The following is a 56,056-nucleotide window of genomic DNA, read 5'->3' on the forward strand; positions in this document are numbered from 1 at the left end:
CGGTATCGGCAGGCCTGTACCGAGTGCGGTCGGCACACCAGCCTCGATCGAATCTACCTGCGAGCACTGACAGTCCTCGCCCGCGGGGGCTTCTGGAACCGCCCCTACCCACTCAGGAGGGTGAGTCCTCGCCCTCTTCGTCGTCGGTTTCGGCGAGTACGGGTGAGGCGTGGTGCGACCAGAGCTTCCATCCGTCCACTGTGCGGCGGAACACATTGGTGGCGACGACGAGCTGGCCGACGAGCGGGCCGAGTTCACCGCCGGCCTCGGGCGGCGGGCCGCCGCTGAGGATGTTCTCCGTGCAGGTCACCAGGGCGGTGTCACCGGCTACGCCGACGTGTACGTCGGTCAGGAAGAACTGGATGTACTCGGTGTTCGCCATGATCAGCGCGTACGACCTGAGGACCTCGCCGCGGCCGGTGAGGACCGGCCAGCCGGGGTGGACGCAGGAGATCGGGGCCTCGTCGCCGTCGTCCGCGACGTCCTCGTCGTCCCGGCCCTCCGGGTCGTCCGGCGGGGCCGCGTCCGCGTCCAGCCAGAGGTCGGAGAGCTCGTCGAAGTCGCCGCGCTCCAGTGCTTCGTAGAACGCCGTGTTGGCCTGCTCGACCTGCTCCACGTCGGTCCTGGCCCCGGTCACTGCGGACCGCCTGCCGCGCTGGTCACGGCGTGTGCGACACGGACGGCGTCGGCGGTGGCCCGCACCTCGTGCACGCGGACCGCCCAGGCGCCCTGGTGGGCGGCGATGGCGGAGACGGCGGCGGTGGCCGCGTCGCGCTCGCGGGCGGGCGGCGGAGCGCCCTCGGGGCCCGCGAGGACGCGGCCGAGGAAACGCTTGCGGGAGGCGGCGACCAGGATCGGGTGGCCGAGCTCACGCAGGCGGTCGAGGCGGGCCAGGAGCGCCAGGTCGTGCTCGGCGTCCTTGGAGAAGCCGAGGCCCGGGTCGACGACGATGCGCTCGGGGGCGATGCCGCCCTCGATGGCGGCCTGCACGCGCGCGTGCAGCTCGTCGAACACTTCGGAGACCACGTCCTCGTAGACGGGCTTGGCGTGGATGTCGGTGAGGAAGCCGCGCCAGTGCATCACCACGAAGGGCGCACCCGCGGCGGCGACGGCCGGAACCATGCGCGCGTCGGCGAGGCCGCCGCTGACGTCGTTCACCAGGACGGCGCCCGCGGCGAGCGCCTGCTCGGCGACGGTGGCGCGCATGGTGTCCACGGAGAGCGGCACGCCCTCGGCCGCCAGGCCCCGCACGACGGGGATCACGCGCCGCAGCTCCTCGTCCTCGTCCACGCGCGGGGCGCCGGGACGGGTCGACTCGCCGCCCACGTCGACCAGGTCGGCGCCCTGGGCGACCAGGTCGATGCCGTGCTTGACGGCGGCCGTGGTGTCGAACCAGCGGCCTCCGTCGGAGAAGGAGTCGGGGGTCACGTTCACGACCCCCATGACCGCACAGCGGCCCCACTCCGGCAGCCCCTCGATCGATCCCCGCCCGCGCAACGTACTCATGCCTCCAGCCTAGGCCCGTGCGGCCGGGCTCTATGCCGCCCGGACCTCGTGCTCCGCCGTGCGGTGCGGGCAGGGACGGCGCTGCGCGCTGCCCCCGCGCAGGAAACGGGGCAGGGCGAGGGTCACGAAGCCCTCGGCCTGCATGGCCGCGAAGCCGATGCGGGGGAGGTCTTTGGAGGAGCGGTAGACGACGAAGCGGGGCTCCCAGCGGGGGCGGAACTTCGCGTTGAACTTGTACAGGGACTCGATCTGGAACCAGCGCGACAGGAAGACGAGCAGTCCGCGCCAGGCGCGGAGCACCGGGCCCGCGCCGATCTTCTCGCCGCGGGCGAGGGCCGCGCGGAACATCGCGAAGTTGAGCGAGACGCGGGCGATGCCGAGCTTCGGGGCGGCCTGCAGGGCGGCCACGATGAGCAGCTCGTTCATGCCGGGGTCGGCGGCGCGGTCGCGGCGCATGAGGTCGAGGGAGACGCCGTCCTTGCCCCAGGGGACGAAGTGCAGGACGGCCTTGAGGTCTCCGTAGGGCCCCGGTTCCTCGTCGGCCTTGTGCGCGGTCGCGATCAGACAGTCGCCGTCGTCCGGGTCGCCGATGCGGCCGAGCGCCATGGAGAAGCCGCGTTCGGTGTCGGTGCCGCGCCAGTCGTCGGCGGCGCGCTGTATCCGCTCCAGCTCGCGCTCCCCGAGGTCACGCACGCGCCGTACGCGGGTCTCGTAGCCATTGCGCTCGATCCGCTTGACCATCTGGCGTACGTTGCGCATCGCACGCCCGGACAGGGAGAAATCCGCGACATCCACCACCGCCTCGTCGCCCAGTTCGAGGGCGTCCAGGCCGGTCTCGCGGGTCCAGACCTCACCGCCGGTCTCGGAGCAGCCCATGACGGCGGGCGTCCAGGAGTGGGCCTTCGCCTCGTCCATGAAGCGCTCGATCGCGCCCGGCCAGGCCTCCACGTCGCCGATGGGGTCGCCGCTGGCGAGCATCACCCCGGAGACGACGCGGTAGGTGACCGCCGCCTTGCCGCTGGGGGAGAAGACGGCGCCCTTGTCGCGGCGGAGCGCGAAGTGGCCGAGCGAGTCGCGGGCGCCGTGCTTGTCGAGCAGGGCGCGCAGCTTCGTCTCGTCGTCCTCGGTGAGCCGTGCGGCCGGGTGTTCGGGGCGGAAGGCCAGGTAGATGGTGGTGAGGGCGGTGAGCATGCCGAGCGCGCCGAGCGAGTAGGCGACCGTCCAGGACGTCGTCCCGTAGTAGTCGACCGGGCCCTCGAAGCCGAACAGGCCGTACAGGACGTGGGTGAGGCGGTCCGTGATGCCGGGGTCCCCGATGACCTTGCCCGGGTGGGCGCTGACGATCACCAGGCCGAGGAGGATGGAACCGGCTCCCAGGAGCACGAAGTTGGCCAGCGCCCGCCAGCGGCTGCGCGGGTCGGGCAGCGCGGCGAACTCACTGCGGTGGCGCAGCAGCAGCGTCAGGAGGGCGAGCGAGATCAGTACGCCGATGACCGAGTGCCGGTAGGCGAACTGGGCCACGGCACCGGCCGGGAGCAGCACCACGGCGGCCCGCCAGGCCCGCCGCTTGTGGCGGCGCAGGCCGTGCGCGAGCAGCAGCAGGAGGACGCCCGAGCTGAGCGCGAGCGCGGCGGCGAAGGGGCCGAGCGCGCCGGGCAGGACCTCGGCGATGGCGTGCATCCGGCTGTGCCGGAAGCGGGGGAAGACGCCGGCCGCGACATTCAGCAGGCCCACGAGGGCGCAGGCACGGGCGACGATGGTGGGCACGGCCTCGGGGCGGGGGCCGCTGAGCAGTCGGCCGAGTCTGCTGTGGCTGCCGACACGGAGCCCTCCGGTACGGCGCCGACCCTCGGGGCGGCTGCCCTCACTGTCCGGAACCGCACCCGACATTTCCGCATCTATCCTGACAGACATCGCATCCCGTGGTTCTGCGAGAGAGCTTGATTCCGGCACCAAAACGGCATCCGGCGACATTGCGCCCTCTAGGACGGTCCTTCTGGGGCTCGGGTTCACTCCCGACCGGAAAACCGCCGGAAAAGAACCACGGAACAGGCAGAAAGCGCAGGCAGAACACCCCATGGGTCTGACGAGCAACAAGGTTCTCGCGCTGGCGGTGCTCCTCGCCGTCGCGCTGTTCATCGGCACCATCTGGTTCTGGCCGCGCCTGGCGCGGCAGTCCTGGCGGGCCGTCACCGGCCGTGTCGGGCTCCTCGTCGCCACCCAGCTGGCGATCTTCGCCTCGGTCGGCCTCGCCGCCAACCAGGCGTTCGGCTTCTACGCCACGTGGGCGGACCTTTTTGGCCAGGAGACGAGCCCCGGTGTCGTCGTCGACCACGATCCCGCCAAGGGCGAGACCCCCGTCGACGTGCGCGGCACCCGGTCGGTGAACGTGCCCGGCGGTGACAGGCCCTCGACCGGCGGCCAGATCCAGAAGGTCGTCGTCAGCGGGAAGGAGGCGGACATAGCGAGCCCCGCCTACGTCTACCTGCCGCCCGAGTACTTCCAGCCGCAGTACAAGAAGCGCACGTTCCCCGTGTCCGTGGTGCTCACCGGCTACCCCGGCACCGCCGAGGCGCTGATCAAGGGCCTGCACTACCCGCAGACCGCCCACGAGCAGGCCAGGCGGGGCAAGATGAAGCCGATGATCCTGGTCATGATGCGGCCCACGGTGGCGCCGCCGCGGGACACCGAGTGCGTGGACATCCCCGGTGGCCCGCAGACCGAGACGTTCTTCGCCAAGGACCTGCCCGGCGCCATCTCCGAGCACTACAGGACGGGCGGGACCGCGGGCAGCTGGGGCGTCATCGGCGACTCCACGGGCGGCTACTGCGCCCTGAAGCTGGCCATGCACCACCCCGACGTGTACGCCGCGGGTGCGGGCCTCTCCGCGTACTACAAGGCGCCCATCGACGTCACGACGGGCGATCTCTTCCACGGCGACAAGGAGTTGGAGCAGCGCGCCGACCTCATGTGGTACCTCGACCACATGCCGGCGCCCAGGACGTCCCTCCTTGTCACCACCAGCAAGCAGGGGGAGGACAACCGCAAGGACACCGAGGAGTTCATCGGCAAGGTGAAGTCGCCCACCAGGGTCTCGTCGATCACGCTCGACAGCGGCGGGCACAACTTCAACACCTGGCGCAGGGAGATCCCCGCCACCCTGGAGTGGATGAGCGGCCGCCTCGACGGCAAGTAGGGCTCCGGTTCCCCAAGCCGGGTCCTCAGCTCCCGCCGATGGCCGTGATCGTCTCCAACTCGACCTCCCCGCGCGCGATGTCGCGGGCGTCCGCCGCCGTCGACCTGCGCAGCGCCTCGTGCAGCCGGGCCGGGGTGAGGACGCCCAGGAAGCGGCCCTCGCTGTCCTTGTCGATGACCGCGATCCAGCCCGCGTCGTGCTGGAGCATCGTGGCGAACGCCTGCTTCAGGGTGGCGCCCACCGGGAGCCACGCCTCCATGCGGCGCGCGTGGTCCCGGACCGTCCCCTTGCCGCCGTGCGCGTGCTCGGCGGAGATCCAGCCGTGCAGGTTGTTCTCGCCGTCCAGGACGACGGCCCAGCGGGCGTCCAGCCGCGCGGGCAGCGGGTCGTCCAGGTGCAGGACGGGCGGCTGCTCCAGGTCGCCCTCCTCGATGGGCGTCACGGAGAGGCGCTTGAGGCCGCGGTCCGCGCCGACGAAGTCCGCCACGTAGTCGTTGGCCGGTGCGCCCAGGATCGTCGAGGGGGTGTCGAACTGCTCGATGCGGCCCTCTCCGTAGACGGCCATGCGATCGCCCAGGCGGACGGCCTCCTCGATGTCGTGCGTGACGAAGAGGACGGTCTTGCGGACGGCCTGCTGGAGGCGGAGGAACTCGTTCTGCAGGTGCTCGCGCACCACGGGGTCGACGGCGCCGAACGGCTCGTCCATCAGGAGCACGGGCGGATCGGCCGCCAGCGCGCGGGCCACGCCCACCCGCTGGCGCTGGCCCCCGGAGAGCTGCTCGGGGTAGCGGTCGCCGTACGTGGCGGGGTCGAGGCCGACCAGGTCGAGGAGTTCGGCGGCGCGCTCGCGGGCCTTGCCGCGCTTCACGCCGAGCAGGTGCGGGACGGTCGCGGTGTTCTCCAGGACCGTTTTGTGCGGGAACAGGCCGACCTGCTGGATGACATAGCCGATCCGGCGCCGGAGTTGGACCGGATCGATGGTGGATATGTCGTCACCTTCGACGTATATCCGGCCCTCGGTCGGCTCGATGAGACGGTTCACCATCTTCATCGTCGTCGTCTTTCCACAGCCCGACGGGCCGACGAGCGTGACCAGTTCGCCCTCGGCGACCTCGAAGGACAGGTCGTCGACGGCCGTGGTGCCGTCCTCGTACCGCTTGGTGACGTGCTCGAACCGGATCATGATTCCCCATTGTTGCGGGCGTTGTGTAAAGCCCATGTTGCGCCAGTACGACGAGTCTCGGCGATTGTCGGTGCTCCGCGTTAGGGTCGCCAGACGGCCTCAGGAAACGGGACGCGGGGGGAGTGGGGCGGGATGAGCGAGCAGAACTGTCTGGTGACGAACGACTGGATCTGCGGGGAGTACGTGAGCTCCCGCAGCCAGGAGTTGATCGACGCCACCGTGCAGCACGTGGGCATCACCGCGGCCTCGGTCGCCATCGGCGTCGCCGTCTCGCTGCCGCTCGCGCTGCTCGCGCGGCGCTGGCGCTTCCTCGCGGGCCCGATCCTCGGCGTGACGACCGTGCTCTACACCGTGCCCTCGCTCGCGATGTTCTCGCTCCTGCTGCCCTTCTTCGGGCTCTCGGCCTCGCTGGTCGTCACGGGCCTCGTGCTGTACTCCCTGACGATCCTCGTGCGGAACATCCTGGCGGGGCTCCAGGCCGTGCCGGAGGAGGCGCGGGACGCCGCCAGGGGCATGGGGTACGGCCCGCTGCGGCTGCTGTGGGAAGTCGAACTGCCGCTCGCGCTGCCCGCCCTGCTCGCCGGTGTCCGCATCACGACGGTCTCGACGGTGGCGCTGACGACCGTAGGGGCGATCGTCGACTACGGAGGCCTCGGATCGCTGATCCTCGACGGCCTCGACACGACCTTCAAGGCGCAGGTGCTCACCGCCTCCGCGCTCTGCGTGCTGCTCGCCCTCGTCGCCGACCTGCTCCTCCTCGCGCTCCAGCGGTGGCTCACGCCCTGGACACGCGTCCATCGCATACGTACGAAGCGTTCCGCCCCCGCGGAGCGCACGGCCAAGGTGGCTGAACCTGCATGAACGCGATAACCGGCGCGTACGACTGGCTGACCACGGGTGCCAACTGGCAGGGCGAGAAGGGGGTGTGGCACCGTCTCGCCGAGCACCTGTACTTCAGCGGTGTGTGCCTCGCCGCCGCGTGCCTGATCGCGCTGCCGATCGCCCTGTACCTCGGGCACATCGGCAAGGGCGGCGCCCTCGCGGTGAACATCTCGAACGTCGGCCGCGCGGTGCCGACCCTCGCGGTGCTCGTGCTGCTCACGCTCACCCCGCTCGGCGAACACGGGGACATACCGACCCTGATCGCGCTCGTCCTGTTCGCGGTGCCGCCGCTGCTGACCAACGCGTACATCGGGATGCGCGAGGTCGACCGGTCGGTGGTGGAGGCCGCGCGCGGGATGGGCATGAGCGGCGGCCAGCTGTTCGCGCGGGTCGAGCTGCCCCTCGCGTACCCCCTGGTCATGACCGGTGTCCGGTCCGCCGGCGTGCAGGTCGTCGCCACGGCGACGCTGGCCGCGATGGCGGGCGAGGGGGGCCTCGGCCGGATCATCACGGCCGGGTTCAACCTGCAGAACACGCCCCAGGTGGTGGCGGGGGCGCTCCTCGTGGCGCTGCTCGCGCTCTTCGTGGAGGTGGTGCTCGTCGTGGTGGGGAAGGTCTTCAATCCCATGCGTGGGCGCTCGGGGGTCGCGCAGTGACCTCCGACGGCAGTTTCCAGTGGTTCCCGGAGTCTTTGGCTCCCAGGGTCTTCGGCTCCCAGAATTTTCGAAATGGTGGTTCACCGATGAACAGCACAACGCGTCGCGCGCGACGGATGGCAGGGGCGGCCGTGGCCGTCGTGGCGCTGACCGCGGGGCTCACCGCGTGCGGCGGGGACAGCCTGGAGAAGGACGGCAAGGGCGACGGGGACAAGGCGGGCGGCAAGGGCAAGCTCGTGGTCGGGTCGGCCCGGTTCACCGAGCAGAAGGTGCTCGCCGAGCTCTATGTGGGCGTCCTGGAGGACGCCGGATACGACGCCGAGGTCAAGACCGTCCAGAACCGCGAGGTCTACGAACCCGAGCTGAAGAAGGGCGCGATCGATGTCGCCCCCGAATACGCGGCGACGCTCGCGGAGTTCCTGAACCTCGGCAAGAACGGCCCGAAGGCGAAGCCGGTCGCCTCGAATGACGTGGACGCCACGGTGACCGCGCTGAAGAAGCTCGCCGAACCGCGCGGCCTGAAGGTGCTTCCGGCCGGTGAGGCGGTCGACCAGAACGCGTTCGCGGTGACCAAGGAATACGCGAAGAAGCACAAGCTCAAGACGCTTTCGGATCTCGGGAAGTCCGGCGAGAAGGTCAAGATCGCCGCGAGTGACGAATGCGAGTCGCGGCCGTTCTGCGCTCCGGGACTGGAGAAGACGTACGGCATCGACGTCGCGGGAATCGACCCCAAGGGCGTCGGCACCACGCAGTCCAAGCAGGCCGTCAAGAACGGCACGGACCAGGTGGTGCTGACCACGACCACCGACGCGACGCTCGACGGCTTCGGTCTGGTGGCCCTCGAGGACGACAAGAAGCTCCAGAACGCGGACAACATCCTTCCGGTTGTGAACGCGAAGGATGCGGGCGACAAGGAGATAGCCGACGCGCTCGGGAAGCTCACCAAGGCGCTGACGACGGAAGATCTCGCGGAACTCGACCGGAAGGTCGATGTGGAGCGGCAGAAGGAAGCCGATGTCGCCCGTGAGTATCTGGAGTCGAAGGGATTGATCAAGAAGTAGCGCGGCCGAAACTGGAGTTGAGTGGCCGAAGAGGAGCGGGAAGGGTGGGGAGTCAGCACTATGGCGCTGTCATTTTGGCGGGCGGGGCACCATAGTTCGCCTACGCGCGGTAAGTTTCTGGCCATGCCACGTGGACGTCACCGCCATTCCCCACCCTTGCACAGGCTGCTTCCTCCCTCGACGGTCGCAGGCCTCTCTCTTGTCTGCGCCGGCGGCGCCTGGCTGTTCGCGGAACCCATCGTGCTCCGCGGCCTCGCCGCCGCCGCTGCCGCGGCAGCCGTCGTGGGCTCGGTCGTCATGCGCCAGTGGGACCTGGCGGCCGGCAAACGCGTCGCCGAGCTGGGCCGTGCCCGCAAGAGCGACGAGTGGCGCTACGAGGAACGAATAGCCGAGTGCGAGTCCGATCTCGACGAGTCCCGCGAGCTGCGCGGCCGTCTGGAGACGAAGCTGCGGTCCAAGCGGGCCGAGCTGGCTGCCCTGCGGAACGAACACGCGGCGCTGCTGCGCCGCTACGCCACGGCCGAGACCGAGCGGGCCAGCGCGCTGGAGGGACGGCGGCTGCTCGCCATAGAGGCGTCCGCTCCGACGCGGGCGCTGCCCCCGGCGCCCGCCCGCGCCGAGGCCCCGGCTCCCGCTCCCGTCGTGCACCCGGGGGCCGTCACGCCTCCCTCGCTGTACGACCGGGCGAACGCGGCGCTCGACCGGCTGGCACCGAAGCCCACGCCCGACCGTGGGGCTGCCCGGCAGCGCGCCGACGAGGACGAAGCGCGGGGGAAGCCCGGGGCGGCCGAGGGGTACGGCGGGCATGAGCGCGCGGTCGCCGTCGCGCCGCCCGCCCAGAGGCGCCGCCCGTCCGCCCAGGGAGGCTTCGACTTCTTCGGCACGAAGAGCGAGGCGACCGCCGGGGCGCTGGAGTCCGTGCAGAACGTGGACCTCGCCGACGTCGTGGGCGAGGAGGCACTCGCCGTGCACAAGGCGGAGGCCGAGGCGGAGTTCAAGCAGGCCCCCGAGGGCGCGGACCGTGCCGTCGGCCAGGTCATCGACCTGACGGCGCACGACGAGACCGAGCAGATCGACGTGGCGGAGCTGCGGACGGCGCTGCGGGCGTAAGCGGGCCCCTGGGCCTTGGCTGCCGTCATCACCGGCTCGTCATCACAGGCTCGGCAGTATCACCGGCTCGTCATCACCGGCTCGTCATCACCGGCTCCGCCGAGCGCGTCCTCACCTGCCGGGCGGGCTGGACTTCCGGTCCGTCAGGCCATCCAGCGGTCCGGACGCGCCGTCCTGCGCCCCGTGCGGGACCTCTCCGCTTGCGCGGACAGCAGCGCGGCCGCCTCGTCGGCGGGACGGAGCCGCGCCGTCACCGTCTTGTTCGCCCCCGTGTCGACCTGCACGTCCGCCACCCCCTTGAACCGCTCCCAGGGCCCCTGCGTCAGCCGCACGCTCTGCACCTTCGCGTGCGGGACGAGGGACAGGCGGCGGCGCAACAGCCCGTGCCGCGCCGCGAACACCGTGTCCGTCACCGTCAGGCCGTACCCCTTCCACCACACCGGAAGGCACCACGCGGCGCGTGCGGGAGGGCGGATCAGCTCGGCCGCGGCCGGCACCCGCACGCCCGGCAGGATGCGCGCGATCACGGACTCCGCGACCTCCCGCGGCGCGACCGGCACCAGGACGGAGTTGGACGAGCCCGCCACGTCCAGCTCCACGCGCACCCAGCCGCGCCGCCGCCACAGCCACGGCTCCACGACCCGCACGGTCTGCACCCGCCCCGGAGGCACCGTCTCGTGCGCCTTGTCGAGCAGCCCGTGGTCGATGCGCAGGCCGTCGGGCGACTCGCCCACCTTCCAGTCGTACTCCCCGATGAACCGCCCCACACTGCTCGCGAACGCGCCGCCCAGCATGGGCAGTCCGGTCGCGAGGACCGTCCACAGGTTGTGGGTGGCGAACCACAGCAGGGGCGGCACGATGAGCGTGGCGACGAGCATCCCCCACGTCGTGCCGGTCAGCACCAGGGAGATCGCGAGCATCCGCGGCTGTACGTGCACCAGGTTGTTGACCGGTGCCTCACCCACCTCGTGGGCCGTCTCGGGGGCGAAACCGGCCGCCCGCGCGAGGAGTTCGGCCCGCAGGACGGAAGCCTCCTCCTGGCCCAGATAGGCCAGTTCGTCCTTCTTCTCCGTCCCGACGACATCCAGCTTGAGCTTGGCGACGCCCACGATGCGGGCGGCGAGCGGCTGCGTCACATCCACGGCCTGGAGCCGGTCGAGCCGGATGTGAGCGGTGCGCCGGAAGACCAGGCCGGTGCGGATGCGCAGTTCGGTGTCGGTGACGGCGAAGTGCGTGAACCACCAGCTCATGAAGCCGTAGAGGGCGCCGCCCAGGAGGACGACGGCGATCCCGGCGAGTAGTTGGGTCACCGGGAGCTCGGCGGCCCGCCGCTGCGTGCCGCTCGGGTCGTGCACCGCGAAGCCCACCAGGACCGCGACCGGCGCCCAGGCGCGGCGCAGGGGCGTGATGGGGTGCAGGCGCCGCTCTCGTACGTCGTCGGCGCCCGGGGCGTGTTCCTGCCCCGTCGCCTCGCGTACGCCGCTCACAGCCCCGCCGAGCGGGCCTCGCCCAGTTCGGTGAGCCGGTCGCGCAGCCGCTCGGCCTCCTCGGGGATGAGGCCGGGGATGCGGGCGTCGGTGGCGGCGGCGGCCGTGTGCAGCTGCACGCTGGCCAGGCCGAAGTGCCGCTCCACGGGCCCCGACGTCACCTCGACGAGCTGCATCCGGCCGTACGGGACGATCGTTTCCTCGCGCCAGAGAACGCCCCGGCTGATCAGGAGGTCGTCGGCCCGCTCCGCGTACCGCCAGGAGCGCCAGTTGCGCCCCAGCATTGGCCAGCCCCACGCCACGAAGGCCAGCGGGACGGCCGCGAAGGCCGCCCACACGGGCGCCGCGAAGAGCCACAGGAGCACCCCGGCGGCCGCCGCGAGCGGCACGAGCCACACCACGAGGAGCAGCCGCCGCATGCGCAGCAGCCCCCGTGGCAGCCCGGTCCACACCGGCTCGCCCTCTGCCTGCCCCGGCCGTGCGGGCCCCGCCGGCTGTGCCGTCCCCGTTTCCATGCCTCAAGCCTACGTAGCCGACGTGACAGTCGCGTAGGAGCGCGCGTACGAGAGAATGCGCGCATGAGCCCCACGACGGAGACCACGCTCGGCATCGGCGGCGCCGCGGAGAGCACCGACATGGTGCTCAACATCGGCCCCCAGCACCCGTCCACGCACGGCGTGCTGCGGCTGCGCCTCGTCCTCGACGGCGAGCGCATCCAGCAGGCCGAGCCGGTCATCGGCTATATGCACCGCGGCGCGGAGAAGCTCTTCGAGGCGCGTGACTACCGGCAGATCGTGGTGCTCGCCAACCGGCACGACTGGCTGTCCGCGTTCTCGAACGAACTCGGGGTCGTCCTCGCCGTGGAGCGGATGCTCGGCATGGAGGTGCCCGAGCGCGCCGTCTGGATGCGCACGCTGCTCGCCGAGCTGAACCGCGTGCTCAACCACCTGATGTTCCTCGGCTCGTATCCGCTCGAACTGGGCGGAATCACCCCGGTGTTCCACGCGTTCCGTGAGCGCGAGGAGCTCCAGAACGTGATGGAGGAGATCTCCGGCGGCCGCATGCACTACATGTTCAACCGCGTCGGCGGCCTCAAGGAGGACCTGCCCGCCGGATGGGCCACGCGCGCGCGTGCGGCTGTCGCCTCGGTCCGCTCGCGCATGGACGTGTACGACAAGCTCGTGCTCGGCAACGAGATCTTCCGGGGGCGTACGCGCGGCGTCGGCGTGCTCTCCCCGGAGGCGGTGCACGCCTACGGAGTGAGCGGTCCCATCGCCCGCGCCTCCGGAGTCGACTTCGACCTGCGCCGCGACGAGCCCTACCTCGCGTACGGGGAGCTCCAGGACACCCTGAAGGTCGTCACGCGCCAGGAGGGCGACTGCCTGGCCCGCTTCGAGGTGCTCCTGGAGCAGACCCACAACGCCCTCGACCTCGCCGACGCCTGCCTGGAGCGGCTCGCCGGGCTGCCGCAGGGCCCGATCAACCAGCGCCTCCCGAAGGTGCTCAAGGCTCCCGAGGGCCACACGTACGCGTGGACCGAGAACCCCCTGGGCATCAACGGCTACTACCTGGTCTCCAAGGGCGAGAAGACCCCCTACCGCCTGAAGCTCCGCTCGGCGTCGTACAACAACATCCAGGCGCTGGCCGTACTGCTGCCGGGACAGCTGGTCGCCGACATGGTGGCGATCCTGGGGTCACTGTTCTTCGTGGTCGGCGACATCGACAAGTAGCGGGCCGGTGATGCCGACCGGCTGGGCGAGCCACCCGAAGTCGCCGAGCCCGCCGGCCGCGGTGAGCTCCGCCGCCTCTCCCGCCCGCGTGAGGGCCCGTACGTACGCCGTCGGGTCCGTGGAGGCCAGGGACAGCGGCGGGCGGCCACCGCGCACCCCCAGGGCGTGCAGGGCCGCGCGCTGGGTGAGCAGGCAGGCGCCGGGCGGCGCGCACGCGTCGAGCGCCACATGGGCCGTGATGTCGCACGTGCCGTCCGGCACGGGCGCCGTCTCGCGGCCCGCGCGGAAGCCGGTCAGGGTGCCGAAGGGCGGCCGTGCGGCGCGGTCGTGCGCGTAGTCGACCGCGACCGCGAGGCCGCGGGTCAGCGTTCCCGCGGCCGTCGCCCACGCCTCGTCCCTGGGGCGGCCGATCTCCGCGCGCAGGCCCGGCTCCGGGGCGAGCGGCCACCAGCGCGCGAGCCAGGAGGCGTCCGCGCCCGCCACCGGGTCGCCGAGGGATTCGGTGCCGTCGTCGCGTACGAGCACGTGCCGGACCAGACCGTCGGGGTCCACCTCGACGACGTCCAGGGGGACGTTGTCCAGCCACTCGTTGGCGAAGAGCAGGCCGGTGACACCGGCGGGCGGCCGGTCGCGCCACTCGACGCGCGGGTCGAGTCCCGCCGGGCGCCCGGCCCGCTCGACCGCATAGGCACGCGTGCGTGGCGCCACGTCGGCGGGCAGCGCGGCGAGGACGCCCGCGGTCAACTCCCCGCGCCCTGCTCCAAGATCGACGAAGGCCAACTCGTCCGGGTGGTCGAGTGTCTCGTCCACGCGGCACAGCAGCCGGGCCACCGCGCCCGCGAAGAGCGGCGATGCGTGCACCGACGTACGGAAGTGCCCCGCGGGTCCCTCGGGGCGCAGATAGAAGCCCTCGGGCCCGTACAGGGCGGCCTCCATGGCCTCCCGCCAGCCGCGCCGCACGTCCTGCCGCTCACCTCGGACCTCGTTCGTCACGCGAGAAGGCTAAGCGGGCCTCCACCTTGGGGAGTACACGCGAGGGGTACGGATCGGACCTCCGGTTGACCCCGGAGGGCCATGGCGCTGCCTACGCTGGGTTACGTGCAGCGCGTCTATGAATTCCTTCGCAGACACCCGACCGGGGTCGATGGCTTCTGGGCCCTCGCCCTGCTCGGGATCTCCGGCATCGGTCTGGTCTCCATGGCCGACGTGGAAGGCCGGGACCCGAAGGTCGCGGCCGCCGTCGTCGTCCTCGGCATGTCCGTCGTGGTGGCGCTGCGCCGCAAGTACACCGAGAAGATGCTGGTCCTCACCGCGGTGCTCGGTGTCGCCCAGCTGATCTTCGACGTCGAGACGATGCCGGCCGACTTCGCGATGCTGGTGATCATCTACACCGCGTCGGCCGACGGCTCGAAATGGGCGTCGCGGTTCGCCCTCATCGGCGGCTTGTGCGCGGCACCGCTGTCGTCGCTGCGCTGGCCCGAGGAGAACATAGGCGTCTTCGGCAGCGTCTTCTTCACGATCTTCCAGATGGTGCCCTTCGCCCTCGCCTGGGTGCTCGGCGACTCCATCCGCACCCGCCGCGCCTACTTCGCGCAGCTGGAGGAGCGCGCCGACCGCCTGGAGAAGGAGCGGGCGGCGCAGTCCAAGGTCGCGGTGGCGGCCGAGCGGGCGCGCATCGCCCGCGAGCTGCACGACGTCGTCGCGCACAACGTCTCGGTGATGGTCGTCCAGGCCGACGGCGCCGCGTACGTCCTCGACACGGCCCCCGAGCAGGCCAAGCAGGCCCTGGAGACCATCTCGGGCACCGGGCGCCAGGCGCTCGCCGAGATGCGCAGGCTGCTCGGTGTGCTGCGCACCGGCGAGCACCAGGAGAGCGGTGAGTACGTCCCGCAGCCCGATGTGGAGCAGCTCGACGAGCTCATCGAGCAGGTGCGCACGGCGGGCCTGCCGGTCGACTTCAAGGTCGAGGGCACCCCGCGTCCACTGCCCAGCGGCGTCGAGCTCACGGCGTACCGCATCGTGCAGGAGGCGCTCACCAACACCCGCAAGCACGGCGGCGAGAACACCGGCGCGAGCGTGCGCCTCGTCTACTTCGACGACGGCCTCGGGCTGCTCGTCGAGGACGACGGCAAGGGCGCGCCGCACGAGCTGTACGAGGACGGCGGCGCCGACGGCAGCGGGCACGGCCTGATCGGCATGCGGGAGCGCGTCGGCATGGTCGGCGGCACGCTGGACGCGGGGCCGCGGCCGGGCGGCGGGTTCCGCATCAGCGCGCTTCTCCCGCTGAAGCCCGCAAATTGACACCTGTCACCGAATCGTCGAACCGCCCACGCCCTACGCTCATGACCACATCCGTTCGCCCGTACAGCGCTGATCGCTTGCGAGCACATCCACGAAGGGGCCTTTGATGTCGATCCGCGTCATGCTCGTCGACGACCAGGCGCTGCTGCGCACGGGGTTCCGGATGGTGCTCGCCGCACAGCCGGACATGGACGTCGTCGCCGAGGCAGGCGACGGGGTCGAGGCCCTTCAGGTGCTGCGGACGACCGAGGTCGACGTGGTGCTCATGGACGTACGCATGCCGAAACTGGACGGCGTGGAGACGACCCGGCGCATCTGCCAGGACGAGAACCCGCCGAAGGTGCTGATCCTGACGACCTTCGACCTCGACGAGTACGCCTTCTCGGGGCTGAAGGCGGGTGCCTCCGGCTTCATGCTGAAGGACGTGCCCCCGGGGGAGCTGCTCGCCGCGATCCGCTCCGTGCACAGCGGTGACGCCGTGGTCGCGCCGTCCACGACGCGGCGGCTGCTCGACCGCTTCGCGCCGATGCTGCCGAACGCGGGCGGGCAGCCCAAGCACAAGGAGCTGGAGCGGCTCACGGAGCGCGAGCGCGAGGTCATGATCCTGGTCGCCCAGGGGCTCTCGAACGGGGAGATCGCGGCGCGGCTCGTCCTGTCGGAGGCCACGGTGAAGACCCATGTGGGCCGCATCCTGACCAAGCTCGGCCTGCGGGACCGGGTGCAGGTGGTGGTCCTCGCGTACGAGACGGGTCTGGTGCGGGCCGGGGGCGGTTCGGCCTGACGGCTCGGCCTGGGGGCGCTCGGTCCGGGAGTGGTCGGCCCGGCGGCGTTAAGCCCGGGGGCGATCGGCCCCACGGCGTCAGCGCAGGATGCCCTCCAGGAAGTCGCTGCCCAGGCGGGCCACCACGGTGACGTCCAGCTGGTGCATCACGTACCGGCCGCGCCGGGCCGTGGTGACCAGGCCCGCCTTCTTCAGGAGCGTGAGGTGCCGGGAGACCTCCGGCGCCGTCAGCCCGGTCGCGTGGGCCAGCTCGCCGGTGGTGAAGGGCGCGCGGGCCATGTCGCGGCACAGCCGCAGGCGCACCGGGTGCGCCAGGGCCGTGAGGCGCCGCTCCAGCGTCTCCACGGAGGTGGGCCTGGCCAGGTCCGGGGCGGACACGGGGTAGTGGATCACCGGGCGCCAGCCCGGGGCGTGCAGGACCATCAGGTGCGGCCAGGCGAAGTGCGAGGGCACGAACGTGAGCCCCGCGCCCAGGGTGTGGTCCAGGGCCGTCGTGGCGCCCGGCACCAGCTTGTCCGCGGTGATGCGGCGGCCGTCCGGGTCCACCGAGAGCGCCGCCGACACCGACGAGAGCACCTCGGCCAGGCCCTTGTGGCGCAGTATCTCCGTCTTGTGCCGGGCGTCGGCGGCCAGTTGGACGCGCACCCGCCGCCAGGTGTCCGCGAAGAACGCCTCGTCGCAGTCCTCCAGGAGGCGGCGCAGCCAGGCGCGCACGCTCCGCGGGTCGGCCAGCAGCCGTTTGGCGAAGTCCAGTTGCCTGGTGCCGCGCGTGGCGGCGAGCTCCAGGGAGCGGGCGCCCCGGGCCGGGTCGGTGAGCGGCGAAGGACCGCCTTCGTTGTACGTCGTGCCGCAGGTGAACTCCAGGGCCGCCATGACGAACCGCTCGTCGTCCAGGCGGTCGAGCAGGTCCAGCTCCTCGGTGAGCGTCGCCCCCGGCCTGCCGTCGCCGTCGACGAGCCCGGCGAACGGCATGAACACGTCCGAGAACGTGTTCCGCCACAGGAAGTCGGCCTCGCACAGCCGGTCGGCGAGGTCCGGCTTGAGGCAGGCGGTGGTCGCCGTGGCCCAGCCGTGCAGTCCCGGATGGTGTCCGGGCTCGGCCAGCGCGTGCAGGGCGACGCCCAGCTCCGCCAGGGGCGAAGGGTCGAAGAAGATCCGCTCCTGCGGCAGGCCCGCGATCTCGATGTGCACGCTCATGGACCCATCGTGCACCGCGCCACCGACATCCCCGCCGTCGATTGACGCCCGGCGTCAATCGACGCGACGACGGAGTGACGGCGGGCGCAGTCTGTGGTGACCGGGCCGCACGGCCCGGACCACCGGGCCGCACCACCGTGCCGCGGCCGGACCGTCCCGCCCCTGTCGCCGACCCTGCCTTCCGTGCTTTCCGTCGACCCAAGGGCGCCCGATAAGTACCCTTATGTCTTGAGAGGCGAACCCGTCATGAGTATCACCCAGCAGTACCTTCTCGACAGCTTCCGCGCCGCCCAGCACGACGAGCGCACCCCGCTGGCTCCCGGGCAGCAGGACTGGCAGGTCATGCGCGAGGTGCGCGACTACGGCCGCTTCCGTGCCGTCGTCGAGGAGCGCCCCGCCCACGGACGCATCCGTGCCGCGCTCGCCAGGATCGCCGGCGCCGGGCACCTCAGCCGGGGATCCGCCGCACGAACTCCGCGACCGCATCATTGACGTCGTCGGACGTCCACTCCAGGCCCGCCTCGGTCACGGTGACCTCCGTGACCGAGAGGCCGGGCGGCCCGTCGGGGAACCAGCGGCCGAACAGCTGGGTCTTGGTCTCCTCGGCCTGCCCGAGCGCCGCCTCGGTGAGGTCCTCGGAGTCGTACGGCAGCCAGACCTGGAACTGGTGGGTGTGCGGCCGCTCGGGGTGCACCCGCGACCAGGGCACTCCGGCGGCCGCGAACCCCTCCTTGAGCGCGTCGGCGACCACGCGCGCGTGGGCCACGTAGTCCGGCAGCCGGGGGAGCGTGTTCTTCAGGCCCAGCAGGGCGGCGACGGCGGCCGGGAACTGCTGGAAGATCTGGCCGCCGTAGCGGTGCCGCCAGGTCCTTGCCTCGTCGACCAGGGTGCGCGGGCCCGCGAGCACCGCGCCGCTCAGGCCGTCCAGGGACTTGTAGAACGACACGTACACGCTGTCCGCGAGCCCGGCGATCTCCGCGAGGGGGCGGCCGAAGTGCGGGGTGCACTCCCACAGGCGGGCGCCGTCGAAGTGCACGACGGCGTCGCGTTCGCGGGCCGCCTCCACCACCTCTTCGAGCTCCTCCCAGGACGGCAGGACGAAACCGGCGTCCCGGAGCGGCAGTTCGAGCATCAGCGTCCCGAAGGGCTCCTCGAAGTCCCGCACTTCATCGGCCGTCGGCAGCCGAGGCTCCCGCGTCGGATGCACCGTGCGCAGTCCGCTCACCGCACCGAGGGCGCCCCCTTCGTGGACCTCCGGGTGGGCCTTCGGGTGCAGGGCCACGGTCGCGTTGCCCGTGCGGCCCGCCCAGCAGCGCAGGGCGACCTGCTGGGCCATCGTGCCGCTCGGGAAGAAGGCGGCGTCCTCCTTGCCGAGCAGCCGCGCGACCTCGTCCTCCAGGCGGGCGACGACCGCGTTGCCGTAGATGTCGATGGGCTCGTCCGGGTCCACCACCTCGGACGCCGCGTCCGCGAGGGCCGAGAGCCGCGTGCTGAGCGGGAGGTTCCCGGACCAGCGGTGCAGGGTCCGGGTGACGCCGAGGGCGGCGGCCCGGCGGCGGGCGGCCCGCAGGTCCTGCTCGCTCACCTCGGTGGGGGCTCCGGCTCCGTCATGTGAAGTCATCCCCCGAGCATGCCGTGCCGGTGGGCGGCCGGTCATACCAATACCCACAGCCTGTGGACAGCCGAGGACGCGGCGCGCACCAATCGCGTTAGCATGACGAGAAATCGTCCGGTACCCGGAGCGGACTGGAACGGGAAGGCGTCATCGCGTGAACGCACCTCATCAGCCAGACCCGCGGGACCGCCCCGCGAGGCTCACGGTGGGCGTCGTGGGAGCGGGCCGTGTCGGCCCCGCGCTCGCCGCGGCACTCCAGCTCGCCGGGCACCGCCCGGTCGCCGCGTCGGGGGTCTCCGACGCGTCCGTACGACGCGCGGCGGTCCTGCTGCCCGACGTCCCCCTCGTCACGCCCGCCCAGGTCCTCGAGCGCGCCGACCTGGTCCTCCTGACCGTGCCGGACGACGCCCTGCCGGGCCTCGTCGAGGGCCTCGTCGAGACCGAGGCGATCCGCCCGGGCCAGCTCCTCGTGCACACGTCGGGGCGGTACGGCACCAAGGTCCTCGAGCCCGCGCTGCGCGCCGGAGCCCTGCCGCTCGCGCTGCACCCCGCCATGACGTTCACCGGCACCCCCGTAGACGTGCAGCGTCTCGCGGGCTGTTCCTTCGGCGTGACCGCTCCCGACGAGCTGCGCCTCGCCGCGGAGGCGCTGGTCATCGAGATGGGCGGCGAGCCCGAGTGGATCGCCGAGGAGGCCAGGCCGCTCTACCACGCGGCGCTCGCACTCGGCGCGAACCACCTGGTCACGCTGGTCGCCGAGTCCATGGAGCTGCTCCGTGACGCGGGCGTGGAGGCCCCGGACCGGATGCTCGGCCCGCTGCTCGGCGCCGCCCTGGACAACGCCCTGCGGTCCGGCGACGCCGCCCTCACCGGACCCGTCGCGCGCGGGGACGCGGGCACGGTCGCCGCGCACGTGGCCGAACTGCGCAAGCACGCGCCGCAGACCGTCGCCGGATATCTGGCGATGGCCCGCGCGACCGCCGACCGCGCGCTCGCCCACGGACTGCTCAAGCCCGAGCTCGCCGAGGACCTCCTGGGAGTCCTGGCCAACGGCGGCGGAGTGGCCGGCGACGCCGGGGGAGGAACCCGATGACCACCCTCCTGCACACCGCCGAAGCCCTGCGCACGCGCACGCGTGCCGGCCGCCGCGTCGTCGTCATGACCATGGGCGCCCTGCACGAGGGCCACGCCACCCTGATCCGCACCGCACGCCGCATCGCGGGCGCCGAGGGCGAGGTCGTGGTCACGGTCTTCGTGAACCCCCTCCAGTTCGGCGCGGGCGAGGACCTCGACCGCTATCCCCGCACGCTGGACGCGGACATCAAGATCGCCGAACAGCAGGGCGCGGACTTCGTGTTCGCCCCGTCCGTCGACGAGGTCTACCCGGGCGGCGAACCGCAGGTCCGGATCAGCGCGGGCCCCATGGGCGCACTGCTCGAAGGAGCCACGCGCCCCGGCCACTTCGACGGCATGCTCACGGTCGTCGCCAAGCTCCTGCACCTCACCCGGCCGGACGTGGCGCTGTACGGCCAGAAGGACGCCCAGCAGCTCGCCCTCATCCGCCGCATGGTCCGGGACCTGAACTTCGGCGTCGAGATCGTCGGCGTACCGACCGTGCGCGAGGACGACGGCCTGGCCCTCTCCAGCCGCAACCGCTATCTCTCCCCGGCCGAGCGGCGCACCGCGCTCGCGCTCTCCCAGGCCCTCTTCGCGGGCCGCGACCGGCACGCGGCGCAGGAGGCCCTGCACGCGCGCGCGGCGCTGGCCCCCGTCACGCACGCGCGCGCCGACGCCCTGAACGCCCTGGGGGAGTCGCGCGCCGCCGCCGACACCCACGCGCTCGCCCAGTCCGTCACGCCGTCCGTGCCCGGCGGCCCCGCGGCCGTCCGCGCCGCCGCCCGGCAGGTCCTGGACGAGGCAGCCCGCCGCACGCCCCCGCTGGAGCTGGACTACCTGGCGCTGGTCGACCCGGCCGACTTCACGGACGTACAGCCGGGCCACATCGGTGAGGCCGTCCTCGCCGTGGCGGCCATGGTCGGCGCGACCCGGCTGATCGACAACATCCCGCTCACGTTCGGAGCCACCGCATGAGTGCCACCGGAATACGGCTGCACGCCCCCGCGCCCGGCTGGTCCCTGGAGGCCGACGTCGTCGTCGTCGGCTCCGGAGTGGCCGGACTGACCACGGCCCTGCGCTGCTCGGCGGCCGGACTGAGGACCGTCGTGGTCACCAAGGCCCGCCTGGACGACGGCTCCACGCGCTGGGCCCAGGGCGGCATCGCCGCGGCACTCGGCGAGGGCGACACCCCCGAACAGCACCTGGACGACACCCTCGTGGCGGGCGCGGGCCTGTGCGACGAGGAGGCCGTGCGCGCCCTGGTCACCGAGGGCCCCGACGCCGTGCGCCGCCTCATCGAGACCGGCGCGCACTTCGACACGGGCCCCGAAGGCGCCATCGAGCTGACCCGCGAGGGCGGCCACCACCGCCGCCGCATCGCGCACGCGGGCGGCGACGCGACCGGCGCGGAGATCTCCCGCGCCCTGGTCGAAGCGGTCCGCGCGCGGTCCATACCGACCGTGGAGAACGCCCTCGTACTCGACCTGCTGACCGACGCGGACGGCCGCACCGCAGGTGTCTCCCTGCACGTCATGGGAGAGGGCCAGCACGACGGCGTGGGCGCGGTGCACGCCCCCGCGGTCGTCCTCGCCACCGGCGGCATGGGCCAGGTCTTCTCGGCGACGACGAACCCGTCCGTGTCCACGGGCGACGGCGTCGCGCTCGCCCTGCGCGCGGGCGCCGAGGTGAGCGACCTGGAGTTCGTGCAGTTCCACCCCACCGTGCTCTTCCTGGGCGCCGACGCGGAGGGCCAGCAGCCGCTGGTCTCCGAGGCGGTGCGCGGCGAGGGCGCCCACCTCGTGGACGCGGACGGCGTGCGCTTCATGGTCGGCCAGCACGAGCTCGCGGAGCTCGCGCCCCGGGACATCGTCGCCAAGGGCATCACGCGGCGCATGCTGGAACAGGGCGCCGAGCACATGTACTTGGACGCACGGCACTTCGGCGCCGAGATGTGGGAGCACCGCTTCCCGACGATCCTCGCCGCCTGCCGCGCCCACGGCATCGACCCGGTGACCGAGCCCATCCCCGTCGCCCCGGCCGCGCACTACGCCTCCGGCGGCGTCCGCACCGACCCGCACGGCCGCACCACGGTCCCGGGCCTGTACGCCTGCGGCGAGGTCGCCTGCACCGGCGTGCACGGCGCCAACCGCCTCGCCTCCAACTCCCTTCTGGAGGGCCTGGTCTACGCCGAGCGCATCGCCGCCGACATCGCGGCACGCCACGCGGAGCTGGCCCTGCCCGCGCTGTACGCGGCCGTGCCCGTCCCGGTGCCCGCGCCCGCACCGGTCGCCCACCCCGACACCCCCGCGCACCCCCTGCTGCCCCCCGAGGCCCGCTTCGCCATCCAGCGCGTGATGACCGAGGGCGCCGGAGTGCTCAGGTCCGCCGACTCCCTCTCCGAGGCCGCGGCCCGCCTGGCCCGCATCCACGCCGAGGCCGCGGGCGCGCTCGCCGAGGACGGCAAGACCGCCGAGCCCGGCGTCGACACCTGGGAGACCACCAACCTCCTGTGTGTCGCCCGCGTCCTGGTCGCCGCCGCACAGCGCCGCGAGGAGACCCGCGGCTGCCACTGGCGCGAGGACCGCCCCGACCGCGACGACGAGGCCTGGCGGCGCCACATCGTCGTACGCCTGAACGCGGACCGGACCCTGGCCGCGCACACGACCGAGACCGCAGACTTCCCCCCGACGACCAGCCTTCAGGAGAAGTGACCGTGAGCACCCCCGACGACCTCCCTCTCGCCCCCACGGGCGGCGGCTGCGGCGATGCCTGCGGCTGCGGCGGAGACGACGCGTACGACCCCCTGGAGTGCGGCCTCGACCCCGCTCTCGCGCAGCTCCTGACCGACGCGGGGCTCGACCCCGTACAGGTCGAGGACATCGCGCACATGGCGATCGAGGAGGACCTGGCCGGCGGCGTGGACGTCACGTCCGTCGCCACCATCCCCGAAGAGGCCGTCGCCACCGGCGACTTCACCGCGCGCGAGGCCGGCACGGTCGCCGGTCTGCGCATCGCCGAGGCGGTCATCTCCCTCGTCTGCACGGACACCTTCGAGGTCGAGCGGCACGTCGAGGACGGCGAGCGGGTGGAGGCGGGCGCGAAGCTGCTCAGCGTCACCACCCGCACCCGCGACCTGCTCACCGCCGAGCGCAGCGCGCTCAACCTCCTGTGCCGCCTCTCCGGCGTGGCGACGGCCACGCGCGCGTGGGCCGACGCGCTGGAGGGCACGGGCGCCGAGGTGCGCGACACCCGCAAGACCACGGCAGGGCTTCGCGCCCTGGAGAAGTACGCGGTGCGCATGGGCGGCGGCGTGAACCACCGCATGTCGCTCTCCGACGCGGCCCTGGTGAAGGACAACCACGTGGTGGCCGCCGGAGGCGTGGAGCAGGCCTTCAAGGCCGTGCGCGAGGCCTTCCCCGACCTGGCCGTGGAGGTCGAGGTCGACACCCTCCACCAGCTGCGCGAGGTCGTGGACGCGGGCGCCGACCTGATCCTCCTGGACAACTTCACGCCGGGCGAGACCGAGGAGGCCGTCGCCCTCGTGGACGGCCGCGCGATCCTGGAGTCCTCCGGCCGCCTCACCCTGGAGAACGCCAGGGCGTACGCCGAGACGGGCGTCGACTTCCTCGCGGTGGGCGCCCTGACCCACTCCTCCCCGATCCTGGACATCGGCCTCGACCTGCGCGCGGCGGAGTGACGACGACATGCTGCTGACCATCGACGTCGGAAACACCCACACCGTCCTCGGCCTCTTCGACGGCGAAGAGATCGTCGAGCACTGGCGGATCTCCACCGAGGCCCGCCGCACGGCCGACGAACTGGCCGTGCTGCTCAACGGGTTGATGGGCATGCACCCGCTGCTCGGCGAGGAGCTGGGCGACGGGATCGACGGCATCGCCATCTGCTCGACGGTCCCCTCCGTCCTGCACGAACTGCGCGAGGTCACCCGCCGCTACTACGGAGACGTGCCCGCCGTCCTCGTGGAGCCCGGCATCAAGACCGGCGTACCGATCCTCATGGACAACCCCAAGGAGGTCGGCGCCGACCGCATCATCAACGCGGTCGCGGCGGTCGAGCTCTACGGAGGCCCCGCCGTCGTCGTCGACTTCGGCACGGCGACCACGTTCGACGCGGTCTCCGCGCGCGGGGAGTACACCGGTGGCGTCATCGCCCCCGGCATCGAGATCTCCGTCGAGGCCCTCGGCGTGCGGGGCGCCCAGCTGCGCAAGATCGAGCTGGCCCGGCCGCGCAGCGTCATCGGCAAGAACACCGTGGAGGCCATGCAGTCGGGCATCCTGTACGGCTTCGCGGGCCAGGTGGACGGCGTCGTGCAGCGCATGGCCCGCGAACTGGCTGGCCCCGGCGGCGATCCCGACGACGTGACGGTCATCGCGACCGGCGGCCTCGCGCCCATGGTGCTCGGCGAGGCCTCGGTCATCGACGAGCACGAGCCGTGGCTGACCCTCATCGGCCTGCGCCTGGTCTATGAGCGGAACGTGTCCCGGAGTTGAACACTGTCGGCTCATAACCGGCGGCTCATAAGCGGGGCTTGCGCGCACAACCCCGCGCCCCATACAAGAGTCTGCGCGGGGACGGGACATGAGCGGGGCCGAGCGGGCGTGGAGAACATGGGGCGTAGAGGAAGACTGGCCGCGACAGTGGCGGCCGGGGTGCTGGCCGGTCTCGCCGGACCGGCCACGGCGGCGAGCGCGGCCACCGGGTTCGACGGCGCCCGAGCGGCGCACTCGACTTCGTACGCCGTGGACTTCCGCGCGGTCGGCGCCGCCGCCGAGGACCCCGCCGCCTCCGTCGGCACCTCCGCCGGCGGCCAGACGGCAACGGCATCACCGTCAGACACGTCAGACAAGTCAGGCACATCAAGCCCATCAGACACGTCCGGCCCATCTGACACGTCCGGCACGTCCGGTACCGACGAGGACCCCGGCACCATCGCCGACACCGGCGCGGGCGTGCTCCCCTGGATCACCGCAGGCGCGGCCGGTGCCCTGGGGGTCGGCGCGGTCGTCTTCGCGATGATCCGCCGCCGCTCGGAGTGAGCGCGGGCGCAGCCACGCCCAGCGGAAGCCACGCCACGCATTGGCGTTAAGCGGATTTTGTCCGTTTCACACGTATTGTCGGTCCATGCCCACGCCATACGGATCTCGCGGCGGCATGGCCTTCGGTGCGGAGGAGCTGCGTGTGCTCCGCCGCGCTCTGGCCCTCGCCCTGCATCCAAGCCCCGTCTCCGACGAGGACGTCCAGGACTGTCTCCGTCTCGCCGACGCCGTCGACGAGGCGGTCAGCGAGGGCGCCAGGCTCCGCGCCTTCCTGCTGGCCGACCTCGCCCGCTACCGGGCGGCCCTGCCCGGGACCGCAGCCGGCTACCTCGCGCTCCTGGAGGACGTCGTCTGCTCCGGCTACCAGCCGGGCGCCGACGACCTCGCCGCGCTGCGCGCCCTGCGCGGCAACCCGGCTGCCGCCGCCCTCCTCGACCGCTGCCGGACCATCGCCGAACAGGCCGTACGCGCCCGCCTCTCGGGCCGGTCCCATACGGCCGTCCCGGCGCCCCGCCCCCTCGTCCCCGCCTCGCGCACGCGCCTGCTCGCCCTCCCGGGCGGCCGGAGCGAGGCAGGCGAACGGGCGGAGCCCAAGCCCAAGAGTCCCAGTGCCCCGCCCGGGAAGCCGGCCGCGCCCGAGCCGTCGCGCCCCGTGCCGACCCCGGCCGAGGTCTTTCCCCCCAAGCGCCGCCCGGCGGACCCGCCGCATCAGCTCGCCGCGGGCTAGCTACTCTGGGGGCATGGAATACGTCTCCGCGCTCCTGCCCCCCGTAGTGATGGCCGTGTTCTTCGGCGGTCTCATCGTGACGATCGTGAAGACCCAGGGCGGCGCCAACAAGGCCAAGGAGGACGCGGCCGTGGACGCCGTGATCTCCCGCGCCGAAGGCGCCCGGCAGACACCCAAGGCCTGACCAGGGTCTCCTGCGGGCGGTGACCCGAGGTCACCGCCCGTGCACTCCCGCACACTCCTGGCCACACTCTTGGCGTACGACTCGCTCACATTCCGAGTCGTACGCCCTTTTTGTTGGGGAAATGGCGCCTCCGCCACGTCCGTCACGTCATTAGTGACATCTCCCACTATTGTTCTGGTGTGCCTCGCCCCTTGGGAGAACTCGAAGACTCAGTCATGACACGGGTGTGGAAGTGGAACCGCCCCGTGACCGTTCGAGAAGTCCTGGAAGACCTTCAGCAGGAACGGTCCATCGCGTACACCACCGTCATGACCGTTTTGGACAATCTTCATCAGAAGGGCTGGGTGCGCCGTGAAGCGGAAGGCCGCGCCTATCGATATGAGGCGGTCTCCACTCGGGCCGCCTACGCCGCCGCACTCATGAACGAAGCATGGTCGCAGAGCGACAACCCCGCCGCCGCTCTCGTCGCGTTCTTCGGGATGATGTCGGCGGAACAGCGCGAAGCGCTCAGTGACGCGATGCGCATCGTGGGCCCGGCCGCGCAAGCGCCCATCTCCGAAGCGCCCATCTCTCGACCGCCGATCTCCGAAGGCCCCGGCGCGGCGGAGCCCGAAGCAGAGCGATAGCGTCCGGTTCATGCCAGCAGAACCCCCTGAACTCAGCGCTAAAGCAGTCTCCGTACGCCGGGCGCGCACAGCCGATGTACCGGTCGTACGCAACCTCCTCGACTCCTACGCACGTCAGGGGATCCTGCTCGACAAAGCGACGGTCGCGCTTTACGAGTCCATCCAGGAGTTCTGGGTGGCGGAACGCGACGACAACGCCGAGGTGGTCGGCTGCGGCGCCCTGCACGTGATGTGGGAAGACCTCGCGGAAGTGCGCACTCTGGCGGTGAACCCACATGTCAAGGGCGCCGGAGTGGGTCATCAGGTGTTGGGCAAGTTGCTGCAGACCGCTCGCTGGCTCGGTGTCCGGCGGGTTTTCTGTCTCACCTTCGAAGTCGACTTCTTCGCGAAGCACGGCTTCGTGGAGATCGGTGAGACACCGGTCGACGGAGATGTCTACAGCGAGCTGCTGCGTTCCAAAGACGAGGGTGTCGCCGAGTTCCTCGGCCTCGAACGAGTGAAACCGAACACCTTGGGCAACAGCCGGATGCTTCTGCATCTGTGATCGTCGCCGGTATTCCGAGCTGCCTGCTGCCCCGGTTCCCTATGTCCGAAACGCGCACGTTTCCTGGGTTCTCGGGGTGCTCGGTCTCTCCCGGGGGTTTGTGTTTTTCCAGCAAAAGCGGTTTGCTTTCCGACGTACTGCAGTACTGCATATAACAGGGGGCGGCGATTCTGCGGCGCGCGCCGTGCGATCCCGACCTAAGTTATCGATGAAAGGAAATCCGGTGGCACAGAAGGTTCAGGTCCTTCTTGTCGATGACCTCGACGGTGGCGAGGCAGACGAGACCGTGACGTTTGCGCTGGACGGCAAGTCGTACGAGATCGACCTCACCACGTCGAACGCGGACAAGCTCCGCGGTCTTCTTGAGCCGTACCTCAAGGGTGGTCGTCGCACCGGTGGCCGTGGGTCGGCCGGGCGCGCCAAAGCCCGCGCCTCTGCCACGAGCGGCGGTCAGGACACCGCGGCCATCCGCGCCTGGGCGAAGGACAACGGTTTCGAGGTCAACGACCGCGGCCGCGTCCCGGCGTCCATTCGCGAGGCCTACGAGAAGGCCAACGGCTGACGACGGGTTCGTCGCAACCGGACCCGGTGGCACTGCGTTGCCGCCGTGTCCACAAGTCGTACGAGACCGGAGCCCACGGCGGGGTCGCTGTGGGGCACGGTGCCACCCCCCACGCAGTACAGGGACGGCAGTGCCGGCAGCGTCGGCTCCACCTCACACCCGGGCTCTGGGGGTCGCAGCCATACGGCGGCCCCCTGCGAGCCGGACCACCCCGGAGGCGTGGGCGCGTCGATACGTCCGCCCGCCCCGACGGCCGTGAGGTCCAGGGGGATGCCGCCCCACTCCAGCCACTCCAGGAGCCCCGGCAGTTCGTCGGCGCTCCCCGCGGCCACGAAGAGCCGCATCGATTCCCCTCGCAGAGCCACCGGAGCCTTCGGCCCGAGATGCCGCAGGGCGGCGAAACCGGCCTCGGCGGGCAGCTGCAGTACGTCGAAGCGGAGCCCCGTCAGGAGCTGTACCGGCAGCCCGGGACGGCGCTCGGCCGTCGCCCAGCCGAGTTCGTTCTCGTACCACTGCCGCACCGGGTCGCTCTGCTCGACCGGTACACGGGGCTGGGGAACGGTGATGGCCATGCCAGGAGCAACCGGCCGGAGGGGCCCCGGGTTACGCACCGTGGCGCTGCGATCGCGCAGAGTGTCCGGAAAGAGGGCGTAAGGACGTGTTCGGCGGCGCAAGGGTGTTCGCCCGTAGCGGAGGGAACCGGCGCGCGCCGCATGGAGTGTCAGTCCTTACGGGTAAGACATCCCTAGTGGGGAGGGGCGACACACGCGCCAGGCCGTCTCACGTTCGCCATCGGCGTAGCTGAGGTGAGGGTAAGTGCTTGGCCTGCGGGAACATCGTCTCGCACCATCGGGTTGGAGCAGTTGTCGGCGTTCGGGGTCAGGAGGCACCTCTTGTTCTCGGCCGGGTGTCGGCAGTTGGAATGAGCGGTCCCCGCTTGCGGGACTAAGCTGCGGAAGGACAGGGAGGGGACAGCCCCCTTACTGCCTGACCGCTCTGAGGAGCGATTAACGATGTTCGAGAGGTTCACCGACCGCGCGCGGCGGGTTGTCGTCCTGGCTCAGGAAGAAGCCCGGATGCTCAACCACAACTACATCGGCACCGAGCACATCCTCCTGGGCTTGATCCACGAGGGCGAGGGTGTCGCCGCTAAGGCCCTGGAGAGCCTCGGGATTTCGCTCGAGGCGGTCCGCCAGCAGGTGGAGGAGATCATCGGCCAGGGCCAGCAGGCCCCGTCCGGCCACATCCCCTTCACCCCCCGTGCCAAGAAGGTCCTGGAGCTTTCGCTCCGCGAGGCCCTTCAGCTGGGCCACAACTACATCGGCACGGAGCACATCCTGCTCGGCCTGATCCGCGAGGGCGAGGGCGTCGCAGCCCAGGTCCTGGTGAAGCTGGGCGCCGATCTCAACCGGGTGCGGCAGCAGGTCATCCAGCTGCTCTCCGGATACCAGGGCAAGGAGACCGCCACCGCAGGCGGTCCTGCGGAGGGCACGCCTTCCACGTCCCTGGTGCTCGACCAGTTCGGCCGGAACCTCACCCAGGCCGCTCGTGAGTCCAAGCTCGACCCGGTCATCGGGCGCGAGAAGGAGATCGAGCGGGTCATGCAGGTGCTGTCCCGCCGTACGAAGAACAACCCCGTGCTCATCGGCGAGCCCGGCGTCGGCAAGACCGCCGTCGTCGAGGGCCTGGCCCAGGCCATCGTCAAGGGCGAGGTGCCCGAGACGCTGAAGGACAAGCACCTCTACACGCTTGACCTCGGCGCGCTGGTCGCCGGCTCCCGCTACCGCGGTGACTTCGAGGAGCGCCTGAAGAAGGTCCTCAAGGAGATCCGCACCCGCGGCGACATCATCCTGTTCATCGACGAGCTCCACACCCTGGTGGGTGCGGGTGCCGCCGAGGGCGCGATCGACGCCGCGAGCATCCTCAAGCCGATGCTGGCGCGAGGCGAGCTGCAGACCATCGGTGCCACGACGCTGGACGAGTACCGCAAGCACCTGGAGAAGGACGCGGCCCTCGAGCGCCGCTTCCAGCCCATCCAGGTCGCGGAGCCGTCGCTGCCGCACACCATCGAGATCCTCAAGGGTCTGCGCGACCGTTACGAGGCCCACCACAGGGTCTCCATCACGGACGAGGCGCTGGTGCAGGCCGCCACCCTGGCCGACCGGTACATCTCGGACCGCTTCCTGCCGGACAAGGCGATCGACCTGATCGACGAGGCCGGTTCCCGGATGCGCATCCGCCGGATGACCGCGCCGCCGGACCTCCGCGAGTTCGACGAGAAGATCGCGGGCGTGCGTCGCGACAAGGAGTCGGCCATCGACTCCCAGGACTTCGAGAAGGCGGCGTCTCTCCGCGACAAGGAGAAGCAGCTGCTCGCGGCGAAGGCCAAGCGCGAGAAGGAATGGAAGGCCGGCGACATGGACGTCGTCGCCGAGGTCGACGGCGAGCTCATCGCCGAGGTCCTCGCCACGGCGACCGGCATTCCGGTCTTCAAGCTGACCGAGGAGGAGTCCTCGCGTCTGCTGCGCATGGAGGACGAGCTCCACAAGCGGGTCATCGGCCAGAAGGACGCCATCAAGGCGCTTTCGCAGGCGATTCGTCGTACGCGTGCGGGTCTGAAGGACCCGAAGCGTCCCGGTGGCTCGTTCATCTTCGCCGGCCCGTCCGGTGTCGGTAAGACGGAGCTTTCCAAGACGCTCGCCGAATTCCTCTTCGGTGACGAGGACGCCCTGATCTCCCTCGACATGTCGGAGTTCAGCGAGAAGCACACGGTCTCGCGACTCTTCGGTTCGCCGCCCGGATATGTCGGCTACGAAGAGGGCGGGCAGCTGACGGAGAAGGTCCGCCGCAAGCCGTTCTCGGTCGTCCTCTTCGACGAGGTCGAGAAGGCCCACCCGGATATCTTCAACTCGCTCCTCCAGATCCTGGAAGACGGTCGCCTGACCGACTCCCAGGGCCGGGTCGTGGACTTCAAGAACACGGTCATCATCATGACGACCAACCTCGGCACGCGTGACATCTCCAAGGGCTTCAACCTTGGATTCGCCGCCGCGGGTGACGTCAAGACGAACTACGAGCGCATGAAGACCAAGGTCAACGACGAGCTGAAGCAGCACTTCCGCCCGGAGTTCCTGAACCGTGTCGACGACACGGTGGTCTTCCACCAGCTCACCGAGGAAGACATCATCCAGATCGTCGACCTCATGATCGCCAAGGTGGACGAGCGTCTCAAGGACCGCGACATGGGCATCGAGCTCAGCGGTGACGCGAAGAAGCTGCTCGCCAAGAAGGGCTACGACCCCGTGATGGGCGCCCGGCCGCTGCGCCGGACCATCCAGCGCGAGGTCGAGGACATCCTCTCGGAGAAGATCCTCTTCGGCGAGCTCCGCCCCGGCCACATCGTGGTCGTCGGCACGGAGGGCGAGGGTGACGAAGCCAAGTTCACCTTCCGTGGCGAGGAGAAGGCGGCGCTTCCGGACGTCCCGCCGATCGAGCAGGCGGCAGGCGGCGGCGCCGGGCCTAACCTGAGCAAGGAGGCCTAGGCCTCCGGCCCGCAGCCGCAGTACAGGCTCAAAGGGGCTGCCCCGGACCGTGAGAAACGGTCCGGGGCAGCCCCTTTTGGTTGTGTTCGGACTGCGGGTGCTGCGTGGCTGGTCGCGCAGTTCCCCGCGCCCCTTCGGAGCGCTGCCCCCGCCCCGCGGCTATGACGTGATCGTGATGCCCTCCGGCACGTTTCGTACGCGTGGCAGGCGGGGGTTCACGCGGAGCACGCTCAGGTTCGGGAAGCCCGTGAGCCAGGACATGTCCGTGTCGGCCAGCTCGGCGGTGATCCACAGGTGGGTGAGCTGCTCGTGCTCCAGGCCGTCGAGGAGCTCCTCGGTGCGTATGACGCCGACGACCTGGATCCACGGCCGCCCGCCGAGGTGCCGCAGCGCCGCGAGCTCGGCGGTGTCGGCGACGGGGAAGTACAGGCCGACCGGATCGAGATGGGCGATGATCTCGCGCGCGTACCGCTCCGTGTCGAAGTGCCGCCACGGACGGGCCAGTTCCATCCGGATGGACAGCGCCGAGCGGTGGCGCAGGCGTGCGAGGTAGTCGATGGCGGCGTCGTCCTGGACGCGGGTCGCCGTGATCGCGAGGAGCAGCGCCTGCTGGTCGCTGGGCACCTGCTCGGGGTCCGGCAGCTGCTCCAGGACGATGGGGCCGACCCAGCCCAGGCTGCGGGCGGCCAGTTCGGTCGTGGGGCGTACGAGGTTCTTGGTGCGGTCGTGGACGAGCTGCTGCACCGCCGGGTCCAGCTCGGTGACGTGCTCCAGGCAGGCCGCGGCCATCAGGCGCCGGTGGTTCACGTGCGGGCGGCGCAGGTTCGGGGCCGCGGCCAGGAGCCGCTCCAGGAAGTCGGCGCACTCCTCGGGCCGTGCGTGGGCGGCGGCCATGCGGATGACCTCCTCCCACTCGGCGCGGTGCGCGTGCTCGACGAGGGTGCGGAGCTGGCCGCGCGCCACTATTTCCTTGGCGGCCAGATAGTCCTGGAAGGTGCGGTGGATGAAGTCCACCGAGAGACCCGCCTGTTCGCGGAGGAGCCCCGTGCGGTGCAGCAGGTGGCGGAAGATCTTCTCGCCGTCGCCCTCGGCACGCGCGGAGGGGATGGCGGGCAGAGCGGTGTCCAGGATGGCGACGACGCGCTGTCGCGGCAGCTCCGAGACGCCCTCCTCCACCATCGCGTGGGCCAGCTTACGCAGGAGCAGCTCCCGGGGACCCTGCATGAGCCGCACGTCATCGGCGTACAGGACGTCGCGTTCGGGGTCGCGGCGCTGCAGGAGCATCTCCAGGGCCGCGTCGTACAGCTCCTTGCGCCCTTTGGGCAGCGAGCCGGAGCGGTCGCGGTTGAGGGCGCAGATGAGGCCGCACATCAGGGGGTTGGTGGCGAGCTGGCGCAGCTCGCGGAAGATGCGCACGGAGTGCAGGAGGCGCTGTTCGTACTCCTTGAGCTTGTCGCGTTCCGCCTGCTCCTTGCACTGCTCGTCGCTCATCGCCGCCGCGTGCCAGTCGTGGATGAAGCGCGTGACCTGGTCGCGCGACATCGGCGCGAGAGAGAGCTCTTTGAAGCCCTCCTCGGCGAGGCGCTCCTGGGCGAGCCAGCCGTCCTCGACGGCGGAGGGGCGGGAGGTGACCAGGCAGCCGTTGCCGGAGAAGATGCGCAGCAGGCGGCGCAGCTGGTTGCGCAGCTCGCCGCGGGTGGACTCGGGGGCCTCGTCGATCCCGTCGACCAGGAGCATGGCGCGGCCCGCGAGAAGGGTGCGCACGACCCAGCCCTCCGGGGCCTGGTCGGCCAGCGGGTGGCGGATGGCGTGCAGGAAGTCGTCCGGGGCGGGGAAGCCCTCGCGGGCGAAGCGGCGTACGGGAAGGACGAAGGGCACGCGGGCGCCCTCGCGCGCCGCGGCCACGGCGAGCCACTGGACCAGGGTCGTCTTGCCCGAGCCCGCGACGCCGCGCAGCAGGACCCGCTCGGGGCCCTCCAGGGCCCGGTCGGCGAGCAGCACCGTGCGCGGCTCGCCCGGTACGCCGCTGCCGCTGCTCTCCTCGGCCTCCAGGCTGAGGTAGGTGTCCTCCAGGGGCCAGCGGTCCGGCGCGTTGGCCAGGTCCACGCCGACGATGGTGAGCCAGCCGTGCTGGCGTACGACCTCTTCGGCGTAGGCGGACTCGAAGTCCCGGTCCTCCTGGGACCGTTCGGGCTGGCGGGCCGCGGCCTCGGCGTCGTTCAGGTCGATGAGCTGGCGGATGCGGCTGGCCCGCTCGGCCATGTGCCGCTGGATGTGCGGGGAGCGCCGGACGAAGTGGTACAGGACGTGCAGACACGCGGCCACCAGCAGCTCGTCGTGGAACCACGCGGCGGTGGGGGACAGGGCGCGGTCCGCGCCCTGCACGGCGCCCCTGAGGCGGCGCGCGTAGTCCTGCGGACCCAGGCGCACGGCGTCCACGTCCGTGAGGTCCAGTTCCCCGATGGCGAGCAGCGTGCGCGTCAACACGTCGACAACAGAGGCGAGTTCGGTCGTCGGGGCGGAGTGCGCCTCGGCGGCCAGGTGCACGAAGTCGGCGGCCGCGCGGTGCACGTCGTCCGGGGTCGCCGGGGCGTCGGCGCCGCGCCAGGTGGTGAGGGCGGCGATCAGGTCGGGCGCGTCGGGCGGCTGCGGGGGAGGCGTCCGGATGAGCCGTTGTACCAGGGGTGCGGCGAGGGTCGAGGGGATGCGGACAACGGGCTCCATGGACATAGGGGGTCCCTGCGGGTGGGATTTCGTGTGTCGTGGAGGGTCAAGGGTAGGTCAACTCCTCCACGGCGGCGGGGTGATGAGTTCGATCCAGTGCGGTGCCTGCTGGGCCACCGCCTCACCCACCTCAGAGGTCACATGGACCCTCCTGAGGTTCGGGAAGACCGAGAGCCAGGCCAGTCCTTCGACGGGGTGGGACGCTTCCAGGCCGAGCCGGGTGAGCCGGTCGCGCACGATGAGTTCGGTCAGGTCCTCGACGCGGTAGGCGCCGACGACCTGGATGTCCGCCCAGCCGCCGATGTCGCGCAGGGCACGGAGGTCCTCGGGGTCGCGCACGGTGACCCGGGCCTGGCGGGGCAGGTGCGCGAGTATCTCGCGGGCGTAGAGCTCGCGGTCGAAGTGCGGCCAGGACGCGGCGAGCGTCCGCTGGACGTCCACGCTCGGATGCTCGCGGAACTGGGTGAGGAAGTGCAGCGCGGACTCACTGCCCAACTCGCTCGCCGTACGCACCACATGACGTGCCGCGTGGTCGTCGAGCCCTTCCGCGGACGGCAGCAGCGAGAGCACCAGCTCGCCGCCCGCCCGCGCCAGCTCCTCGGCCTCGGCGCTCGATCCGGGCGGCACGAGCAACTGCACCCCCACCTCCACGAAGGAACGGATCGCGGGCGCCACCTCCGCCGCGTACGGCAGCCCTGCGGCGGCAAGCAGCTTGCCGCGCGGGGTGCCCTGCTCCACGAGGCGCCGCAGCATCTGCTCGGCCTCCTTCGGCCGCGCGTGAGCGACGGCCAGGAGGACGACGTCCTCCCACTGGTCCTTGTGCGCGTTGTCCAGGAGCAGGTCGAAGTCCAGTTCCTGTACGGCGAGCCGCGAGCCGAGGTAGTCCTGGAAGGTGCGGTGCAGGAAGTCGACGTGTCCGTCGGCGGGTTCGCGCAGCAGCCCGGAGCGCAGCAGGAGCGAGGTGTAGACCTCCTCCGCGTCGCTGGTCAGGTTCAGGGAGGGCAGCGCCTGCGTGATGATGTGCAGCGCGTCCGAACGGTACATCTCCGAACGGCCGTTGCGGATGAGCCACCACGCGAGCCGCTGGAGCAGCTGGATCTGGGTGGCGTACGGAATGCGCACCACACCCGGGTCGTCCAACCCCCTTTCCCTGTCGCGCCGTTCGAGCAGCATGGAGAGCGCTGCCTCGTAGAGGGATTTCCTGTCCTCGGGCAGGAAGCCGTTCCGGTCGCGGTGCAGGGCGCAGAGCATGCCGCACATCAGGGGGTTGGTGGCCAGGCGGTTCAGCTCGGTCGTGGTCCGTACGGCCTGAAGCAGGGAGTCGCCGGTGGACTCGTCGGCCCCGGCGGCGCGGTGCCAGCGGCGTACGAACGTGGCGACGTCGTGGCGGGCCATCGGGGAGAGCGTGAGCTCGTTGAAACCGGCGGCGGTCAGCCACTGCTCGGGTACGGCGGAGGGGCGTGAGGTGACCAGCCACAGGTTCCCCGGGAAGGTCCGGGCCAGCTCGCGCAGCCACCGGCGGGCGCTCTCCCTGCGCTCACCGGCGATCTCGTCTATCCCGTCGACCAGCAGCACGCCGCGTCGGGCCCGCAGGACGCGGTCGACCCAGCCGGCGGGCTGCTCGCCCGCCACCGGGCAGGCGACGGCCTTGAGGAAGTCCCCCGGGATGGGCAGCTCGGCCCCCGGGCGCAGGATTCTCCTCATCGGCAGGACGAAGGGCACACGCCCGATGAGGTGCGTGAGTCCGTGCTCGTACGTCCGGCTCGCGGCCGTCACGGCGAGCCACTGGACCAGGGTGGTCTTGCCCGATCCGGCGACGCCGCGCAGCAGGACCTGGTCGTGCTGGGCGAGGACCTGCTCGGCGGGGACGTGCAGCCCGCTGCCGCCGTAGCCGGTGCGCTCGCGGGTCGCCTCCAGGCTGAGGTAGGCGGTGTCGAGGGGCCACTCGCTGGTACCCGCGTCGAGGCCGTAGATGGTGAGGGTGCCGTGGCGCTGCCCGATGTGGGCGGCGTAGAGGGCTTCGAAGGCGGCGTCCTCGGTGGACTGGGAGGGCAGCCGGTCCAGGAGGATGTCGATGGTCTGCACGAGGCGGGCCAACTGCTGTGTCTGGGCGAGCTGTTGGCGGGCGATGAAGGTGGAGCGCTGCGAGAAGAAGTTGAGGATGTGGAGGGCGGCGGTGTGCAGGAGCTGGTCGTAGAAGAGTTCGCCGCTCGCGCTGAGGCCGAAGGAGATGACGACGACGCCCGCGTTCGAGCGCAGGAGGCTCGCGAAACCTTCCGGGCCCAGGGCGACGGCTTCGTAGTCCTCGATGGTGATGGTGCCGAGGGCGGCGAGGGAGTGGGCGAGGGCGCCTCGCACGGCGAGGGCTTCCGCCGGTTCGATGGGCTGCTCGTACGGGCCCGCGGCCTTGAGTGCCCGGCGGACCAGTTCGTCGGCGACCTTCTCGGCGTCCTTGGGCGTCACGCTGCGCTTCTCGCCGCTGAACGAGACGAGCGAGGAGATCTTCACCGGCTTCTCCACCAGGGCCGCGCCCGGCTGGTCCGCCACGAAGAGCTTCTTGATGAGCGGCACGACGACGCTGGACGCGATGCGGGCGCCTAGCGTGGTGGCTTCGACCATGTGTCGAGAGTAGGTGAAGGGCCGTGGGGTCGGCGGTGGTTGGGCGGTAACTAGTACCCCGGCGGGGGGTATCGCTGGGGCACGCCGTGCGGGTCCCCCGCGGGGAGGCTTCGGTGCTGTTCCGGTGGGCCTGGCTTTGGGGGCGGCAGGGAGCTCTCTTGTTGGGTGCTGCGGGCTTTGGGGGCGGTAAGGAGCGTTGGCTGGCGCCGCCGGGCACTGCGTGCGCCCCGCGTTGCTGGGCACTAGCCCCGGGGCGCGGGCTCCGGCCACGGCTCACGCCCCCTGCGGCAGGGGTGCCCCGGCGGCCTGCGGCGCCGCTTGGCCCCCACCCGCCCGCCCTCTCCTGGCCCGGTGCCTGCCCCCCCCTGGGGGTGTGGTGTGGTCGACCGGGGCTCGGGGTGCCGCCCCCGTGGCTGCGGCATCGGTGTCCCGGCGGCCTGCGGTGCTGCTTGGTCCCCACCCGCTCGCCCTCTCCTGGTCGGGCGCCTGGGCCCCCTGGGGGTGTGGTGTGGTCGACCGGGGCTCGGGGGGCTGCCCCCGTGGCTGCGGCATCGGTGTCCCGGCGGCCTGCGGTGCTGCTTGGTCCCTACCCGCCCGCCCCTCCTAGCTGGGTGTCCCCCCGGCCGTGGGGCCGGACGTGGCACTGGTGCACCCTGCTGTCAGGCGTCCGGCGTGCCGGGCCCGGACCCGGGGTGCTGACCCATGGCATCGGTGTCCCGGCAGCCTGCGGCGCTGCCTTGTCCCTACCCGCCCGCCCACGCCCAGCTGGGCACCCGCCCCGGGGCACTGACTCCGCCCCCGGTTCGCGTCCCCGGCCTGCGGCAGCCGCGCCCCGGCAGCCTGCGACACCGCCTCGTCCCGTCCACTTGCCCCCACCCCGCCGGGCACCTGGCCGGGGTCACCGGCTCCGGCCACGGCTCACGCCCCCGGCCTGCGGCGCCGCTTGGTTCCCACCTCTCCGCCCCCTCCTGACCGGGTGCCTGGCCCCGGGGCCGTGGTCTGGTCGACCGGGGCTCCATCCACGCAGTGGGACAGCCGGTTCTGGCTGTGGCCTGGGTAGTTGGGGCTGGGTAGCGGCAGGTTGGTGGCCCTGGGGTGTGGCCGCACCGGACCCTTGCTTCGCCGGGCCGGCGGCTCTGCTCGGTGCCGGAGCCGCCCGGTTGTCGCGAGGTTGGCGGTTCCGGGGCGGGAGTCAAGGGCGCTCCTGCCGTCGCGTCGGCTGCGCCGATGACCCTTCGGGCCACCCTTGACACTCGTCCCTCCACCGCGCGAGGGAGGACGACCGGACGGCCCGAAGGGCGGGACTCTCGACCACTCCCGCCAGGCTCCGGGGTCTCGCTGCCAGGTGCGGACCGGTACGTCGCAGGGCGCCGGCGCGGGACGTGGTGCGGTCCCGTCGCGCGGCTGACCACCGGGCCCTTGCGTGCTGAGTCGCGAGGCCGGGTGCCCTCCTTGTGAACCGTTCGGCCGGGCGGAGGGCAGCCGAGGGGGGAGGGTTGGCAGGCCTCCTCAGCCTCCTCAGCCTCCTCAGCCGAGCCTGGTGCCGTACACGTTGTCCACCGTCATGGTGATCAGCACCCGGCGGTCGGACACCATGACCTCGCGGTACTCGTCCCAGTTCGGGTGCTCGCCGGCAGCCGCGCGGTAGTAGTCCACCAGGGCCTGGACCTCGGGGCCCTGCGGGTCCGTTCCCGGCCCGGTGAGGGTGGCCGTGCCCTCGGCGGTGGCCCAGGCGCGGCCGTCGGGGCTGGTCACCTCCAGCGTGGCGCGGGCGTCCCGACGCAGGTTCGCGATCTTCGCCGTCTTCGCGGTCGTCGATACGCGGATCACGCCGTCGGAGCGGTCGTACGACGGCATGACCGGCGAGAGCTGGGGGCGGCCGTCGGACTTGATCGTCGCCAGTACGCCGAGGTTGCTCTGCGCGAGCAGGGCGTGCGGGTCGAAGGGTGTGTCTGTGGTCGTCATGACCGGTCCAACTTGCCGCTAGGGGCGGGGTATTCCGGCTTGTCGTGGGCCGTATGGGTGGTTCGGGGACCTCCCCTTCGGGGACCTGCTCAGGGGGCGATGCCTTCGATGGCGTTCTGGACCACGCGCGACAGGTCCTCCTCCCGCGACAGGTCCTCCTCCGTGGGGACCAGCTCACGGTCCGCCGGATTCGCCTCGGTGTTCTTGCTCATAACGCCGAGAGTCGCGTGAGTGGCCTTTACAGACGCGGAGTTGGTGTCACATCACTCGAATGTGTGGCCGTCCCGGCGCCCGAGCCTGCTGCGGTGCAGCTCAGAGCCTCGTGATGACGGAGAACTCGTTGCCGGAGGGGTCGGTGATGGTGGCGATCCGGCCGTACGGGATGTCCTCGGGGGTGGTCGACGTGCCGCCGGAGGCGGTGGCTCGGCGCACGACCTCGTCCGTGTCGGCCACCTCGAAGGTGGTGGCCCAGTTGGACGTAGGGGTGGAGGCGGCCGGGGTGCCGAAGATGCCGCCGATCTCGTGGCCGTCGGGGCGGCGCAGGAAGGTGAAGTCCATGCCCGGCAGGTCCTTGTTGAGGTCGAGGGTGTAGTCGAACACCGCGCTGTAGAACGCTCGGGCCGGTTCCGGGGTGGGGGTGAGCAGGTCGTTGCGGACGAGTGAGCCGGGCTCGTTCACGATCTCGCAGCCGATGCGGGTGCGGGCCTGCCAGAGGCCGAAGCGGGCGCCCACGGAATCCTCGGCGATGGCCGTGCGGGCGCCTTGGGCCGTGACGTCCTCCGGCCCCTGGAGCAGGGTGCCGCCTGCCTCGGTGATGCGTTTCGCGGTGCCGTCGCAGTCCGGGGTGGCGAAGTACATGGTCCAGCCGAAGCCTGGGGTGGCCGCCGCCTGCGTGATCGCTGCGACGGGCTTCCCGTGGAGGAGGCAGGTGGCGCTGCGCTCGCCGGCCGTGGGCGGTTCGTCGGAGTACTCCCAGCCGAAGAGCGCGCCGTAGAACTCCAGCGCACGGTCGAACTCGGTCACGCGGAGGTCGATCCACGTGGGGGTGCCGTCGGGCTGGGCGGTGGTGACGTGGCTCATCGTCGGCTCCTTGCGTCCTTCGTCGAACGGGGCGCGTCTGACGCTAGGTGCCTAATAGGTCAGGTGCTGACCTGGTTTCAGCTCAATCGGTGCTGACCTCGTTGGTGTCGCGTATCTCGATGTGCGTGGGGAGCGCGTCGAGGTCGGACACCTGGGCGGTGGAGATCGTCAGGTGCCGCAGGGTGGAGAGGCGCACGAAGGGGGCGACGGAGAGCTTCTCCTGGCCCGTGAGCCCGTACACGGACAGGTGGGTGAGGCCAGGGAAGAGCCGTACGGCCTGGGCTGTCGTCGAGGTCCAGTCGGCGCCCTCGTGCAGGAGGGACAGCTCTGTGACGCTGGGGAGCGTCAGCCCTGCCGGTGCGTGGGCGAGGTTGCCGGATGCCATGTCCAGCCGGATGAGGTGGCGGAGGGGCGCGAGGGCTTCCCAGGCGGCGGCGGAGGCGGGGCCGTCCGTCTCGCCGAAGAGGACCCACTCCAGCTCAGGCCATCGGTCCAGGCTCCGCAAGTCGTCCACGGTGCGAGTGGAGTCGAGGAATGCCAGCGTGCGCAGCGGGGCCTCGACGGGCAACACGCTCAGGCTCCAGGGCTCGTTGATGTCGATGAGCCGCAGTTGATCCAGTTCGCCCAGCGCACGAAGCGCCTCGGGAGTGAGGCGCGAAGGGGGCATCCTGAGCGAGAGGTAGGTGGGGACGCAGGATGCGATCAGGCGGGAGGCGGCTGTGGGAGAGACGGTCTCCCGGATGTCCAGGAGCCTCGGGCGTATCCCCAGCCGTTCGAGCTCCAGGATCTGCCCCGATCTGCGGATGGTGAAGTGCGTGCTCGTGGCGTCGAGTCGAGGGATCACCTGCTCGCCGTACCTGCGGGAGTCGTAGCGACTCCACGCCCACATGAGCTGGCTCTGCACGGCCAGCGCGGGATGGCGCGCGAAGCGGGCGAGGAAGGGGATCGCGGCATCGGAAGGGATGCTCGTCGCGGTGATGGCCACGTGCCCGGCCTCCTCCTCGTCGAGGCCGTCCGGGCCCGGCAGCAGGTCCAGGACCATGGGGCCGACCGCCGCGAGCTCGCGGGCGGCCTCCGCGCTGCGGGGCGGGATCACCGCGGCCAGGCGGCGCTCCACCTCCTCCCGCACCGCCGGATCAAGCTCGGCCGCATGCTCCAGACAGGCCGCCGCGAGCAGATGCACTCGCACCCGCGCCCGTTCATCGCCGTGGGTGTCGCCGAAGGTCAGCAACTCGCCGAAGAAGGCGGACCGTTCGCGGGGCCGCGCATGCGCCACCGCCATGCGGATGACGTCCTCCCACTGGTCGTCCGCCGCGTGGCGTGCGAGGACGCCGAAGTCGCCCTCGTCGACTGCCGCCCGCGCGCCCAGGAAGTCCTGGAACGTGCGGTGGATGAAGTCGACCGTCTCTGGAGCCGGTTCGCGCAGGAGGCCGCTTCGGTGAAGGAAGTGTTCGAAGACCGCCTTCGCGTCGCCCAGCGCTGCCACCTCCGGTACCGAGGGGAGCGCGTCCGCGATGATCGTCTCCGCTCGCGAACGGTCCATCGTCGTACGGCCGTTGCGGATCAGCCAGTAGGCCAGGCGTTGGAGGAGTTGCAGCTGCGGCTCCTCCCGCAGGTCGGGTACGTCCATGTGCCGCTCGCGGTCGCGGCGGATCAGGAGCATGGACAGGGCCGCCGTGTAGAGGTCCTTGCGGCCCAGGGGGAGGAAGCCTCTGCGGTCGCGGTGCAGCGCGCAGATCAGGCCGCACATCAGGGGGTTGGTGGCCAGGAGGCCGAGGTCGGGCTTGGCGTGCACCGCGTCGAGGAGCTGGCTCTCGTACGAGGCGAGCGCGGCGTCCTCGTCCGCCGCACCCGTGCGTGCTGCCACGTGCCAGCGGCTGATGAAGGTCGCCGCGTCCGCCCGGTTCATCGGGGAGAGCGTCAGCTCCGTGAAGTCCTGCTCCGCCAGCCAGTCCTCCCGTACCGCCGACGGGCGCGAGGTCACCAGCCACCGGTTGCCGGGGTACGCGTCGATCAGGTCGCTCAGCCACTCCCGCGTGCGCGAGCGCTCCGTGTCAGGGATCTCGTCGATTCCGTCCACCAGGACCAGCGCCCGGCCCGCCGTGAGTACGCGGGACTCCCAGCCCTTGGGCTGCGTGCCCGCCAGGGGGGAGCCGACCGCCGCGAGGAAGTCCGCCGGGGCGGGGAGGCGCTCGCCGTTGCGGGTGAGGGTGCGCAGGGGGAGTACGTAGGGGATGCGGTCGTGGAGGTACGTCATGCGGTCGTCGTCCGGGGCGCAGCGCGCGGCGCTCACCGCGAGCCACTGGACGAGCGTGGTCTTGCCGGAGCCGGCCTCGCCGCGCAGGAGGACGCGGGCGTGGGTGGCGAGGGCCTGATCGGCGGGACGGAGCGTGGGGGTCGCGTCGCTGCCCTGGTCCGCCCACTGCCTGATCGTGGGGCTCGCCATGGCCAGGGCGTCGGCGAGCTCCTGGGCCGTCGGATGGCGCGGGTCGTACTGGTCCGTCGCCTCCAGCGACATGTAGGCCGCATCCAACGGCCACCGCCCCGGCGAGTTGGACAGATCGATCCCGAAGATCGTCAGCTTCCCGTGCTTCTTCGCCACGTACGCGAGGTACCGCTGCTCGAAGGCCACGTCCTCCGCCCCCGGCAGCGGGTTCCGCGCGATCAGTCCGTCCACCTTCGTGATCAGTTCCGCCTGCCTGCGGCTCTGCTCGACCAGGGTGCGGGCCACGAAAGAGGAGCGTTGCGTGAAGAACTGGAGGATGTGCAGGCACGTCGTGTCGAGCAGGCGCTCGTAGAAGTACGTGGCGTCCGCCGACAGGGTCCGCTCCGGGGCGCCGGCCGCTCCCCGCAGCCGGGCCGCCAGCCGCTGCGGGCCCAGCTCCACCGCCTCCACGTCGCTCAGGGTCAGGTCGCCCAGCGCGTGCAGGGTGCGCGACAGCGCGTCCGTCACCGCCCGGCGCTCGTCGTCGGCGATCGCCCGCTCGCCCGTGCGCAGCGCCTGGTGGACCAGTTCCCCGGCCAGCCTGGCCAGGTCCTTCTCCGTCAGGGTTCGCTTCTCGCCCTTGAAGGACACCAGGGCCGACAGCCGCACCGGCCGGTCCACCAGGCCCGCGCCCGGCCCCTCTCGTACGAACAGCTTCTTGATCAGAGGGGCTGCGACGCCCGAGGCGAGCCGGGCGCCTATGACCGCGGGATCCATGCGCCGCAGCGTAGTGCCGGTCACATTCCGGAGGTTGTGGATCTCGGGGGCCGGTGACATGACGCACAGGCGTTATGTCCGGTACTAGGCGGAATAGTGGTGGCGTTCGGAGTGGCGGAGAGGACCTTCGGTCCGCAACCTCCGGGACCTTCGGCTCGTCGGGGGGTCGGAGGGCCGGCCGGGGCCAGTACTGGCCCCGGTGGCCTCTCCGAAGTGGGGTTAAACCTCACTCCGATGATCAAAAGAGGCAAGTGGTTGAAGGGGGAATTGTCGGGATTTGGGGGTGTCAAGGAGGAGAAAGTCGGGCGGGTGGCTACGGCTTTCGGTAGTAGATGGGGGGTTTGAGTGGGTGGCGGGGTGCGGGTTACCAAGGGATGGCCAACCCGGCGGGACGCAGAGCTGCGTATGCCGGGTCCCTTTATGCCCGGCATGTACCGCTGACGCGCCGCATGCCATGCCATGCCCCACGCTCCCCATCCCGGAGGTCATCCGCCATGTCGAAGCGCGCCACGTCCCACCTTTCCGGCCTGTCCCTGCTCCGTACGCGGACGGCCGTCGTCACCGTCGCGGGCCTCGGGCTCGGAGCGTCGGCCGTTCTCGGTTCCGGGATCGCGGCCGCCGCCGACACCAAGGGCGGTGCGCTGCCCGGCGTCTCCGCGAACTCGATATCGGCGCAGGCCGACGCGCAGGCCAAGGCCGCGAGCAAGGCTCAGCAGGCCGCCGCGAAGAAGGCCGTCGCCTGGCAGGACCCGGTCGACAAGTACACGCTCTCCGCGTCCTTCGGGCTCGGCGGCAACATGTGGTCCAGCAAGCACTCCGGCCAGGACTTCGCCGTGTCCATCGGCACGTCCGTCGAGGCCGTGCACAACGGCACCGTCGTCAAGGCCGGCCCCAACGGCGCCGGTGACGGTCCCGCGTACGGCAACGCCATCGTGATCAAGCACGACAACGGCACGTACTCGCAGTACGCGCACCTGTCGAAGATCGACGTGCGCGTCGGCCAGACCGTCGGCACCGGCCAGCACATCGCCGCCTCCGGCAACACCGGAAACTCCAGCGGCCCGCACCTGCACTTCGAGATCCGTACGACCCCGAACTACGGCTCGGCGGTCGACCCGGTCGCGTTCCTGCGTGCCGAGGGCGTCACCGTCTGACCGGCGGCGACAGCTCAGGCGCCTTCGTGCGCCCGTGTCACCAGATCGATGGCGACCTCCAGGATGGCCTTGCGCTTCTCCTCGGGGTCGCCTTCGGCGTCCTTGAGCACGAACATCCCGCCGTGCATCGTGAAGAGCGCCGAGAAGCAGCGGACCTGAGCCGTCATGGGGGCGCCCGGCTCCCGGAGGATGTCGAGCAGGCTGAACATGCGGTCCTTGAAGGTCTCGCCCGTCTTCAGGTCCCGCATCGTCGCCTGGTTCTCCTGCATGAAGCGGAAGAGCGGGGACGCCCCCGTGAGGATCTCGCTGTAGCGGGTCAGGATCGTCCGCTTGACCTCCAGCGTGTGCGGCTGGTCCTTGCCCCACTCCACCAGTTCGTCGATGGGCTTGGTCAGGTCCTCGAAGATGCTGGTGAGGATGTCTTCCTTGGTCTTGAAGTGGTAGTACAGCGCCGCCTTCGTGACCTCCAGACGCTCCGCGATCTCGCGCAGTGACGTCTTCTCGTAGCCCTGCTCGGCGAAGAGTTCGAGGGCCACGTCCTGGATGCGCTGGCGGGTGTCCCCGCGGCGCTGCTGCTTGCCCGTGCCTGCGCCCGTGCCGGCGCCCGCGCCTGTGCCCGTGACCATCTTGGTGCTCCTCGGCTCCCTCGACTCGAATCCTTGGACCCGATTTTACTTACTTGACGCCCGGCTAGTTAGGGGTCTAGTTTCCCTCAGTGTAGTCAGCTTGCCGGTCGGCAAGTAAGTGGCAGTCGTAGACAGCGGTACGCAGCAGCACGCAGCAGTACGCAGTCGGGGAAACCGGGGAGTGGGGAACATGGCGGAGACCGAGAAGAAGCCAGGGGAGCAGGCGAAGCCGGGGGCACCGGCGAAGGAAGCGCCACAGTCGCGCAGCGTGCGCGTCGTGATGATGGCGCTGATGGTCACGATTCTGCTCGCGATGCTCGACAACATGATCGTGAGCCCCGCGATGCCGACGATCGTCGGCGACCTCGGCGGCATGGAGCACCTGTCGTGGGTCGTCACCGCGTACATGCTCGCGACCGCCGCCTCGACCCCCATCTGGGGCAAGCTCGGCGACATGTACGGGCGCAAGGGCGTCTTCCTCACCTCCATAGTCATCTTCCTGGCCGGTTCGGTGCTCAGCGGCATGGCGCAGGACATGGGCCAGCTGATCGGCTTCCGCGCGGTCCAGGGGCTCGGCGCGGGCGGTCTGATGGTCGGCGTCATGGCGATCATCGGTGAGCTGGTCCCGCCGCGGGAGCGCGGCAAGTACATGGGCATGATGACCGGCGTCATGGCGGTCGCCATGATCGGCGGCCCGCTCGTCGGCGGCACGATCACCGACCACCTCGGCTGGCGCTGGGCCTTCTACATCAACCTGCCGCTCGGTGCCGTCGCGCTCGCCATGGTGACCGCGGTGCTGCACCTGCCGAAGAAGAAGGCGCAGGGGCGGATCGACTACCTCGGTGCGGCTCTGCTGACCATCGGCATCAGCTCGCTCGTGCTCGTCACGACCTGGGGCGGTACGGAGTACGACTGGACCTCGACCGTGATCATGGAGCTCATCGCGATCGGCGTCGTCTCGCTCATCAGCTTCGTCATCGTGCAGAAGAAGGCCGCCGAGCCGATCCTGCCGCTGCACATCTTCCGCAACCTCAACTTCACGCTGATGGCGGTGATCGGCTTCCTCACCGGCTTCGTGATGTTCGGTGCGATGCTGTTCCTGCCGCTCTACCAGCAGGCGGTGCAGGGCGCGTCGGCCACCAACTCCGGGCTGCTGCTGCTTCCGATGCTGCTCTCGATGATGGTCGTCTCGTTCTTCTCGGGGCGGTTCACCACCTCCACCGGCAAGTACAAGATCTTCCCGATCGCGGGCACCGTACTGATGGTGCTCGGTCTGTTCCTGCTGGCGCAGATGGACACGGACACGTCGCGGTTCACCTCGGGCCTCTACATGGCGGTGCTCGGCGCGGGCATGGGCTGCCTGATGCAGATCACCATGCTGGTGGCGCAGAACAGCGTCGAGATGAAGGACATGGGCGTCGCGTCGTCCTCGGCCACGCTCTTCCGTACGCTCGGCTCCTCGTTCGGCGTCGCGATCATGGGGGCGCTCTTCAACAGCCGGGTCGAGAGCACGATGTCCGAGCGGGCCGGGGAGCTGGGGGGCAAGGTCACCGAGCAGTCCGCGCAGCTGGACGCCGACAGTCTGTCGAAGCTGGCCGCGCCGGTGCGGGAGGCGTATCAGCACGCGGTGTCGGCCGGTACGCACTCGGCGTTCCTGCTGGGGGCCGTCATCGGCGTCGCCGCTCTGGTCGCGGCGTTCTTCGTCAAGGAGGTTCCCCTGCGGGGGGCCGGGCCGAAGGACTCCGAGCCCTCGGGCTCCGACTCCGGCTCCGGGGCGGCCGAGAAGCCGGTCGATGAGCCGGTCGATGAGCCGGTCGAGGGTGCGGATGGGGACTCCGCGCGTGGTCCGCGGGACGCGGTTGCAGAGGTCGTCTGACCTGCGGTCCCACCCCCTCGGCTGAAACGGGCCCCCGGCACCTCTTGGTGCCGGGGCCCGTTGCTGCTCTGGGAGTTGTGCGTGCTGCCCTGCGGTTGGGGCGTTGCGCCCACAAGGACCGGGACTCTACTTGTACTTGTCCGGCAGTTGCAGGATCGGGTAGCTGCCCGTGTTCGTCGGGGCGTGTTCCGGGAGCCACAGGACCGCCACCGCGCCCTCCGCCGGGTCGTCGGGGGCCGCGCCGGCCGGGGTCACGTTGCGGAACGTGAGCCTCGCGCCGAGCACCCTCGCCTGGCCCGCCGCGATCGTCAGGCCCAGGCCGTGGCCCACGCCCGCGCGGTCGGTGCTGCCGGTGCGGAAGCGGCTCGGGCCCTCCTCCAGGAGGCCGGCCGGGAACCCCGGACCGTGGTCGCGGACCCGCACCACGCGGCCCTCGACACTGACCTCGACCGGCGGCTTCCCGTGCTTGGCCGCGTTGGCGAGCAGGTTGCCCAGGATGCGCTCCAGGCGGCGCGGGTCGGTGGTGACCTCCGACTCGTGCACCACCGTCACGCGCACGTCCGAGTTGAGCACCGCGATCCGCCGCGTCACGAACTCGCCGAGCATCAGGTCCTGAAGCTCGGCCCGCTCGGCCGCGCTGTCCAGACGGGCCACTTCCAGGACGTCCTCGACGAGCGTGCGCATCGCCTGCGCCCGGTCCCTGACCAGCTCGGTCGGGCGGCCCGGCGGCAGCAGCTCGGCCGCCGTGAGCAGACCGGTCACCGGCGTACGCAGCTCGTGCGCGATGTCGGCCGTCACGCGCCGCTCGGCTTCGAGGCGCTGCTTGAGCGCGTCCGCCATCGCGTCCACCGAGCGCGCCAGGTCGTCGGTCTCATCGCGTACGACTCCGCCGATGGCATCTCGTACGCTCACGTCCGTCTGCCCCTGGGCGACCTCCTGCGCCGCGGTCGCCGCCTTGCGCAGGCGCCGCGAGAGCTGGCCGCCGATGAGCACGCCGAGCGCGCAGCCGCCGAAGACGACCGAGATGGAGCCGATGACCAGGGCCTGGTCGAGGTCCTTCATGACGGTGGCGCTGCGGTCGGTGAAGCGGGTGTGCAGGGAGAGGATGTGGCCGTCGCTCAGCGGGACCGCGGCCCAGATGTCGGGGACGCCGCTCGCGTGGTCCTCCACGTACGTGGCCCTGCGCCCGGCGAGCACCTTCGCGAGGAGCTCCCTGGGCATCTCCGGGTCGTCGACCTTCATGCCGAACTGGCCCGTCCGGCCGGACGTCTCGTAGATCCGCTGGGCGTACTGGATGCGCTCGTCCTGCACGTCGCGCGCGTTGTCGAGCATCGAGACGCGCGCGGCGTTGTGCACGACCAGGCTCAGTGCCACCGCGACGAGCGCGCCGACCAGCGCGATCGCCGCGCTGATCTTCCAGCGCACGCCGGTGCGCAGGCGGGAGCCGAACGCCATGCCGACGCGGGCGCGCAGCACGGCCACGCGCCCCCCGCTCTCCCTGCTCATATAGGTCCCCCGAGATGCGCCGCGCCGTGCGGCCGTGCCGTGTCGCCGTGCGGCCGTGCCGTGCTGTCGTGCGGCCGTGCCGTGTCGTCCCGTTCAGGCATGCCGACGGTTCACGCCTTGAGCTTGTAGCCGAAGCCGCGGACCGTCTCGATCCGGTCCTGGCCCACCTTCGTGCGCAGCCGCTGCACATGGACGTCGACGACGCGGGTGTCACCGCCCCAGCCGTAGTCCCACACGCGCTCCAGGAGCTTGTCGCGGGAGAGGACCGTGCCGGGCGCGGACGAGAATTCGAGCAGCAGGCGCATCTCGGTCGGCGTCAGGGCCACCGGAGCGCCGTCCTTGCGGACCTCCATGCCCTCCGTGTCGATCTCCAGGTCGCCGAAGTGCAGGACGCCGCCGTCCGGCGAACCGCCCTCGCCCGCGGCGGGCGCCCCCGAGTCGGGGCCGCTCGCGTGGCCGAAGCGGCGCAGCACGGCGCGAATCCTGGCGACCAGGACGGCGCCGTCGAACGGCTTCGTCACGTAGTCGTCGGCCCCCGCCTCCAGGCCGAGCACGACGTCGATGGAGTCGGCGCGCGCCGAGAGCATGATCACAGGGACCGTGGACTCGTCGCGGATGCGGCGGCACAGAGAGACGCCGTCCAGGCCCGGCACCATCACGTCCAGGAGCGCGATGTCCGGGCGGTCGGCACGGAACGCCTCCAGGCCGAGCAGGCCGTCGGGCATCGCGGTGACGACGAAGCCGTCCCGTTCGAGGGCGAGCTGCGTCGCCTCGCGGATGACGTCGTCGTCCTCGACGAACAGGACATGGGTGTGCTCTGCCATCGGGTGCTCTCAGTCCTCCGTCGGAGCGGGTGCGTCGCCGCCCGCCGCGCTGCTGTAGTGGTTGCGGATTCGGTCCGTCTCCCGGAAGTGGTTCGCGGCCCACTCGTACGTGATGACGTCCTCGCCGGACGGGTACGACACCGGATCACCCTTCTCGTACAGCTGCTTGGTGACCACCAGGTCGCCCCGGTCGATCTCCGCGTAGACGGGTGGCTCCTCGTCCTGGAAGACATTCTGGTACTTCTTGCCCTCGGTGCGATACACGTACGTGCTGGTACCGACCGCGTCACCGCAGGTCATGATGTTCACGACGACGTCGGCGGCGGCTCCTCCGGTCAGGTTGCCGTAACTCACGTCGACGGGGTACTCGTCGGCGACGCAGGGCTTCAGGTCGCGCTTGACCGTCCGGCTGACCTTCGGGTCGTTCTTGACGATCTTCACCGCCTCCAGGGCGGTGGGCGGCGAGGTCGAGGACGTCGCGGTGGGGGACGGGGAGGGCGTCGGTGACATCACCGTCTCGCCCCGGTTGCCGGGGCCCTCGTCACGGGCGCCGGAGCCGCCCGTCGAGCAGGCGGTGGCGGAGAGCAAAAGGCCGACGGCGGCGACCGCGGCCGTTGCCGCGCTCCCCGCCTTCGTCGTCCTGCCAGCCCGGGTGCTTAGGCCGCGCAACGCTCCCGCTCCTCACGTTCGAGCGCGCCGGTGGCGGGCTCCTCACGGTCCCGGCTCTCCAGCTCCTGGCGGAGCCGGGCGAGCGCCCGGTGCAGGGTGCTCTTGACCGTTCCCGCGGACATGCCGAGTGCCGCGGCCGTCTCCTCTGTGGACATCTGCTCCCAGTGTCGCAGCACGACGACGCTGCGCTGCTTGGGTGCCAGCACCTTCATGATGTCCATCAGGAGGGCGCGGTCCGCATGCTGTTCGGTGGAGTCTTCCACGCTCGCGTCGGGCAGCTGCTCGGTGGGGACCTCTTCGAGCTTGCGGGCCCGCCACCACTCCGTACGCGTGTTGATCATGACGCGGCGCAGATAGGCGTCAGCGAGCCGCTTGTCGGCTATGCCGTCCCAGCGGCCGTACGTCCGCACGAGCGCGGTCTGCAGCAGGTCCTGGGCGTCGACGGGGTCGGGGACCAGGCGCCGGGCACTGCGCAGCAGGGCGTCCTGCCGAGTGCGGACGTACTCTTCGAACTCGAGCACCTCGCCGTGCGCCATACCTAACCGCCTCCGTTCACCGACCACCGCTGCTTGTGCGGTACGGCTATGAAGCTACGGAGGCGTTGTCACGAGGCTGTGCGGAGCAGCCAGCGGGGGGCGCACGGCCTTCCGTCGGTTGTGTAACAGAAGTAGGCGGGACGTAAAGCGGGGGCGTTTCGTTCCGATTTGGCCGCTGTCTCAGGTGGGCTGTCCCTGGTGGGCTGTCTCAGGTGAGAGGCAGGCGGTAGAGGGCGTCGGGGAGCGGTTCGACGAGGCCGTCGGCGACCAGTCCGTCCAGGGCGCGGGCGCGCTGCACGGGTTCGTCCCACACCCGGTCGAGGGCCGCCTGCGGTACGGGGGCCACGGCCTCGCGGAGCACCGCGAGCAGCTTGCCGCGGACCTGGCGGTCCGTTCCCGCGTACGTCTGGCCCTTGCGGGCCGGACCCTGGTGCGCCGGTTTGCCGGCCGCCTGCCAGGCGCACTGCTGCGAGATGGGGCAGCGGGCGCAGTTCTCGTTCTTGGCGGTGCAGACGAGGGCGCCGAGCTCCATGGAGGCGGCGGCCCAGCGGGACGCCGTGCGCTCGTCGTCGGGCAGGAGGGCGCGGGCGAGCTTGCGCTCGGCGGCGGTGGTGGCGTTCGGGGGGTACTGGACGCCGGTGACGGCGCGCGCGAACACCCGCCGCACGTTCGTGTCGAGCACGGCGTGCCGCTGCCCGTACGCGAACGACGCCACGGCCGCGGCCGTGTACTCGCCGATGCCCGGCAGCGCGAGCAGCTGCGCGTGCTTGGTGGGTACGTCGCCGCCGTGCCGTTCCGTTATGGCGATGGCGGCGCCGTGCAGCCGCAGGGCGCGGCGGGGGTAACCGAGGCGTCCCCAGGCACGGACGGCTTCGCCCGGGGCTTCCTTGGCGAGGTCGGCGGGGCGGGGCCAGCGGGCGATCCACTGCTCGTACACGGGCAGGACGCGGCTGACCGGCGTCTGCTGCAGCATGAACTCGCTGACCATCACACCCCAGGGCCCGGCGTCGGGCCGACGCCACGGCAGATCGCGCGCGTTCGCGTCGAACCAGGCGATGACGGGACCGTGCAGGGCCTCGCCGGCGGGCTCGGGGCTGTCGGAAGTGGCTGACATGGGCATGGGCGGCATGGGCTTCGTGGGCGCAGTCATGGCATGACGATCCTGCCATGGGGTCGCCGGAGGGCGGGCCAGGCGGGGCTCCTGAGGACGCGCGTTTCCGCTCGGCGGCGTTGCCGGTGGGGTGCGGGGCCCGTTCGGTGGCGGGCGCGGGCCGTTCGCGTCTCGCGGCGCACTGCGGGTCTGGTCCGTCGGTGGGTGCGGTTCCGGGCCGGTATGTCCGTCCTCGCTGTCGTCCGGTGGCCGCATTGGTGCTTCGGCGCCGGAGTGGCGGGAACCGTGCTCCGGGCGGACATACCGGCGCGCCCCCTCGCGTCTCGCTGCCGACTGCGGGTGCATGGGGCCGATGCGCCAGGGCTGGGGCACGTCGCGTCGCATCCTGCCGTCTCCCAATTGCCCCCGGGCCGGTCTGTCCGGGTAGCTCCGACCCCGGCACTGCGGGGCAATCGGGTGGGTGGGTGGGAGAGCTTGTTCGTTCAGGGGTGGATGCGGGGTGATCGGGTGGGTGGGTGGGTGGGGAGGGCTGTTCGGTCGGCGGAGGGGCGAGGACCTGACGATCGGCAGGGGTGGAGGCCAGGGGCCAGGAAGTAGCGTCGTGGGGTGCGAAGTGGATGCCGGGGGGATGTTCTGCTGTGGGCGGCGCTGGCCCTGGCCGCGCCGGCCGTGGAGCGGGTCGGGCTGGGCGAGCCCCGCTCGGCGTGGACGCAGGCGGCCGGAGCCCTGGCGCTGGGGCTCGCCGCGGCCACCTGGCGGCGCCGGCCACCCGCCGCCTTCGCGGTGGCCGCAGGGCTGGGGCTCGCGACAGCACCCTCCCTGTTCACGCTCTCCTACGGGCCCGCCCTCGCGGTCTTCGCGACGCTCATGGGGCGGCGAGCCGAGCGGGCCCGACCCGCGCTGATCCTCTTCGGGGCCACCGCCCTGGCGGGCACAGCCAAGATCCTCGTACGCGGAGTCGACCCCGTAGTGGAGTGGCTCGTCCTCATGGCGACGCTGCTCTTCGGAGCGGTCTTCCCGTGGCTCGCAGGGCGCTACCTCCGCCAAGGCCGCGAACTCGCCGCCGCAGGCTGGACCCGCGCCGCCCAACTGGAGCGCGAGCAGCGCATCGTCGCCGACCGGGCCCGGCTACGGGAACGGGCCCGCATCGCCCAGGACATGCACGACTCCCTCGGGCACGAGCTGAGCCTCATCGCGGTGCGGGCAGGCGCCCTCCAGGTGGCCGCCGATCTGCCCGAACGGCACCGCGGCGCCGTCGCCGACCTCCGCGTGGCCGCGTCGGACGCCACCGATCGACTGCACGAGATCATCGGGCTGTTGAGGGAGGAGGGCGACGAGGTCGCCCCCCTCGCCCCGGCGGGTGAAAGCGTGCGCGCACTCGTCGAGCGGGCCGCCGATTCGGGACTGCCGGTCCGGTACGTCGCGGGGGGTGAGGAGCAGCGTACGGAATTGACCGAGACAGGAACCGGGACAGGAACCGGGACAGGAACCGGGACAGATACCGTCCCCACAACCGGGGCGGAGTCCGAGCGGACCGTCTACCGGATCGTCCAGGAAGCCCTGACCAACGCCGCCAAGCACGCCCCCGGCGCCCCCGTCACGGTCGAAGTGACCAGGACGGCCGTCACCGTCACCAACGGGGCCGCCACTGAGCCGGGTTCGGGCCCCGGCGCCGGCTCCGGCCTCGTAGGCCTGCGGGCCAGGGTCGAGGACCTCGGCGGCACCCTCGACGCCGGGCCGCACGGCGACGGCTTCCGGGTCCTCGCGCGGCTCCCCGGGCAGGGCACGGCCCCGCAGGCACGCCCGAAGCCCCCAGCGCCCGGCCTCGCGTACGCCCGCCGCAGGACCGTGCTGGCCTTCGGAGCCGCTCTGGCCACCGGAGTCCTGCTCGTGGGCGGCGCCTTCGCCTGGTACGCGTACTCGCGGTCGCACGCCGTCCTCGAACCGGCCGACTTCGCCCGGCTCACGGTCGGCCAGGCACAGGCCGACGCCGAACGCCTGCTGCCCGACCTGTCCGCGTCCGATCCGCCCGAGGAGCGCGCCCCCACCCCGCCCCCCGAAGGCGCCGACTGCCGCTACTACCGCGCAAGCGGTGAACTCTTCGTCACCGTCGAGCACTTCAGGGTCTGTTTCAGGGGCGGAGCCCTCGCGGAGAAGAGCGTGATCCCCAAGGCCGGAACCGAGGCCGGAACCAAGTCCGGAACCAGTAGCAAAGGGCGAGAGCCCGAGACAAAGTTGAAGGAGGGCGTGCGGTGATCCGCGTACTGCTGGCCGACGACGAGGCCATGATCCGCGCGGGCGTCCGCGCCATCCTCTGCGCCGGCGAGGACATCGAGGTCGTCGCGGAGGCGGGGGACGGACGGGAGGCGGTCGCGCTCGCCCAGGCCCACCGGCCCGACGTCGCGCTGCTCGACATCCGCATGCCGGGGCTCGACGGCCTCGCCGCGGGCGAGGAGATCGTACGGACGATGCCCGGCACCGCGGTCGCGATGCTGACGACCTTCTCCGAGGACGCGTACGTCGCGCGGGCGCTGAGCGGCGGAGCCACCGGCTTTCTGCTGAAGTCCGGCGACCCGCACGAACTCATCGCGGGCGTACGCGCGGTGGCCGGCGGCGCCGCCTTCCTCTCGCCCAAGGTGGCCCGCCACGTCATCGACGGCTACGGCGCGCAGCGCATGGGCCGCGGCGCCGACGCCCGCGCCAGGACCGCGGTCCTCACCCCGCGCGAGCGCGAAGTGCTCGGGCTCGTGGGGGAGGGCCTCTCCAACCCGGAGATCGCCGCCCGGCTCCATCTGGTCGAAGGCACGGTCAAGGCCTACGTGAGCGCGGTCCTCGACCGGCTCGGGGTCAAGAACCGCGTCCAGGCGGCGATCGTCGCCTACGAGGCGGGACTTGTGCGGCTCTGACCCATCACCTCAGAGGCAGTGTCTCAGCGGCGGTGCGACGCGGGCCGCCGGTGCGACGTCACCTGCGGCGCCGTCGGATCGCCCGGACCCGCGAACCACTTGACGACGCCCGTCGAAGAACCGCGCATCGCCTCGACGATCCGCCCCACGGGCCGCGTCGCCAGCCGTACGAGGATGAAGGCGAGCGCGGCTCCGAGGAGCAGGCCAACCGCCACGTCGTGCGGATAGTGCACGCCCACGAAGACCCGCGAGAACGCCATGAGCACGGCCATCGGCAGCGTCAGCGCGGCGATCCGCGGCCAGGCGAGCGCGAGGCCGACGGCGGCGGCGCCCGCGATCGTCGAGTGGTTGCTGGGGAAGGACCAGTCGCCGTACGCCGGGCACTCGACGATGGAGGTGACCGCCCCGGCGACGGCCCGGCACGGGCGCTCCTCGTCCACCGCGGACTTGAGCAACTCGCTGCACACATAGGCCACCGCGGTGACCAGTGGCGCGAGAACGGCTATCGCGAGGGCGCGGGGGTCGCCGCGCCGTGCCCGCCACCACGCGACGATGAAGAGCACGCCGAAGAGCAGCAGGCCGAGCTCCGTCCACACCTCGGCGAGGTGCTGGAACCAGGTAGGGGTGTCGTGGGCGAAGTCGGTGACATCGCGATAGAGATCGTCGTCCATGGTGTCCATGATTACGGACGGTACGGAGTGGGTCCGAATCGTCACACCCGGCGATCGACCGGTTACTACCCCTGACGACAGACAGGGGTCCGGGAAGCGGAATTACCTGTTCCGTGATGATGATCCGGAAACTTTGTCGCTCAGGGCGGCGGGTGGGGCAGGACAAGGCGCGGATCTCTCGTAAGGTTTGGGCCGTGGGATCTCTGCGCAATCCGGTCGGGCCGCTTCCCTCCACCATCTACTGGCGTCGGAGGGCCGTTCTGCTGTCCTTGATCGGGCTGATGGCGCTTCTAGTCGTGTGGGTGCTCACCATGGGGAGTGGGGGCCAGAAGAACGGCGCCGACGGTCCTTCGGGCTCCGGACCCGCCACGTCCATCACTCCCGGCCCCTCCAGTTCGGGGCCCGCCATCAGTCAAAACCCGGGCGGGCGCGACGAGTCGGGCGACGGGGGAGACTCCGGCTCCGGCTCCGGTGGCTCGGGCGGCGGCTCCGGTGACTCCGGGGGGTCCGGCGGATCGGGCGACTCCGGCGGCGGGGACGGCAGCGGCTCGGACGACGGCGCCAAGGGCGGCGGCGGTGCGGGCGGACAGCTGCCCGCCGGGTCGAGCCTGCCCAACTGCGTGAGCGACGACGTGAAGTTGAAGCTGCGGAGCGTCCACAACACGTACGAGATCGGCGAGAAGCCCAAGTTCGAGCTCATCGCCCAGAACAGCGCGGGCAAGGCCTGCAAGGTGGATCTCGGCGGCAAGAAGACGGTGCTGACGATCACTCAGGCCGACGGCGACAAGGAGATCTGGTCCTCGGCGGACTGCCCCGCCGGTGGCGGGAGCCTGTTGCTGCGGGTGCCGGGCGACGGGCGCGTCACACGCACCGTCGAGTGGGACGGCCGGGGCAGCGAGCCCAAGTGCGCGACGCCTTCGGCGGGCCTCGCGGGCGCGGGGACCTACCTCGTCGAGGCGAAGTCCCCGGGCCTGGGTTCGGTGAAGACGTCGTTCGTGCTCGAAGAGGCCTGACCGGCGCCTGAACGCCCGGGCGCCTTCGGGGCGATCGGATGGGCGCTCGGGTGGACGATCGGATGGGTGGGCGGGAAACCCACCACCCACCCGGGATCACTCACCCGGGATCACTCACCCGGGATCACTCACCCGGGACCACCCACCCGCCGGCGCCCTCTAGACGTACCGCTCCAAGATCGACGACTCGGCGAGGCGGGACAGGCCTTCCCGGACACTGCGGGCCCGCGCTTCACCGACCCCGTCCACCGTCTGAAGGTCATCGACGCTCGCGGCGAGCAGCTTCTGCAGACCGCCGAAGTGCTCGACCAGCCGGTCGATGATCGCGCCGGGGAGACGCGGCACCTTGGCCAGGAGCCGGAAGCCCCGCGGGGAGACCGCGGAGTCCAGCGCCTCCGGAGAGCCGGTGTATCCCAACGCCCGTGCCACGGTGGGCAGTTCGAGCAGCTCCGCGTGCGAGAGCGCGTCCAGCTCGAAGAGCGCCTCCTCGACCGTGCGGGAGCGCTTGGCG

50 protein-coding genes (1 of these 50 only partly in view) are annotated in these 56,056 nt (G+C 71.3%); 26 read left to right on the forward strand and 24 right to left on the reverse strand.

The window, feature by feature from the left end:
• Positions 1 to 112: 112 nt before the first annotated feature.
• The 3 genes from ACIGXX_RS15560 to ACIGXX_RS15570 are packed head-to-tail and all read right to left on the reverse strand — an operon-like array spanning position 113 to position 3,396.
• On the reverse strand, positions 113 to 637 hold the full coding sequence (locus ACIGXX_RS15560; protein ID WP_351171904.1) for a nuclear transport factor 2 family protein: 525 nt from the start codon (positions 635 to 637) through the stop codon (positions 113 to 115).
• Positions 634 to 1,506 carry a dihydropteroate synthase gene (folP, locus tag ACIGXX_RS15565; protein ID WP_351171901.1) on the reverse strand — a complete coding sequence of 291 codons (873 nt, stop codon included), beginning with the start codon at positions 1,504 to 1,506 and terminating at the stop codon, positions 634 to 636. The genes ACIGXX_RS15560 and folP overlap by 4 nt, the downstream gene beginning before the upstream one ends.
• Before the next feature lie 30 nt (positions 1,507 to 1,536).
• The gene (locus tag ACIGXX_RS15570; protein WP_351171898.1) at positions 1,537 to 3,396 is read right to left on the reverse strand and encodes a phosphatidylglycerol lysyltransferase domain-containing protein; all 1,860 of its coding nucleotides are present in this window, start codon (positions 3,394 to 3,396) and stop codon (positions 1,537 to 1,539) included.
• Positions 3,397 to 3,583: 187 nt separating this feature from the next.
• Between ACIGXX_RS15570 and ACIGXX_RS15575 the strand changes: the two genes are divergently transcribed.
• A complete protein-coding gene (locus ACIGXX_RS15575; RefSeq protein ID WP_351171895.1) occupies positions 3,584 to 4,702 on the forward strand; it encodes an alpha/beta hydrolase-fold protein in 1,119 nt (372 codons plus the stop codon).
• Between the two features lie 25 nt (positions 4,703 to 4,727).
• Here the strand turns inward: ACIGXX_RS15575 and ACIGXX_RS15580 are convergent, their stop codons facing one another.
• Complete coding sequence (locus ACIGXX_RS15580) at positions 4,728 to 5,885, reverse strand: betaine/proline/choline family ABC transporter ATP-binding protein (protein ID WP_351171892.1); 1,158 nt, start codon at positions 5,883 to 5,885, stop codon at positions 4,728 to 4,730.
• Between the two features lie 132 nt (positions 5,886 to 6,017).
• Between ACIGXX_RS15580 and ACIGXX_RS15585 the strand changes: the two genes are divergently transcribed.
• The 4 genes from ACIGXX_RS15585 (at position 6,018) to ACIGXX_RS15600 (ending at position 9,594) form a co-directional block, all read left to right on the forward strand.
• Complete coding sequence (locus ACIGXX_RS15585; protein ID WP_351171889.1) at positions 6,018 to 6,746, forward strand: ABC transporter permease; 729 nt, start codon at positions 6,018 to 6,020, stop codon at positions 6,744 to 6,746.
• Positions 6,743 to 7,423: an ABC transporter permease gene (locus ACIGXX_RS15590; protein ID WP_399975920.1), complete on the forward strand. Its 681-nt coding sequence runs from the start codon at positions 6,743 to 6,745 to the stop codon at positions 7,421 to 7,423. Before ACIGXX_RS15585 ends, ACIGXX_RS15590 begins: the two co-directional genes overlap by 4 nt.
• A gap of 86 nt (positions 7,424 to 7,509) precedes the next feature.
• Complete coding sequence (locus ACIGXX_RS15595; RefSeq protein ID WP_351171883.1) at positions 7,510 to 8,484, forward strand: ABC transporter substrate-binding protein; 975 nt, start codon at positions 7,510 to 7,512, stop codon at positions 8,482 to 8,484.
• Positions 8,485 to 8,607: 123 nt separating this feature from the next.
• On the forward strand, positions 8,608 to 9,594 hold the full coding sequence (locus ACIGXX_RS15600) for a hypothetical protein (protein WP_351171881.1): 987 nt from the start codon (positions 8,608 to 8,610) through the stop codon (positions 9,592 to 9,594).
• A 143-nt stretch (positions 9,595 to 9,737) separates the two neighbouring features.
• On the opposite strand, the gene ACIGXX_RS15605 is transcribed toward ACIGXX_RS15600, so the two are convergent.
• Both ACIGXX_RS15605 and ACIGXX_RS15610 read right to left on the reverse strand, forming a co-directional pair.
• Positions 9,738 to 11,081 (reverse strand): PH domain-containing protein, encoded by a 1,344-nt coding sequence (locus ACIGXX_RS15605; protein WP_351171878.1) that lies wholly within the window; start codon positions 11,079 to 11,081, stop codon positions 9,738 to 9,740.
• Positions 11,078 to 11,596: a PH domain-containing protein gene (locus ACIGXX_RS15610; RefSeq protein WP_361467621.1), complete on the reverse strand. Its 519-nt coding sequence runs from the start codon at positions 11,594 to 11,596 to the stop codon at positions 11,078 to 11,080. Before ACIGXX_RS15610 ends, ACIGXX_RS15605 begins: the two co-directional genes overlap by 4 nt.
• A 63-nt stretch (positions 11,597 to 11,659) precedes the next feature.
• Between ACIGXX_RS15610 and ACIGXX_RS15615 the strand changes: the two genes are divergently transcribed.
• Positions 11,660 to 12,811: an NADH-quinone oxidoreductase subunit D gene (locus tag ACIGXX_RS15615; protein WP_351171872.1), complete on the forward strand. Its 1,152-nt coding sequence runs from the start codon at positions 11,660 to 11,662 to the stop codon at positions 12,809 to 12,811.
• Here ACIGXX_RS15615 and ACIGXX_RS15620 read toward each other — a convergent pair.
• On the reverse strand, positions 12,776 to 13,747 hold the full coding sequence (locus ACIGXX_RS15620) for an SAM-dependent methyltransferase (RefSeq protein ID WP_399976011.1): 972 nt from the start codon (positions 13,745 to 13,747) through the stop codon (positions 12,776 to 12,778). The genes ACIGXX_RS15615 and ACIGXX_RS15620 overlap by 36 nt on opposite strands.
• A 162-nt stretch (positions 13,748 to 13,909) precedes the next feature.
• On the opposite strand from ACIGXX_RS15620, the gene ACIGXX_RS15625 reads away from it, so the two are divergent.
• Together ACIGXX_RS15625 and ACIGXX_RS15630 are read left to right on the forward strand one after the other, a co-directional pair.
• The gene (locus ACIGXX_RS15625; protein ID WP_351171997.1) at positions 13,910 to 15,112 is read left to right on the forward strand and encodes a sensor histidine kinase; all 1,203 of its coding nucleotides are present in this window, start codon (positions 13,910 to 13,912) and stop codon (positions 15,110 to 15,112) included.
• 106 nt (positions 15,113 to 15,218) lie between these two features.
• Positions 15,219 to 15,893 (forward strand): response regulator transcription factor, encoded by a 675-nt coding sequence (locus ACIGXX_RS15630; protein ID WP_351171869.1) that lies wholly within the window; start codon positions 15,219 to 15,221, stop codon positions 15,891 to 15,893.
• Between the two features lie 78 nt (positions 15,894 to 15,971).
• Here the strand turns inward: ACIGXX_RS15630 and ACIGXX_RS15635 are convergent, their stop codons facing one another.
• Positions 15,972 to 17,084, reverse strand: coding sequence for a DUF5937 family protein (locus tag ACIGXX_RS15635; RefSeq protein WP_351171994.1), 1,113 nt, complete (start codon positions 17,082 to 17,084; stop codon positions 15,972 to 15,974).
• 252 nt (positions 17,085 to 17,336) lie between these two features.
• Between ACIGXX_RS15635 and ACIGXX_RS15640 the strand changes: the two genes are divergently transcribed.
• Positions 17,337 to 17,582, forward strand: a complete 246-nt coding sequence (locus ACIGXX_RS15640) for a hypothetical protein (protein ID WP_399975927.1) — start codon at positions 17,337 to 17,339, stop codon at positions 17,580 to 17,582.
• Here the strand turns inward: ACIGXX_RS15640 and ACIGXX_RS15645 are convergent.
• Positions 17,539 to 18,711, reverse strand: a complete 1,173-nt coding sequence (locus tag ACIGXX_RS15645) for a beta-eliminating lyase-related protein (RefSeq protein ID WP_351171863.1) — start codon at positions 18,709 to 18,711, stop codon at positions 17,539 to 17,541. The genes ACIGXX_RS15640 and ACIGXX_RS15645 overlap by 44 nt on opposite strands.
• Positions 18,712 to 18,859: 148 nt before the next feature.
• Here ACIGXX_RS15645 and ACIGXX_RS15650 point away from each other — a divergent pair, with 148 nt between their 5' ends.
• The 11 genes from ACIGXX_RS15650 to ACIGXX_RS15700 all read left to right on the forward strand — a co-directional run bounded on the left by ACIGXX_RS15650 (position 18,860) and on the right by ACIGXX_RS15700 (position 27,521).
• Entirely contained in the window at positions 18,860 to 19,798 is a 939-nt protein-coding gene (locus tag ACIGXX_RS15650) for a DUF2520 domain-containing protein (RefSeq protein ID WP_361471748.1), read from the forward strand.
• A complete protein-coding gene (gene panC / locus ACIGXX_RS15655) occupies positions 19,795 to 20,796 on the forward strand; it encodes a pantoate--beta-alanine ligase (protein ID WP_399975931.1) in 1,002 nt (333 codons plus the stop codon). The genes ACIGXX_RS15650 and panC overlap by 4 nt, the downstream gene beginning before the upstream one ends.
• On the forward strand, positions 20,793 to 22,532 hold the full coding sequence (locus ACIGXX_RS15660) for an L-aspartate oxidase (RefSeq protein ID WP_351171854.1): 1,740 nt from the start codon (positions 20,793 to 20,795) through the stop codon (positions 22,530 to 22,532). The genes panC and ACIGXX_RS15660 overlap by 4 nt, the downstream gene beginning before the upstream one ends.
• Before the next feature lie 2 nt (positions 22,533 to 22,534).
• A complete protein-coding gene (nadC, locus tag ACIGXX_RS15665) occupies positions 22,535 to 23,518 on the forward strand; it encodes a carboxylating nicotinate-nucleotide diphosphorylase (RefSeq protein WP_361471756.1) in 984 nt (327 codons plus the stop codon).
• A 7-nt stretch (positions 23,519 to 23,525) separates the two neighbouring features.
• Positions 23,526 to 24,332, forward strand: coding sequence for a type III pantothenate kinase (locus ACIGXX_RS15670; protein ID WP_351171849.1), 807 nt, complete (start codon positions 23,526 to 23,528; stop codon positions 24,330 to 24,332).
• A 117-nt stretch (positions 24,333 to 24,449) separates the two neighbouring features.
• Positions 24,450 to 24,878, forward strand: coding sequence for a hypothetical protein (locus ACIGXX_RS15675; protein WP_399975936.1), 429 nt, complete (start codon positions 24,450 to 24,452; stop codon positions 24,876 to 24,878).
• A gap of 115 nt (positions 24,879 to 24,993) precedes the next feature.
• Positions 24,994 to 25,605 (forward strand): hypothetical protein, encoded by a 612-nt coding sequence (locus ACIGXX_RS15680; protein ID WP_351171991.1) that lies wholly within the window; start codon positions 24,994 to 24,996, stop codon positions 25,603 to 25,605.
• Positions 25,606 to 25,618: 13 nt separating this feature from the next.
• On the forward strand, positions 25,619 to 25,789 hold the full coding sequence (locus ACIGXX_RS15685) for a hypothetical protein (protein WP_202121271.1): 171 nt from the start codon (positions 25,619 to 25,621) through the stop codon (positions 25,787 to 25,789).
• A gap of 179 nt (positions 25,790 to 25,968) precedes the next feature.
• A complete protein-coding gene (locus ACIGXX_RS15690) occupies positions 25,969 to 26,415 on the forward strand; it encodes a BlaI/MecI/CopY family transcriptional regulator (RefSeq protein WP_351171843.1) in 447 nt (148 codons plus the stop codon).
• A gap of 10 nt (positions 26,416 to 26,425) precedes the next feature.
• Positions 26,426 to 26,959, forward strand: coding sequence for an amino-acid N-acetyltransferase (locus tag ACIGXX_RS15695; RefSeq protein WP_351171840.1), 534 nt, complete (start codon positions 26,426 to 26,428; stop codon positions 26,957 to 26,959).
• 223 nt (positions 26,960 to 27,182) lie between these two features.
• Positions 27,183 to 27,521 carry an Lsr2 family protein gene (locus tag ACIGXX_RS15700; RefSeq protein WP_351171837.1) on the forward strand — a complete coding sequence of 113 codons (339 nt, stop codon included), beginning with the start codon at positions 27,183 to 27,185 and terminating at the stop codon, positions 27,519 to 27,521.
• On the opposite strand, the gene ACIGXX_RS15705 is transcribed toward ACIGXX_RS15700, so the two are convergent.
• Positions 27,500 to 28,093: an SCO3374 family protein gene (locus ACIGXX_RS15705; RefSeq protein WP_351171834.1), complete on the reverse strand. Its 594-nt coding sequence runs from the start codon at positions 28,091 to 28,093 to the stop codon at positions 27,500 to 27,502. The two genes, ACIGXX_RS15700 and ACIGXX_RS15705, sit on opposite strands and share 22 nt — an antisense overlap.
• A 441-nt stretch (positions 28,094 to 28,534) precedes the next feature.
• Here ACIGXX_RS15705 and ACIGXX_RS15710 point away from each other — a divergent pair, with 441 nt between their 5' ends.
• Positions 28,535 to 31,063, forward strand: coding sequence for an ATP-dependent Clp protease ATP-binding subunit (locus tag ACIGXX_RS15710; protein ID WP_351171831.1), 2,529 nt, complete (start codon positions 28,535 to 28,537; stop codon positions 31,061 to 31,063).
• 159 nt (positions 31,064 to 31,222) lie between these two features.
• On the opposite strand, the gene ACIGXX_RS15715 is transcribed toward ACIGXX_RS15710, so the two are convergent.
• The 6 genes from ACIGXX_RS15715 to ACIGXX_RS15740 all read right to left on the reverse strand — a co-directional run bounded on the left by ACIGXX_RS15715 (position 31,223) and on the right by ACIGXX_RS15740 (position 42,653).
• Positions 31,223 to 33,787 carry an NACHT domain-containing protein gene (locus ACIGXX_RS15715; protein WP_361471766.1) on the reverse strand — a complete coding sequence of 855 codons (2,565 nt, stop codon included), beginning with the start codon at positions 33,785 to 33,787 and terminating at the stop codon, positions 31,223 to 31,225.
• A 57-nt stretch (positions 33,788 to 33,844) separates the two neighbouring features.
• On the reverse strand, positions 33,845 to 36,406 hold the full coding sequence (locus ACIGXX_RS15720) for an NACHT domain-containing protein (RefSeq protein ID WP_351171825.1): 2,562 nt from the start codon (positions 36,404 to 36,406) through the stop codon (positions 33,845 to 33,847).
• 1,527 nt (positions 36,407 to 37,933) lie between these two features.
• The gene (locus ACIGXX_RS15725; protein ID WP_366463701.1) at positions 37,934 to 38,371 is read right to left on the reverse strand and encodes a PPOX class F420-dependent oxidoreductase; all 438 of its coding nucleotides are present in this window, start codon (positions 38,369 to 38,371) and stop codon (positions 37,934 to 37,936) included.
• An 89-nt stretch (positions 38,372 to 38,460) separates the two neighbouring features.
• Entirely contained in the window at positions 38,461 to 38,583 is a 123-nt protein-coding gene (locus ACIGXX_RS15730) for a hypothetical protein (protein WP_351171819.1), read from the reverse strand.
• 100 nt (positions 38,584 to 38,683) lie between these two features.
• Entirely contained in the window at positions 38,684 to 39,451 is a 768-nt protein-coding gene (locus ACIGXX_RS15735) for a VOC family protein (RefSeq protein WP_399975945.1), read from the reverse strand.
• An 82-nt stretch (positions 39,452 to 39,533) separates the two neighbouring features.
• Positions 39,534 to 42,653, reverse strand: coding sequence for an NACHT domain-containing protein (locus ACIGXX_RS15740; RefSeq protein WP_399975948.1), 3,120 nt, complete (start codon positions 42,651 to 42,653; stop codon positions 39,534 to 39,536).
• Positions 42,654 to 43,147: 494 nt separating this feature from the next.
• Here ACIGXX_RS15740 and ACIGXX_RS15745 point away from each other — a divergent pair, with 494 nt between their 5' ends.
• Complete coding sequence (locus ACIGXX_RS15745) at positions 43,148 to 43,807, forward strand: M23 family metallopeptidase (RefSeq protein WP_351171812.1); 660 nt, start codon at positions 43,148 to 43,150, stop codon at positions 43,805 to 43,807.
• 14 nt (positions 43,808 to 43,821) lie between these two features.
• Here the strand turns inward: ACIGXX_RS15745 and ACIGXX_RS15750 are convergent, their stop codons facing one another.
• On the reverse strand, positions 43,822 to 44,433 hold the full coding sequence (locus ACIGXX_RS15750; protein WP_351171809.1) for a helix-turn-helix domain-containing protein: 612 nt from the start codon (positions 44,431 to 44,433) through the stop codon (positions 43,822 to 43,824).
• 190 nt (positions 44,434 to 44,623) lie between these two features.
• On the opposite strand from ACIGXX_RS15750, the gene ACIGXX_RS15755 reads away from it, so the two are divergent.
• Entirely contained in the window at positions 44,624 to 46,309 is a 1,686-nt protein-coding gene (locus ACIGXX_RS15755; protein WP_361471781.1) for an MDR family MFS transporter, read from the forward strand.
• 126 nt (positions 46,310 to 46,435) lie between these two features.
• On the opposite strand, the gene cseC is transcribed toward ACIGXX_RS15755, so the two are convergent.
• The 5 genes from cseC to ACIGXX_RS15780 all read right to left on the reverse strand — a co-directional run bounded on the left by cseC (position 46,436) and on the right by ACIGXX_RS15780 (position 50,994).
• Entirely contained in the window at positions 46,436 to 47,764 is a 1,329-nt protein-coding gene (cseC, locus tag ACIGXX_RS15760; protein WP_351171988.1) for a two-component system sensor histidine kinase CseC, read from the reverse strand.
• Between the two features lie 161 nt (positions 47,765 to 47,925).
• On the reverse strand, positions 47,926 to 48,639 hold the full coding sequence (gene cseB, locus ACIGXX_RS15765) for a two-component system response regulator CseB (RefSeq protein WP_351171803.1): 714 nt from the start codon (positions 48,637 to 48,639) through the stop codon (positions 47,926 to 47,928).
• Between the two features lie 9 nt (positions 48,640 to 48,648).
• Positions 48,649 to 49,308, reverse strand: a complete 660-nt coding sequence (locus tag ACIGXX_RS15770) for a hypothetical protein (RefSeq protein WP_351171800.1) — start codon at positions 49,306 to 49,308, stop codon at positions 48,649 to 48,651.
• Positions 49,296 to 49,844, reverse strand: a complete 549-nt coding sequence (locus tag ACIGXX_RS15775; protein ID WP_190083940.1) for a SigE family RNA polymerase sigma factor — start codon at positions 49,842 to 49,844, stop codon at positions 49,296 to 49,298. The genes ACIGXX_RS15770 and ACIGXX_RS15775 overlap by 13 nt, the downstream gene beginning before the upstream one ends.
• Positions 49,845 to 50,052: 208 nt before the next feature.
• Positions 50,053 to 50,994, reverse strand: a complete 942-nt coding sequence (locus ACIGXX_RS15780) for an A/G-specific adenine glycosylase (protein ID WP_351171797.1) — start codon at positions 50,992 to 50,994, stop codon at positions 50,053 to 50,055.
• Positions 50,995 to 51,561: 567 nt separating this feature from the next.
• On the opposite strand from ACIGXX_RS15780, the gene ACIGXX_RS15785 reads away from it, so the two are divergent.
• Complete coding sequence (locus ACIGXX_RS15785; protein ID WP_399975956.1) at positions 51,562 to 53,211, forward strand: sensor histidine kinase; 1,650 nt, start codon at positions 51,562 to 51,564, stop codon at positions 53,209 to 53,211.
• Entirely contained in the window at positions 53,208 to 53,861 is a 654-nt protein-coding gene (locus ACIGXX_RS15790; protein ID WP_351171791.1) for a response regulator transcription factor, read from the forward strand. Before ACIGXX_RS15785 ends, ACIGXX_RS15790 begins: the two co-directional genes overlap by 4 nt.
• 23 nt (positions 53,862 to 53,884) lie before the next feature.
• On the opposite strand, the gene ACIGXX_RS15795 is transcribed toward ACIGXX_RS15790, so the two are convergent.
• Positions 53,885 to 54,541: a phosphatase PAP2 family protein gene (locus ACIGXX_RS15795; RefSeq protein WP_361471792.1), complete on the reverse strand. Its 657-nt coding sequence runs from the start codon at positions 54,539 to 54,541 to the stop codon at positions 53,885 to 53,887.
• 185 nt (positions 54,542 to 54,726) lie between these two features.
• On the opposite strand from ACIGXX_RS15795, the gene ACIGXX_RS15800 reads away from it, so the two are divergent.
• Positions 54,727 to 55,545, forward strand: a complete 819-nt coding sequence (locus ACIGXX_RS15800) for a hypothetical protein (protein WP_366463695.1) — start codon at positions 54,727 to 54,729, stop codon at positions 55,543 to 55,545.
• Positions 55,546 to 55,704: 159 nt separating this feature from the next.
• Here the strand turns inward: ACIGXX_RS15800 and disA are convergent, their stop codons facing one another.
• Positions 55,705 to 56,056: the end of a DNA integrity scanning diadenylate cyclase DisA gene (gene disA / locus ACIGXX_RS15805; protein ID WP_351171782.1), read on the reverse strand. It continues 773 nt past the right edge of the window; only the last 352 of its 1,125 coding nucleotides appear in the window; its start codon lies beyond the right edge, outside the window; its stop codon occupies positions 55,705 to 55,707.

The organism is Streptomyces sp. NPDC055243, from assembly GCF_044544025.1.
Taxonomy (GTDB): Bacteria; Actinomycetota; Actinomycetes; order Streptomycetales; family Streptomycetaceae; genus Streptomyces.

Bases quoted from the DNA above. Each gene is read 5' to 3' on its own strand.
- ACIGXX_RS15660 (WP_351171854.1), top strand. From the start codon at position 20,793: ATGAGTGCCACCGGAATACGGCTGCACGCCCCCGCGCCCGGCTGGTCC.
- ACIGXX_RS15595 (WP_351171883.1), top strand. From the start codon at position 7,510: ATGAACAGCACAACGCGTCGCGCGCGACGGATGGCAGGGGCGGCCGTG.
- cseB (WP_351171803.1), bottom strand. From the start codon at position 48,639: ATGGCAGAGCACACCCATGTCCTGTTCGTCGAGGACGACGACGTCATC.
- ACIGXX_RS15630 (WP_351171869.1), top strand. From the start codon at position 15,219: ATGTCGATCCGCGTCATGCTCGTCGACGACCAGGCGCTGCTGCGCACG.
- ACIGXX_RS15750 (WP_351171809.1), bottom strand. From the start codon at position 44,433: ATGGTCACGGGCACAGGCGCGGGCGCCGGCACGGGCGCAGGCACGGGC.
- ACIGXX_RS15685 (WP_202121271.1), top strand. From the start codon at position 25,619: ATGGAATACGTCTCCGCGCTCCTGCCCCCCGTAGTGATGGCCGTGTTC.
- ACIGXX_RS15745 (WP_351171812.1), top strand. From the start codon at position 43,148: ATGTCGAAGCGCGCCACGTCCCACCTTTCCGGCCTGTCCCTGCTCCGT.
- ACIGXX_RS15680 (WP_351171991.1), top strand. From the start codon at position 24,994: ATGGCCTTCGGTGCGGAGGAGCTGCGTGTGCTCCGCCGCGCTCTGGCC.
- ACIGXX_RS15695 (WP_351171840.1), top strand. From the start codon at position 26,426: ATGCCAGCAGAACCCCCTGAACTCAGCGCTAAAGCAGTCTCCGTACGC.
- cseC (WP_351171988.1), bottom strand. From the start codon at position 47,764: ATGGCGTTCGGCTCCCGCCTGCGCACCGGCGTGCGCTGGAAGATCAGC.
- ACIGXX_RS15590 (WP_399975920.1), top strand. From the start codon at position 6,743: ATGAACGCGATAACCGGCGCGTACGACTGGCTGACCACGGGTGCCAAC.
- ACIGXX_RS15580 (WP_351171892.1), bottom strand. From the start codon at position 5,885: ATGATCCGGTTCGAGCACGTCACCAAGCGGTACGAGGACGGCACCACG.
- panC (WP_399975931.1), top strand. From the start codon at position 19,795: ATGACCACCCTCCTGCACACCGCCGAAGCCCTGCGCACGCGCACGCGT.
- ACIGXX_RS15600 (WP_351171881.1), top strand. From the start codon at position 8,608: ATGCCACGTGGACGTCACCGCCATTCCCCACCCTTGCACAGGCTGCTT.
- ACIGXX_RS15645 (WP_351171863.1), bottom strand. From the start codon at position 18,711: ATGACTTCACATGACGGAGCCGGAGCCCCCACCGAGGTGAGCGAGCAG.
- ACIGXX_RS15755 (WP_361471781.1), top strand. From the start codon at position 44,624: ATGGCGGAGACCGAGAAGAAGCCAGGGGAGCAGGCGAAGCCGGGGGCA.
- ACIGXX_RS15705 (WP_351171834.1), bottom strand. From the start codon at position 28,093: ATGGCCATCACCGTTCCCCAGCCCCGTGTACCGGTCGAGCAGAGCGAC.
- ACIGXX_RS15610 (WP_361467621.1), bottom strand. From the start codon at position 11,596: ATGGAAACGGGGACGGCACAGCCGGCGGGGCCCGCACGGCCGGGGCAG.
- ACIGXX_RS15710 (WP_351171831.1), top strand. From the start codon at position 28,535: ATGTTCGAGAGGTTCACCGACCGCGCGCGGCGGGTTGTCGTCCTGGCT.
- ACIGXX_RS15780 (WP_351171797.1), bottom strand. From the start codon at position 50,994: ATGACTGCGCCCACGAAGCCCATGCCGCCCATGCCCATGTCAGCCACT.
- ACIGXX_RS15585 (WP_351171889.1), top strand. From the start codon at position 6,018: ATGAGCGAGCAGAACTGTCTGGTGACGAACGACTGGATCTGCGGGGAG.
- ACIGXX_RS15715 (WP_361471766.1), bottom strand. From the start codon at position 33,787: ATGGAGCCCGTTGTCCGCATCCCCTCGACCCTCGCCGCACCCCTGGTA.
- folP (WP_351171901.1), bottom strand. From the start codon at position 1,506: ATGAGTACGTTGCGCGGGCGGGGATCGATCGAGGGGCTGCCGGAGTGG.
- ACIGXX_RS15670 (WP_351171849.1), top strand. From the start codon at position 23,526: ATGCTGCTGACCATCGACGTCGGAAACACCCACACCGTCCTCGGCCTC.
- ACIGXX_RS15720 (WP_351171825.1), bottom strand. From the start codon at position 36,406: ATGGTCGAAGCCACCACGCTAGGCGCCCGCATCGCGTCCAGCGTCGTC.
- ACIGXX_RS15735 (WP_399975945.1), bottom strand. From the start codon at position 39,451: ATGAGCCACGTCACCACCGCCCAGCCCGACGGCACCCCCACGTGGATC.
- ACIGXX_RS15570 (WP_351171898.1), bottom strand. From the start codon at position 3,396: ATGTCGGGTGCGGTTCCGGACAGTGAGGGCAGCCGCCCCGAGGGTCGG.
- ACIGXX_RS15795 (WP_361471792.1), bottom strand. From the start codon at position 54,541: ATGGACACCATGGACGACGATCTCTATCGCGATGTCACCGACTTCGCC.
- ACIGXX_RS15730 (WP_351171819.1), bottom strand. From the start codon at position 38,583: ATGAGCAAGAACACCGAGGCGAATCCGGCGGACCGTGAGCTGGTCCCC.
- ACIGXX_RS15615 (WP_351171872.1), top strand. From the start codon at position 11,660: ATGAGCCCCACGACGGAGACCACGCTCGGCATCGGCGGCGCCGCGGAG.
- ACIGXX_RS15675 (WP_399975936.1), top strand. From the start codon at position 24,450: ATGGGGCGTAGAGGAAGACTGGCCGCGACAGTGGCGGCCGGGGTGCTG.
- ACIGXX_RS15740 (WP_399975948.1), bottom strand. From the start codon at position 42,653: ATGGATCCCGCGGTCATAGGCGCCCGGCTCGCCTCGGGCGTCGCAGCC.
- ACIGXX_RS15620 (WP_399976011.1), bottom strand. From the start codon at position 13,747: ATGGAGGCCGCCCTGTACGGGCCCGAGGGCTTCTATCTGCGCCCCGAG.
- ACIGXX_RS15640 (WP_399975927.1), top strand. From the start codon at position 17,337: ATGAGTATCACCCAGCAGTACCTTCTCGACAGCTTCCGCGCCGCCCAG.
- ACIGXX_RS15725 (WP_366463701.1), bottom strand. From the start codon at position 38,371: ATGACGACCACAGACACACCCTTCGACCCGCACGCCCTGCTCGCGCAG.
- ACIGXX_RS15775 (WP_190083940.1), bottom strand. From the start codon at position 49,844: ATGGCGCACGGCGAGGTGCTCGAGTTCGAAGAGTACGTCCGCACTCGG.
- ACIGXX_RS15575 (WP_351171895.1), top strand. From the start codon at position 3,584: ATGGGTCTGACGAGCAACAAGGTTCTCGCGCTGGCGGTGCTCCTCGCC.